The sequence below is a fragment of the Kaistella sp. genome (assembly GCF_041824135.1).
Lineage (GTDB): Bacteria > Bacteroidota > Bacteroidia > Flavobacteriales > Weeksellaceae > Kaistella.
In genome coordinates this window covers 1-55,878 of record NZ_JBGZYM010000099.1, presented here as the reverse complement: position 1 = coordinate 55,878, position 55,878 = coordinate 1, and the positions used below count along the sequence as shown (strand labels likewise).

At 35.6% G+C, this 55,878-nt stretch carries 55 protein-coding genes, 1 tRNA gene and 1 other RNA gene; 26 read left to right on the top strand and 31 right to left on the bottom strand.

The features are described from left to right. The first annotated feature begins 25 nt into the window (after positions 1–25). Positions 26–123, top strand: an RNA gene (ffs, locus tag ACEYOS_RS12810) — signal recognition particle sRNA small type. A 150-nt stretch (positions 124–273) separates the two neighbouring features. On the opposite strand, the gene ACEYOS_RS12805 is transcribed toward ffs, so the two are convergent. The 7 genes from ACEYOS_RS12805 to ACEYOS_RS12775 form a co-directional block, all read right to left on the bottom strand. Continuing rightward, the gene (locus tag ACEYOS_RS12805; RefSeq protein ID WP_373709032.1) at positions 274–954 is read right to left on the bottom strand and encodes a metal-dependent hydrolase; all 681 of its coding nucleotides are present in this window, start codon (positions 952–954) and stop codon (positions 274–276) included. 26 nt (positions 955–980) lie between these two features. Further along, the gene (gene menA / locus ACEYOS_RS12800) at positions 981–1,913 is read right to left on the bottom strand and encodes a 1,4-dihydroxy-2-naphthoate octaprenyltransferase (RefSeq protein ID WP_373709033.1); all 933 of its coding nucleotides are present in this window, start codon (positions 1,911–1,913) and stop codon (positions 981–983) included. A 4-nt stretch (positions 1,914–1,917) separates the two neighbouring features. Further along, positions 1,918–3,387: a PH domain-containing protein gene (locus ACEYOS_RS12795; RefSeq protein ID WP_373709034.1), complete on the bottom strand. Its 1,470-nt coding sequence runs from the start codon at positions 3,385–3,387 to the stop codon at positions 1,918–1,920. Next, entirely contained in the window at positions 3,377–3,940 is a 564-nt protein-coding gene (locus ACEYOS_RS12790; protein ID WP_373709035.1) for a PH domain-containing protein, read from the bottom strand. The genes ACEYOS_RS12795 and ACEYOS_RS12790 overlap by 11 nt, the downstream gene beginning before the upstream one ends. Positions 3,941–3,949: 9 nt before the next feature. Beyond that, positions 3,950–4,786, bottom strand: coding sequence for a 1,4-dihydroxy-2-naphthoyl-CoA synthase (locus tag ACEYOS_RS12785; protein WP_193812564.1), 837 nt, complete (start codon positions 4,784–4,786; stop codon positions 3,950–3,952). Between the two features lie 524 nt (positions 4,787–5,310). Continuing rightward, positions 5,311–5,550, bottom strand: a complete 240-nt coding sequence (locus ACEYOS_RS12780; RefSeq protein ID WP_373709036.1) for a putative signal transducing protein — start codon at positions 5,548–5,550, stop codon at positions 5,311–5,313. A 340-nt stretch (positions 5,551–5,890) separates the two neighbouring features. After that, positions 5,891–7,297, bottom strand: a complete 1,407-nt coding sequence (locus ACEYOS_RS12775) for an APC family permease (RefSeq protein ID WP_373709037.1) — start codon at positions 7,295–7,297, stop codon at positions 5,891–5,893. A 252-nt stretch (positions 7,298–7,549) separates the two neighbouring features. Between ACEYOS_RS12775 and ACEYOS_RS12770 the strand changes: the two genes are divergently transcribed. After that, positions 7,550–8,056 (top strand): DUF4920 domain-containing protein, encoded by a 507-nt coding sequence (locus ACEYOS_RS12770; protein WP_373709038.1) that lies wholly within the window; start codon positions 7,550–7,552, stop codon positions 8,054–8,056. Between the two features lie 51 nt (positions 8,057–8,107). Here the strand turns inward: ACEYOS_RS12770 and ACEYOS_RS12765 are convergent, their stop codons facing one another. Further along, positions 8,108–9,214, bottom strand: a complete 1,107-nt coding sequence (locus ACEYOS_RS12765) for a M14 family zinc carboxypeptidase (RefSeq protein ID WP_373709039.1) — start codon at positions 9,212–9,214, stop codon at positions 8,108–8,110. A 348-nt stretch (positions 9,215–9,562) separates the two neighbouring features. Here ACEYOS_RS12765 and ACEYOS_RS12760 point away from each other — a divergent pair, with 348 nt between their 5' ends. From ACEYOS_RS12760 to ACEYOS_RS12750, 3 genes are all read left to right on the top strand, one after another. Further along, positions 9,563–10,654 (top strand): TerC family protein, encoded by a 1,092-nt coding sequence (locus ACEYOS_RS12760; protein ID WP_373709040.1) that lies wholly within the window; start codon positions 9,563–9,565, stop codon positions 10,652–10,654. Positions 10,655–11,028: 374 nt separating this feature from the next. Continuing rightward, the gene (locus tag ACEYOS_RS12755) at positions 11,029–11,553 is read left to right on the top strand and encodes a helix-turn-helix domain-containing protein (protein ID WP_373709041.1); all 525 of its coding nucleotides are present in this window, start codon (positions 11,029–11,031) and stop codon (positions 11,551–11,553) included. Positions 11,554–11,635: 82 nt separating this feature from the next. Beyond that, entirely contained in the window at positions 11,636–12,982 is a 1,347-nt protein-coding gene (locus ACEYOS_RS12750) for an AAA family ATPase (RefSeq protein ID WP_373709042.1), read from the top strand. A 56-nt stretch (positions 12,983–13,038) separates the two neighbouring features. Here the strand turns inward: ACEYOS_RS12750 and ACEYOS_RS12745 are convergent, their stop codons facing one another. Then, complete coding sequence (locus ACEYOS_RS12745; RefSeq protein ID WP_373709043.1) at positions 13,039–13,512, bottom strand: hypothetical protein; 474 nt, start codon at positions 13,510–13,512, stop codon at positions 13,039–13,041. Positions 13,513–13,630: 118 nt separating this feature from the next. Between ACEYOS_RS12745 and ACEYOS_RS12740 the strand changes: the two genes are divergently transcribed. The 6 genes from ACEYOS_RS12740 (at position 13,631) to recG (ending at position 23,601) form a co-directional block, all read left to right on the top strand. Beyond that, positions 13,631–15,757, top strand: coding sequence for an alpha/beta fold hydrolase (locus tag ACEYOS_RS12740; RefSeq protein ID WP_373709044.1), 2,127 nt, complete (start codon positions 13,631–13,633; stop codon positions 15,755–15,757). Positions 15,758–15,853: 96 nt separating this feature from the next. Beyond that, positions 15,854–17,536 (top strand): peptide MFS transporter, encoded by a 1,683-nt coding sequence (locus tag ACEYOS_RS12735; protein ID WP_373709045.1) that lies wholly within the window; start codon positions 15,854–15,856, stop codon positions 17,534–17,536. A 134-nt stretch (positions 17,537–17,670) separates the two neighbouring features. After that, positions 17,671–19,167 carry a peptide MFS transporter gene (locus ACEYOS_RS12730; RefSeq protein ID WP_373709046.1) on the top strand — a complete coding sequence of 499 codons (1,497 nt, stop codon included), beginning with the start codon at positions 17,671–17,673 and terminating at the stop codon, positions 19,165–19,167. A 153-nt stretch (positions 19,168–19,320) separates the two neighbouring features. Then, positions 19,321–20,832 (top strand): peptide MFS transporter, encoded by a 1,512-nt coding sequence (locus ACEYOS_RS12725; RefSeq protein WP_373709047.1) that lies wholly within the window; start codon positions 19,321–19,323, stop codon positions 20,830–20,832. A 37-nt stretch (positions 20,833–20,869) separates the two neighbouring features. Then, positions 20,870–21,403 carry a thioredoxin family protein gene (locus ACEYOS_RS12720; protein WP_373709048.1) on the top strand — a complete coding sequence of 178 codons (534 nt, stop codon included), beginning with the start codon at positions 20,870–20,872 and terminating at the stop codon, positions 21,401–21,403. 59 nt (positions 21,404–21,462) lie between these two features. Next, complete coding sequence (gene recG / locus ACEYOS_RS12715) at positions 21,463–23,601, top strand: ATP-dependent DNA helicase RecG (RefSeq protein ID WP_373709083.1); 2,139 nt, start codon at positions 21,463–21,465, stop codon at positions 23,599–23,601. A 3-nt stretch (positions 23,602–23,604) separates the two neighbouring features. Here recG and ACEYOS_RS12710 read toward each other — a convergent pair whose 3' ends face one another. Continuing rightward, positions 23,605–24,306 (bottom strand): hypothetical protein, encoded by a 702-nt coding sequence (locus tag ACEYOS_RS12710; RefSeq protein WP_373709049.1) that lies wholly within the window; start codon positions 24,304–24,306, stop codon positions 23,605–23,607. 134 nt (positions 24,307–24,440) lie between these two features. Here ACEYOS_RS12710 and ACEYOS_RS12705 point away from each other — a divergent pair, with 134 nt between their 5' ends. Further along, positions 24,441–26,882: a DUF5686 family protein gene (locus ACEYOS_RS12705; RefSeq protein ID WP_373709050.1), complete on the top strand. Its 2,442-nt coding sequence runs from the start codon at positions 24,441–24,443 to the stop codon at positions 26,880–26,882. A 2-nt stretch (positions 26,883–26,884) separates the two neighbouring features. Further along, the gene (locus ACEYOS_RS12700; protein WP_373709051.1) at positions 26,885–27,121 is read left to right on the top strand and encodes a hypothetical protein; all 237 of its coding nucleotides are present in this window, start codon (positions 26,885–26,887) and stop codon (positions 27,119–27,121) included. 123 nt (positions 27,122–27,244) lie between these two features. Here ACEYOS_RS12700 and folP read toward each other — a convergent pair whose 3' ends face one another. Next, positions 27,245–28,105, bottom strand: coding sequence for a dihydropteroate synthase (gene folP, locus ACEYOS_RS12695; protein WP_373709052.1), 861 nt, complete (start codon positions 28,103–28,105; stop codon positions 27,245–27,247). Between the two features lie 81 nt (positions 28,106–28,186). Between folP and ACEYOS_RS12690 the strand changes: the two genes are divergently transcribed. From ACEYOS_RS12690 to tpiA, 4 genes are read left to right on the top strand one after another with little or no spacing between them, the layout of a single operon-like run. Further along, positions 28,187–28,753 (top strand): DUF1599 domain-containing protein, encoded by a 567-nt coding sequence (locus ACEYOS_RS12690; protein ID WP_373709053.1) that lies wholly within the window; start codon positions 28,187–28,189, stop codon positions 28,751–28,753. A 6-nt stretch (positions 28,754–28,759) separates the two neighbouring features. Beyond that, complete coding sequence (locus ACEYOS_RS12685) at positions 28,760–29,854, top strand: BT_3928 family protein (protein WP_373709054.1); 1,095 nt, start codon at positions 28,760–28,762, stop codon at positions 29,852–29,854. A gap of 6 nt (positions 29,855–29,860) precedes the next feature. Continuing rightward, positions 29,861–30,223, top strand: coding sequence for a TerB family tellurite resistance protein (locus ACEYOS_RS12680; protein ID WP_373709055.1), 363 nt, complete (start codon positions 29,861–29,863; stop codon positions 30,221–30,223). Between the two features lie 10 nt (positions 30,224–30,233). Further along, positions 30,234–30,995, top strand: a complete 762-nt coding sequence (gene tpiA / locus ACEYOS_RS12675) for a triose-phosphate isomerase (protein ID WP_373709056.1) — start codon at positions 30,234–30,236, stop codon at positions 30,993–30,995. A gap of 96 nt (positions 30,996–31,091) precedes the next feature. Here tpiA and clpP read toward each other — a convergent pair whose 3' ends face one another. The 4 genes from clpP to dnaG form a co-directional block, all read right to left on the bottom strand. Beyond that, on the bottom strand, positions 31,092–31,778 hold the full coding sequence (gene clpP, locus ACEYOS_RS12670; protein WP_373709057.1) for an ATP-dependent Clp endopeptidase proteolytic subunit ClpP: 687 nt from the start codon (positions 31,776–31,778) through the stop codon (positions 31,092–31,094). Between the two features lie 194 nt (positions 31,779–31,972). Further along, on the bottom strand, positions 31,973–32,146 hold the full coding sequence (locus tag ACEYOS_RS12665) for a hypothetical protein (protein WP_373709058.1): 174 nt from the start codon (positions 32,144–32,146) through the stop codon (positions 31,973–31,975). Further along, positions 32,143–32,358: a hypothetical protein gene (locus ACEYOS_RS12660; RefSeq protein WP_373709059.1), complete on the bottom strand. Its 216-nt coding sequence runs from the start codon at positions 32,356–32,358 to the stop codon at positions 32,143–32,145. The genes ACEYOS_RS12665 and ACEYOS_RS12660 overlap by 4 nt, the downstream gene beginning before the upstream one ends. 55 nt (positions 32,359–32,413) lie before the next feature. Then, the gene (dnaG, locus tag ACEYOS_RS12655) at positions 32,414–34,339 is read right to left on the bottom strand and encodes a DNA primase (protein ID WP_373709060.1); all 1,926 of its coding nucleotides are present in this window, start codon (positions 34,337–34,339) and stop codon (positions 32,414–32,416) included. A gap of 423 nt (positions 34,340–34,762) precedes the next feature. Here dnaG and ACEYOS_RS12650 point away from each other — a divergent pair, with 423 nt between their 5' ends. From ACEYOS_RS12650 to ACEYOS_RS12630, 5 genes are all read left to right on the top strand, one after another. Next, a complete protein-coding gene (locus ACEYOS_RS12650; protein WP_373709061.1) occupies positions 34,763–35,767 on the top strand; it encodes an isoaspartyl peptidase/L-asparaginase family protein in 1,005 nt (334 codons plus the stop codon). Positions 35,768–35,769: 2 nt separating this feature from the next. Next, positions 35,770–36,177, top strand: a complete 408-nt coding sequence (gene tsaE, locus ACEYOS_RS12645; protein ID WP_373709062.1) for a tRNA (adenosine(37)-N6)-threonylcarbamoyltransferase complex ATPase subunit type 1 TsaE — start codon at positions 35,770–35,772, stop codon at positions 36,175–36,177. 83 nt (positions 36,178–36,260) lie between these two features. Then, positions 36,261–37,454: an alanine dehydrogenase gene (locus tag ACEYOS_RS12640; protein ID WP_373709063.1), complete on the top strand. Its 1,194-nt coding sequence runs from the start codon at positions 36,261–36,263 to the stop codon at positions 37,452–37,454. After that, the gene (locus ACEYOS_RS12635; protein WP_373709064.1) at positions 37,455–37,826 is read left to right on the top strand and encodes a hypothetical protein; all 372 of its coding nucleotides are present in this window, start codon (positions 37,455–37,457) and stop codon (positions 37,824–37,826) included. A gap of 27 nt (positions 37,827–37,853) precedes the next feature. Beyond that, entirely contained in the window at positions 37,854–38,696 is an 843-nt protein-coding gene (locus ACEYOS_RS12630; protein ID WP_373709065.1) for a prephenate dehydrogenase, read from the top strand. 37 nt (positions 38,697–38,733) lie between these two features. On the opposite strand, the gene ACEYOS_RS12625 is transcribed toward ACEYOS_RS12630, so the two are convergent. From ACEYOS_RS12625 to ACEYOS_RS12570, 12 genes are all read right to left on the bottom strand, one after another. Continuing rightward, positions 38,734–39,363, bottom strand: a complete 630-nt coding sequence (locus ACEYOS_RS12625; RefSeq protein WP_373709066.1) for a class I SAM-dependent methyltransferase — start codon at positions 39,361–39,363, stop codon at positions 38,734–38,736. A 34-nt stretch (positions 39,364–39,397) separates the two neighbouring features. Next, entirely contained in the window at positions 39,398–39,847 is a 450-nt protein-coding gene (locus ACEYOS_RS12620) for an ABA4-like family protein (RefSeq protein WP_373709067.1), read from the bottom strand. A gap of 158 nt (positions 39,848–40,005) precedes the next feature. Next, positions 40,006–40,755, bottom strand: coding sequence for an alpha/beta hydrolase (locus ACEYOS_RS12615; RefSeq protein WP_373709068.1), 750 nt, complete (start codon positions 40,753–40,755; stop codon positions 40,006–40,008). A 140-nt stretch (positions 40,756–40,895) separates the two neighbouring features. Further along, positions 40,896–41,588 (bottom strand): alpha/beta hydrolase, encoded by a 693-nt coding sequence (locus ACEYOS_RS12610; protein ID WP_373709069.1) that lies wholly within the window; start codon positions 41,586–41,588, stop codon positions 40,896–40,898. A 289-nt stretch (positions 41,589–41,877) separates the two neighbouring features. Then, positions 41,878–42,714, bottom strand: a complete 837-nt coding sequence (locus ACEYOS_RS12605; protein ID WP_373709070.1) for a LytTR family transcriptional regulator DNA-binding domain-containing protein — start codon at positions 42,712–42,714, stop codon at positions 41,878–41,880. A gap of 288 nt (positions 42,715–43,002) precedes the next feature. Next, complete coding sequence (locus tag ACEYOS_RS12600) at positions 43,003–44,421, bottom strand: L-serine ammonia-lyase (RefSeq protein WP_373709071.1); 1,419 nt, start codon at positions 44,419–44,421, stop codon at positions 43,003–43,005. 167 nt (positions 44,422–44,588) lie between these two features. Next, positions 44,589–45,230 carry an alpha/beta hydrolase gene (locus ACEYOS_RS12595; RefSeq protein ID WP_373709072.1) on the bottom strand — a complete coding sequence of 214 codons (642 nt, stop codon included), beginning with the start codon at positions 45,228–45,230 and terminating at the stop codon, positions 44,589–44,591. A 62-nt stretch (positions 45,231–45,292) separates the two neighbouring features. Continuing rightward, entirely contained in the window at positions 45,293–45,859 is a 567-nt protein-coding gene (locus ACEYOS_RS12590; RefSeq protein WP_373709073.1) for a YceI family protein, read from the bottom strand. Positions 45,860–45,991: 132 nt separating this feature from the next. Then, positions 45,992–46,510 (bottom strand): YceI family protein, encoded by a 519-nt coding sequence (locus ACEYOS_RS12585; protein ID WP_373709074.1) that lies wholly within the window; start codon positions 46,508–46,510, stop codon positions 45,992–45,994. Between the two features lie 66 nt (positions 46,511–46,576). Beyond that, positions 46,577–47,629 (bottom strand): glucokinase, encoded by a 1,053-nt coding sequence (locus ACEYOS_RS12580; protein WP_373709075.1) that lies wholly within the window; start codon positions 47,627–47,629, stop codon positions 46,577–46,579. Between the two features lie 108 nt (positions 47,630–47,737). Then, positions 47,738–48,304: a hypothetical protein gene (locus tag ACEYOS_RS12575; protein ID WP_373709076.1), complete on the bottom strand. Its 567-nt coding sequence runs from the start codon at positions 48,302–48,304 to the stop codon at positions 47,738–47,740. Positions 48,305–48,551: 247 nt separating this feature from the next. Then, positions 48,552–48,839, bottom strand: a complete 288-nt coding sequence (locus tag ACEYOS_RS12570) for a rhodanese-like domain-containing protein (RefSeq protein WP_373709077.1) — start codon at positions 48,837–48,839, stop codon at positions 48,552–48,554. Positions 48,840–48,911: 72 nt separating this feature from the next. On the opposite strand from ACEYOS_RS12570, the gene queG reads away from it, so the two are divergent. From queG to ACEYOS_RS12555, 3 genes are all read left to right on the top strand, one after another. Then, positions 48,912–49,841, top strand: coding sequence for a tRNA epoxyqueuosine(34) reductase QueG (gene queG / locus ACEYOS_RS12565; RefSeq protein ID WP_373709084.1), 930 nt, complete (start codon positions 48,912–48,914; stop codon positions 49,839–49,841). Between the two features lie 50 nt (positions 49,842–49,891). Then, positions 49,892–50,569 (top strand): TIGR02117 family protein, encoded by a 678-nt coding sequence (locus ACEYOS_RS12560; protein WP_373709078.1) that lies wholly within the window; start codon positions 49,892–49,894, stop codon positions 50,567–50,569. Between the two features lie 98 nt (positions 50,570–50,667). Continuing rightward, on the top strand, positions 50,668–51,765 hold the full coding sequence (locus ACEYOS_RS12555; RefSeq protein WP_373709079.1) for a transporter substrate-binding domain-containing protein: 1,098 nt from the start codon (positions 50,668–50,670) through the stop codon (positions 51,763–51,765). Positions 51,766–51,806: 41 nt separating this feature from the next. Here ACEYOS_RS12555 and ACEYOS_RS12550 read toward each other — a convergent pair whose 3' ends face one another. From ACEYOS_RS12550 to ACEYOS_RS12535, 4 genes are all read right to left on the bottom strand, one after another. Next, on the bottom strand, positions 51,807–52,316 hold the full coding sequence (locus ACEYOS_RS12550; RefSeq protein WP_373709080.1) for a hypothetical protein: 510 nt from the start codon (positions 52,314–52,316) through the stop codon (positions 51,807–51,809). A 61-nt stretch (positions 52,317–52,377) separates the two neighbouring features. Beyond that, positions 52,378–53,358: a hypothetical protein gene (locus ACEYOS_RS12545; RefSeq protein ID WP_373709081.1), complete on the bottom strand. Its 981-nt coding sequence runs from the start codon at positions 53,356–53,358 to the stop codon at positions 52,378–52,380. Between the two features lie 415 nt (positions 53,359–53,773). Then, positions 53,774–53,858, bottom strand: a tRNA-Leu gene (locus tag ACEYOS_RS12540). A 116-nt stretch (positions 53,859–53,974) separates the two neighbouring features. Beyond that, complete coding sequence (locus ACEYOS_RS12535) at positions 53,975–54,739, bottom strand: MBL fold metallo-hydrolase (RefSeq protein ID WP_373709082.1); 765 nt, start codon at positions 54,737–54,739, stop codon at positions 53,975–53,977. A 47-nt stretch (positions 54,740–54,786) separates the two neighbouring features. Between ACEYOS_RS12535 and ACEYOS_RS12530 the strand changes: the two genes are divergently transcribed. Then, positions 54,787–55,878: TonB-dependent receptor (locus ACEYOS_RS12530; protein WP_373797588.1), on the top strand; the 1,092-nt coding region annotated here is incomplete at its 3' end.

Genomic DNA, 55,878 nt, shown 5'->3' with positions numbered 1-55,878 from the left:
TTCAATTAAAGGCGTATATTTGCAACGGCAAGTCCTAAACAACCAGCTCCTGAGACTCCTCCAGGGTGGGAACGCAGCAAAGGTAATCGGTTGTAGCGGTGTGATTTAGGTAGCTTGCCATTTTTTGTGCCTTATATTCTGGTAATTTTATTTCACTTAAAGTTCTGATATTCATTCTGTTCTCTTTAATTTCAAGTAGATTATTCTGCATTTCTAAAACTTTACATTCATTCGTGAAGTGTGAAAACCTTTCTCTTTTAATTAGTTATCCTTTTAAATTTCAAAATCTTCACCCAATTGTGGTAAAGAAAATTCGATATTTCTATCTGAAAAGAGTTGATGAGCATCCTCGTGATTAATCTTAATGGGAGGAAAAGTATCGAAATGACATCCAATCACTCTCTTCGTTTTTAATAATTCTGCTGCAGCAAAACTTGCTTTACGCGCACACATTGTATAATGGGAACCAACAGGAAGTATTGCCAGATCAATGTTTCCAAATAGTTTAGGGAACATTTCCATATCTGCCATTACACCAGTGTCGCCTGCCATATAAATATTTTTACCGGAAAACCTGAAAATATAGCCGCAAGGTTCACCGCCATAAGTTCCGTCAGGGAAAGAGCTGGTGTGACTTGCCGGCACCATTGAGATTTTTAAATCCTCAATCTTCGCAGACCCACCTAAATTAATATCAATAGAATTCGGATGACCAAAATAGCCACAGATCTCAGGCTGCCCAATTACAGAAGCTTCCGGATGATGTTGCAAAACTTCTTTCACATCAGCAATATGATCGCCGTGTGCGTGGGTAATGAGTACATAATCGATTTTCTGAGCAGTGATATCAAACTGCGATTGCTCTATTTGATAATTATAAAATGGGTCCGATAATATATTTTTTCCTTTGTAGGTGAACAGAAAACAGTTCTGTCCTAGAAATTTTACTTTCATTTTAGATGTTTTAAATTGATTAAAATTTAATTGAAATAATTAAGACCTGCAGCCACCAAAATTGCCATGGTCAAAGTCATGATCCCGACCTGTTTTAGAAAAGGATCGAGCTCTCTTGGTTCTTTCACCTGCATGATCTTACGACGAAGTGCCGTCATAGGCAGCATCAGAATAAAAAAGATAAAGGCGTAATATTTACCTTGCGTATGCAAACCGTTCATCATCATAAATACCAACATCAGCAATAAAGGCAATTGCAGTAAAATGATTTCATAAACCATTGCTTTTTTAAACCCTAATCTTAAGGCCAGCGTTTTCTTACCACTTGCCGCATCACTTTCGATGTCGCGCATATTGTTGAGATTTAAAACTGCAGCACTCAATAAACCTACTGCTGTTGCCGGCAAAAGCATATCCCAATCGAAATGTTTGGTAAAAAGAAAATAACTTCCACAAACCGAAACCAAGCCGAAAAAGATAAATACCATGATATCACCCAACCCTAAATAACCATAAGGTTTTTTACCGATCGTATAGCCAATCGCGGCTAATATGCAGGCAATTCCCAACCCGACAAACGTGTAAAATTCGTTCATTAGGTTTTCTTTAAAGAAAGCAAAATATAAAAGTGCAATTGTAGCGATTAATGATAAAATAGAAAATAAAATTACTGCATTTCGCATTTGCGTTGCGGTGATTCTTCCGGAAGCTACGGCTCTTTTCTCTGCTTCATTCACTCTTAGGTGATCTGTTCCTTTGATTCCGTCACCGTAATCGTTGGCGAAATTTGATAGAATTTGATACAATAATGTAACGACCAAAGCCATTGCAAAAATCTTCCAATCCCATGTCCCACCGTTTTCCAAAATTCTCCATCGTGCGATGAAAGAACCTAAAATTATTCCACTCATCGAAAGCGGTAATGTTCGCAGACGTGCTGCGCTAATCCAATCCTTCATTGTTTTACATCCAATTTTTTGCTGAAGATTCTACTTTATACAGGCAGTAATTTGCCACATTTCTCAACTCTGAAATTTTTGCAGTTTTCATTTTAACACTTCCACCCGCTGTACTTAAAAATATATTTCCGAGATCAGATCTCTTTTGCCAGAAATATTGAGATATCGTAACCGTTTGAATTTTTTCAATTTGAAGCGTTTTCTGTTCAACATCCCAAATCCCACTTTGTTTTTCTATAAAATGTTCATTGTAAGACAAACGACTGTTGTTAAAAGAAAAATATATAATCACAGCCGCAAAAATACTATAAAAAATAGAATAAAGTAGAACTGGAACATTTTCTGAAAATAAGAAAAAACCAATTGAAACCGGAAGAATAATTAATGCAACAGTCCGGGAAATAATATATCTAAAATGTGGTTTTATACGATTGTTAAAAACTGGCAGTTTGTTGTATAAAAATTCCAGAATATTATTTTTCTCCTTTTCATCAATACCCAAAATGTTATTCGAGTTATTTTTAGAGTTTTCTTCTCCAACTTGATTAAATTTTAAGTGCAGAACATTCCACTTTTTTTGAAGATAGTTTTGAGTTATGGTGATAATTTGAACTTTATCTTTATTGATCAATTGATTTTTGGTATTAAACAAACCGTATTCAACAGATAAATAATAATCAAATTTCGAAATAATTAAATGGTAATACACGACAAAAGTGCGAATAACATTAATTAATATTCCAAAAACTGCCACTAATAAAAAGGCCGCTATAAAAGTGAAAACAGAAAGACTACCAATATTGGTGTACGCAATTTCATTTTTCAAATAGGTTTCTAAATCTAAATTAAAATTTTTAGAGACTTGCTGCGTAAAATAGATCACTAAACTGATGAGGGCGAAAAAACTTTTAACGTAATTAGCAGTTACCGCATATTTTAATAAGGATGAAATTGAAATCTTTATTTGTGGAACCTTTTGTATATCTGACGTCAAGTTTTCTTCAGCAGCAACCTTTCTATCAAGCAAGTAGCTTCTTAAATATTGAGCATTTTCATTCGAAATCGCCTCAATCATAATTTCCTTTTTATCGGTGCCTGGAGAATCAATTTCTAACTGATAAATATTCAAAATGCGATGGAGAAAAGGCTGATTGATATTGACTTCCTGAATCTTACTTTTTTCTAAAAGAATAGTTTTTTTATTAAAAACTCCTTTTTTAATAATGAATTCATCGTCTTGAAAATTAAGTTCGTAAGTGAAGTATTGGTATTTAATATAGGCACTAATGACTACGAATACTAGAGAAACAATCGCCAACAACAAAAGAACTTCTACCGCATATTCCTTTTTTTTAAATAGAATATACAAAACAACAAACCAAAAATTCTTCAGTACTTTTCCGTAAGAAATAAGTGCTAGAATGATAATCCCTTTTTTGGATTGCCTTTGTGGACCAGCGAAATCAGGATTCATCTGCTCCTATTTCCGGTACGTTTAAACTCTCAGTTTGGTCATTTTCCGACTTAATTTTATTCAAAAGGTGTTGATTGATTTCTTCTGAAAGTTCTTTGTCTAATCCGTGAATTTTAATATCACCGTTGTCTTGTCCGGCCGTAAATATGGAAATAGATTTTATTTCTAAAACTCTGCTTAGCCATCCTTCTTCCAGATTTACGTGTTGAATTCTATTATACGGGATGATGATCGTAGTGCTTTTTATTAAACCCTGCTGATAAATAATATCGTGCGTTCGTATCGCAAATTTCCTTTTAAAAAACCCAAAATAACTAACCACGTAGTTGATGATCAAAAATAAAACTGCTCCTACAAGTACGTAATTAAAGTAAATTCCAAAAAAATGAGGTTGTACAATATTAAAAATTAGAAAAGCAGCAAGAAAAATAACTGAAAAAACAAACCAGTTAAAAGCTACGATCCAACCATATTTCCGGGAAATAGGTTGCAATTCCACGGCTTCAAACTTGGGTAAATCTGCGAAATTAATTTCTGCGTTTTGAAATTCCACTAATTCAATTTAAGATATCCAGTTATTATCTCCGAAGTCGGGTTTTCTTTTTTCAAGGAAAGCATTTCTACCTTCTTTCGCTTCTTCGGTCATATAGGCTAACCGAGTTGCTTCACCGGCGAAAACTTGCTGGCCAACCATTCCGTCATCGGTTAAGTTCATAGCAAATTTCAACATCCGAATAGACATTGGTGATTTTCCTAAAATCTCTTCCGCCCATTCGTAAGCAGTATCTTCTAGTTCAGCATGTGGAATTACGGCATTCACCATTCCCATATCTGCAGCTTCTTGCGCAGAATAGTTACGTCCTAAAAAGAAAATCTCTCTCGCTTTCTTTTGTCCAACCATTTTTGCCAAATAAGCCGAACCGTAACCACCATCAAAACTGGTTACATCGGCATCGGTTTGTTTGAAAATCGCGTGCTCCTTACTCGCTAAAGTCAGATCACAAACAACATGCAAAGAATGTCCACCACCTACAGCCCAACCATTAACCACTGCAATCACCACTTTCGGCATGAAACGGATCAAGCGCTGAACTTCTAAAATGTTTAAACGGTGTCTTCCATCTTCACCTACATAACCTTGTTCACCACGCGCTCGCTGATCACCACCGCTACAAAAAGCATGACCGCCATCTTTCGGACTTGGACCTTCGCCAGTCAATAAAACAACGCCTACCGAAGAATCTTCGGAAACGTGATAAAATGCATCGTATAATTCTGAGGTTGTTTTTGGTCGAAAAGCGTTGCGCACTTCCGGTCTGTTAAAGGCGATTCTTGCTACTCCCCCTTTTTTTTGGTACGTGATATCTTCGTATTCTTTGACGGTTTTCCAGTCTGTCATTTTGCGTAAAATTTTGCGTAAAGATAGGGAAAATAAAAAGCCAAGTCAAAATGAAAAGGCTTTTATATTCGCAGAACCTGGTTGTTTTTAGGAGCGTGAAGAATGGATTTTTTTCCGAGAACTCCACCCGCTTTCCACTCACTCTTTTCCTCGTCATGCCTCCTCAAAAAAGGATGCCGTTGCAATCGAGGCTAAAAGGAAAAGCTTTTCTATTTTTTAAAATTTTATCAGGTATTTCAGATTGCTTCGCAGATCATTCTAAAAATCACTTTCAGTAATCTCATTATTTTCTTGCAAGACTTTCTCCGCAGGTTCGAAATCCATTTCGCTCACCAACAAGTAGTAGTTCTGCGTAATTGGTATCACGGCGATATTGTTTACAAACTCGTTTTTAATATAACTTGAAATCTCGCGATAAGCGAGCTTGCTTTTGGCTACCTCAATTTCAAATTAATAGGAAGATTGAAAAATAGGAATTAACGCTGACATCTTTTATTTTTTAGAAGATTTACTAATTCTTAAATCTATTGAATTTTAAAATCGTCTTCGGAAATTTCATCATTTTCTTGCAACACCCTTTCTGCATTCTCAAAGTCACGTTCGCTCACCAGCAAATAATAATTTTGGGAGATCGGAAATACGGCAATATTATTAACATATTCATTTTTAATATAGCTTGGGATCTTCCGGGAAGCAAGTTTTGTTTTGGCAACTTCAATTTCGTATAAATAGGAAGATTGAAAAATGGGAACTAATTCTGACATGATTTCTTTTTGGAAAGTTAGTTATTTTTTTGAAACTTAGAATTGAGACAGTGAACTTTAAAGGATCTCTTTTAAAAATCAGAGTTGTTCAATTATTTACTGTGAATTAACCTTCAATGAAAAATACTAGAAACTTAATGTTTATTAACGATGAATTGTCTCTTTGTAAGGAGCACAAAAAGAAGTTCTAGCCCCGATTGCAGCAATTGTTTGAGCTCTTTTTTCTTTTAAGCAGCGGACAGGAAATGGAAAAGAAAAAAAGCGAGTGCGGAAAGCGGGACTGACCGTCGAACTCTGCACTCACTTTAATGCTTCTAAAAAGTAATTTTAAAAATAGTATTTACTGCGTTTTCCTTCTGTTGATAAACCAATACACTGGAACTCCAAGTAAAATAAGGATGAAGCCTGGCCAGGTATATTGTGGTTTGAAGATGATTAGAAGGGTACAAAATGCTGCTCCGATGAGTAAATAAATAATTGGCGTAATTGGATAAAGCCAAGTCTTGTAAGGTCTTTCAAGGTTTGGTTGTTTGATTCTCATCCAGATAACACCGAAAACGGTGACCATGTAAAACAGGACGATGATGAAAGAAATCATATCGAGCAAGTCGCCATACTGGCCCGAAAGAGCGAGTACGCAAGCCCAGGCGCCCTGCATCCAAAGGGATTTTCCTGGAACGTTGTTGATATTATTCTCTGCGGCAGATTTAAAAAACAAACCGTCTTTTGCCATTGTTTGAAAAACTCTTGAGCCGGCTAAAACCAATCCATTGATACATCCAAAAGTAGAAATCATTACTAAAATTGCCATAATGATTGTACCTGTACTTCCGAAAATAACCTCCGAAGCAGCAACTGCCGGACGGTTATTTTCAGCAAATGCAATCCCATCTCGACCGAGTGCGTGTAGATAAATGAAGTTTACAAAAAGATATAAGATCATGACGACTATTGTTCCCAAAACCATCGCTTTCACCACATTTTTCTTTGGATTTTCAATTTCACCCGACATGAAGGTTACGTTTTCCCACGCAACTGAACTGAAGACCGAGCCAACCATCGCCGCCGCGATTCCACCTAAAAGTGTGATTCCGCCAATTGATTTCCAGCCAGAGGGTGCTAAACTATTTCCATCTTCGGTACCAAAATCCTGGAAGGCATTCCAACCGAAGCTCATATTTTCGGCCCATTGAGAATTCTTAACTAAAATAACTCCGAAAATAATGATGGCTAGAAGAGCGATAATTTTTGAAGAAGTGAAAACGTCCTGTAAAATTTTTCCATTTTTTAAGCCGCGAGAATTGATATACGTCAGAAGTACTATGATTCCGATGGCGAGAATTTGAATCCACGTAATTTTGAACCCACCACTTTGAAAAATGGGATCTGCATTGAGCGCCGGTATTAAATAGGCCGTGAACTTTCCGAAAGCCATTGCTACCGCTGCAATCGTCCCAGTTTGAATGACCGTAAATAAACCCCAACCATATAGGAAACCTGGCATTTTTCCGAAAATTTCGGTGATGTAGGTATATTGTCCGCCCGCTTTTGGAAACATGGAGGAAAGTTCACCATAAGAAATTGCGGCGGCCACGGTCATGATTCCGGTAATGATCCAAACGGCAATCAGCCAGTAACCAGAACCTAAATTCCGCATCATGTCAGAACTGACGATAAAAATTCCACTACCAATCATAGAGCCCATTACAAGCATGGTGGCATCCCAAAGTTTGAGTTTTTTATTCATAAATGAATTTATATTAACGAGAGAAAAGTTTCTTTTCTATTTAAAAATTATGTTAGTTCCGATGTATTATTACAATTTTCATTGAATAAAGCACCTCGCTATTTTGAATTCAATTTAGAAAGGGTTAAATATATAAATTTTATGTAAAGAATTTAATATTTTGATTGCAAGTATATCGTTAAATATACAAATAGCTGATTGTTAAATAATTCTGATTGAAAAAAAAATGATACTTTTGTAAAAATTAAATTAATGAAAAAATTAGTTCTTATATTTTCAGTGCTGCTTTCTACGGTTGCTTTTTCGCAAGCTGCCGAAGCAAAAAAAATGGGTCCACCTGAAGGAAAGGCGATGGTTGGAGAAATTTATGGAGCAGGAGTTTCTGCAAAAGCAGAGAAATCTGCAATGACTACCAAAAAATTAGATCAAAAATTGAAGAAATCTGCAAAGGTTGAAAACGTTGCGGTGAAAGGAAAAGTGGTGAACGTTTGCGATAAAAAAGGCTGCTGGTTCACCGTAGAAACTGAAAACAATGAGAAATTTTTCGTGAAAATGAAAGATTATGCCTTTTTTGTGCCGACGGCGCTCGAAGGGAAAACTGTTATTTTAGAAGGTAATGCAGAGACGAAAGTGACTTCTGTCGATGAGCAAAAACATTATGCGGAAGATGCTAAAAAACCACAATCAGAAATTGATGCGATCACGAAACCTGAAGAAGAAATAAGATTTATGGCCAGCGGAATTAAAGTCGTTAATTAATTTTAATTATTCTATCAATACAAAAGCGAAGTCTATCGACCTCGCTTTTTTTTATTCAATTTTGAAATCGACTTCTTCGTCTAACTTCGGAAATTTTCTATCTGAAACAAATGATTTTCCAGTACAGTCAATTTCTTTCCAGCCTTTCTTTTTACCGATATCACCAACTTCGACAACAATTGGGACAAAAGATATCTCATCATCCTCAGGTTTTATTTCTTCCTTGTATTGCACGGCAACGTCCAGAATACATTCAAAATCGGTATTCAACTTTACATTTCTGTAAATCAAATCATAGTGCGATTCTTTATTTTCAGGTATTTGCTGATAACTTTCCCAACCATCAGTTTTACCGGCTAACTCGGAAATAGCAACCAAACCTTCGTACAAAGCTAAAGTATAATATTTCCGGGTTCCAGTTCTTTTATAATCGTTTTGAAAATGGCCACCTTCAAAAAGAATGGTTGGAATTCCAAATTTCGTAAAGTTATCACCTGTTGAACTTGGATAAAACTCATCAGAATATCTGGCAATCTGATTTGGAATTTCTGCCTCCAGCTTTTCGTAAATTCGGGCAATAACTGCCATTGCCTTTTTGCGGGTTTCCGTAATGGTTCTTTCAAAATCTTCAGCAGGAGCTAAAAAAGATAAAGTCGCCGGATGAATTCCGTCTGTACTGAAAATCGTTCTCTGTTCGTGGAGATTCAAAGCATAATCATACGAACCTTTATGAGCCAATTCTTTCAGGAAAGGGAACTCCTTACTTGATTGTTTTAAAAAGTCTCTGTTAAGATCGATATCATGTCCATTTCTTCTTGTCCATTTCTCTGAACCGTCAGGATTTAGCATAAAGATAAAATCCAAAGTGATTTTTGAGAACAAATCCTTCTGAAGGTCTGGCTGATATTTAAAAATTTCCAATAAATCTAACATCGCATGCGTAGCATTAGATTCATTACCATGCATTTGAGACCACGCCAACACTTTGATAGCACCAGCACCCAAACTCATTTTATAAATAGGTCGCTCTAAAAAAGACGACCCAAGCTGAGAAATAACAGCGCTGTAATTCGCCTGTAGGAAATTAAATAATTTATCTGGGGAAATATAGCGGTTTGGAAAATTAGGGTTTTGTAGGTAGTTCAGGTTTGTCAGCATTAATTTCAATTTTACAATTTCCAAATTTAGAATTTTCTTTTCTAAAAACGTAATTAACTTTTGTAAATTCATCAAACGGTTCAAAATGTCAGAATGTCTGTTGGTAAAATTGTGGATTGCATTAATTTTAATCAAATTTTATAATTAATTGTAAATCAGTTATTTATTTGATTCATCTCATGCATTAGTTCTTATTTACTTTAAGTAAAATTTCGGTCTAAAAACCCTATTTGACGATAAAAAACATAAACAAGAAGTCCTGTGGATAAGTCCCTATTATCTACTTGTTTACATTTGTAACCATTTTAATAATTCTTTAAATTGATTATATTTGTACTTTAAAATTTTATGACAAACGAAAGTATTTTCTTATTAGGTTTCATCGTATTCATCCTAATTATCCTCGCGTTGGATTTAGGACTATTGAATAAAAAATCAGATACCGTTTCGATGAAACAAGCTGGCTTGATGAGTTTTTTCGTGGTTGCACTTTCGATGTGTTTCTATTTTGTTCTAACCAACTACGGTCACCTACTCCATGGCATCGACAGTATCGAGAAATTACAACAGGTGATTTCCAAACATCACCATCCCGTTAAAATCATACCTGGCGACTTAGGAAGTAGTCTTTATTTATATAATCAAAATTTAGGGCTGGAATATTTAACAGGCTATGTCGTTGAATATGCCTTATCTATTGACAATATATTTGTAATGGTTTTGGTGTTTACCGCTTTCGGTGTGGCTCCAAGAAATTACCACCGTGTTTTGTTTTGGGGGATTCTTGGGGCGATTGTGATGCGCTTTATGTTCATCTTTCTAGGTGCAGCTTTAATCCAGAAATTTGAATGGATTATGTATGTCTTTGGTGCTTTCCTTGTATTTACGGGAGTTAAGATGTTCTTCGAAAAAGACCACGATGAGAAAATTGATACTCAAAAGCATCCTGTCGTAAAGTTTGCCAATAAGTATTTTAAAGTTCACAATCACTTTGTAGGAAACAAGTTCTTTGTGACCATTAATGGGGTAAAAAAAATGACGCCTTTATTTTTGGTGTTGATCATCATAGAATTTACCGATTTGATCTTCGCTGTGGACAGTATTCCCGCCATATTCTCTGTTACTAAGGATCCGTATATCGTCTTCTTCTCTAATATATTTGCAATTATTGGCCTACGTTCCATGTTCTTTTTATTGGCAGGCGTAATCGATAAATTTAGATTCTTAAAGGTTGGATTGGCGCTCTTATTAACCTTTATCGGGTTCAAGATGTTGTTGCATGAATATCTGGATCAATTAGGTTTCTCTACCACAGATTCATTGTTCATCATTGTTGGAATACTTGGTGGAAGCGTCTTCCTCTCATTGGTTTTACCGGAACATAAAAAGGACCGAAAATTAAAATATGATCCTAAAAATGATGATCATTTAAGAAAGTAATTGTCATTACTAAGGACCGATAAAAAACATTTAAGACCCTTAAAAATTAAATCGTATCTCCGTTTAATCTACTATCATTCTGAAAATTTCCGTATGAAGATCTGGGTTAATCAGATTTTTCCGGGTTAACTGTATAGTCGATAATTCTTCTGATAATTTATTCAAACCACTTTCTAGCATTAAATGTATCTGAATAAAAAGTGACTATATAACTGGACGCAATCAACATTTTCCGGGTTAATTTAATAATGTAAACATTCAGTATTATTGTAAATCAACGCCTTATAGATTTTATTTACATTTGTAAAGTTTTAAGATTTCACACTGTTTACTTTTGTAATTTATAATTGTAAAATTATATTTACATTTGTAATATGGATTTAAAGGAAAGAATTTCAAAAGTTATTACCTATTCTGAATTATCACTCTCAGAATTCGCAGATGAAATCGAAGTTCAACGTTCGAGTATTTCTCATATCACTTCCGGAAGAAATAAACCTTCTTTAGATTTTTTAATGAAGATCAAAAATCGCTTTCCTGAATTAGAATGGGAATGGTTGATTGAAGGTGAAGGCGAAATGTTGAAAAAGCCCGTAATTCCTACGGAAACAAAGGCAACTCCAGAAAAATCAAAACCTACTTCCCTGCCCGATTTGTTCTCTTTAATTAATGATGAAGCCTTTGGAATCACAGAATCTGAAGATCGAGTCGCACCAGAGAATCCTCAGGAATCAAATATTTCTGAACTACTAGATGAAAAGCAAAAAATATCCGATTCTCAGCGATTAGAGATTCCTAAACCTGTCATTCCGATTGAAACTATTGATAAACAAGATGTTAAGATCAAAAGAATCATATTCTTCTATGAAAATGGAAAGTTTGAAACTTTTGAACCTTGATCATAGTCTTCTACTCTTATTTTCTAAAATACATTTTCAGATAAATTTGTACATTTGAGTTTAGTCTAAAAATTATGTGTTTATGAAATTAGCTGACCTCGCAAAAGAACTGAAAATCCCAACTGAAAGTTTTATCAAATTTATTCAGGACTTTGATTTGGAACTTTCAGAATGTATTACAACCAACTTTGAGGTCAAAAATGATTTTGTAAAGTTTGCCCGTGAGAATATCGTTTTCTTAAGAAAGTATTCAGAAGATTTAAATCAAACCAAGTCGATTGAAGAAATCGCAGAAAATATCGATCAGCCAAAAGATCAAGTGGCAAAAATCATTCAGAAAGATAAACCCAAATTATTCGATAATGGAAAGTACAAATCATCTGTTTCCAGCTTCGGAATCGACAATCAACTGGGCGGAAATTACAAATTCATTTATAATTATTTTGGTAAAAGCACTCGGTTAGCAGAACGGGATTTTATTGGTTACCGTGATTTGTTTTTCTTTATTTCACAAACTTTAGAGCCTTATTTAAGTAATATTTCACTTCAGGATTGGGGTATTCATAAATCTGCTGGCATTATTCTTTACGGTCCGCCGGGATGTGGTAAAATATTCTGGTCGAACAAAATCGCCGAAATTATCGATTATGAATTCAAAGAAATAAAGAAACATTTTTTGGGTCCATCGTTTGTGGATGATCAGAGAATAACCTTTAATGATTTCCTTATTCAGATGATGAAATCTGAAAAAACGCTTTTGTTCCTTGAAGATTTCGATCAATTAATGAGTGAACGCAGCGAAGATAAGTCTGTTAAAAGCTGCGATGAGGAGACCAAAGAAATCATCTTACATTATATCAGCCATTTCGAAAAAGAGCAAATTGTGATGGTCGGTGCGGCAAATTCTTTAGAAACAATTGATAAAGAAATTTTGGCTCCAGGCAGATTTGATATTTTAATTCCCATATTTCCACCTAATATTAAGGAGCGTTCAGAAATGCTTTTATTTCATATGAAAGAAGGTCTTTCCGAGGACGCATTATTACTGAAAATCTTAGAGAACAATAAAGCACATCAGCTACCTTTTTGGTTAGAAACCTCCAAAAAAATGCAGGCATTTTCAAATACGATGTTAATTGATTTTACCCAAAGTTTAAAGAGGAGAATTAGAAATCTTTACCAAAAGGACAATTCAACAACTATTAATATTACCAAGAAAATGCTGGACGCTTCTTTAAGAGACGCTTCTTCAAAACTAACAGGAACTTATCTGAACCAGATACAGCAATTTATTTTTGATGTTTCTTTAAATAATTACGAAGATTTTCCGGTACGAATAGAAGCTTTAAAAAAGGAACTGGAACATTATAAAATTATTGATGAACCGAAAAAACCAATCGGTTTTAGTCATAATGAACAAACAGATTAAAAAAAATAACCTATTGATCAACAATAGGTTATTCATTATGTTTTTAAAATAAACTTCTAATCCTCAAGAGGTTTTGAAACGCCGATTTCATAAACATTGGCTTGTTTTAAATATTTAGAACGTTCTCTGGAAGTTACCGATTCGAACTCGTTATTTTTTAAAACGATGATAGGATCTTCAGAAATTTCAATTTCAGCGTTGGCAAAATATTTTTCCTCTGGACTTTCTTCATCCAAATCTGATTTTCTTTCCTGCAATTGATCTGCGTATTCTCTAAAAGCCGGATCTGCGGAGTGAATAAATCGATATTCTGGACCAGCTTCAACAAAAAAATGCATTTTTCTGGAGACTAAAGAAGCCTCATTGGTAATCATTGGGTTATCATTTCCATCTTTGAAACCAACCTCTACCAAATCACCCAAATTTTGTGCTGCATAATTTTCAGCTTCTTCGTAGTTTGGAAATCCTACAACGATCTGTTTTTCATCCATTTCATATTTTACCAGATTTTCCGAATTAAACGTTTTCATAATTTATTTTTTTTGATTAGGTAAAAGATAACAATTATTTGGCCATTAAAACTGACTAACAGAAAGTTTAACGGTATTTTAAGAAATTTACTATCTTTGAAATCTTATCAAAAATATTATGAAAAAAATCCTCTTCTCAATTTCTATTTTAGCCTCGGTAGCCTTTTTCTCTCAAGAAATAACTTTAGACAAAATATATTCTGGTTATTATCGAGGTAAAGGAATTTCGGGAATTTCATCTCTTAAAAATGGTGAAAACTACATCGTTAACGAACAAGGTGGAATTGCGAAATATTCGTATAGAACAACTCAAAAAGAAGGAAATATTGTCGACGGAAATTTTCAATCTTATATCTTTAATGATGACGAATCGAAAATCCTTTTGTTAAAAGAAAGCGAACCCATTTACAGACATTCATTCTTAGGGAAATTTGATGTGAAAGACTTAAAATCCGGAAAAGTTCTTAATCTTAATAATGGAAACTTTGTTCAGGAACCCACTTTTTCTCCTGATGGAAGTAAGGTAGCTTTTATCGCTGATAACAACCTTTTTTATCAGGATCTAAACTCCGGTAAAATTACACAGATCACCACTGACGGAAAGAAAAATTCAATTCTCAATGGACTTGGAGATTGGGTGTACGAAGAAGAATTCGGACATGCCAAATTGTATGAATGGACCAAAAATTCAGATGCGATCGTTTTTGTAAAATCAAATGAATCTGAAGTTCCCGAAATGTCGATTCCCATTTACGGTAAGCAACTCTACCCTTCTGAAATGCGTTTTAAATATCCAAAAGCAGGGGAAAACAACTCTGTAGTTTCAGCACAGTTATACCGTTTAGATTCGGCGAAAACGATCGCTTTAAATTTAAGCAACTTCAAGAACTACTATATTCCTGATGTTTACAAAACGGCAAAAGCGGACGAAATTATTTTAATTACTTCAGAGCGTTTGCAAAATGCGTCTGATGTTTTAAAAGTAAATACCAAAACCGGAGCGATCACGAAATTATTCACCGAATCTGATAAAAGATGGATCGATACTGACAATGTAACTTTGGAATTCTTAGCCGATAATTCATTTATTTGGGGAGCTGAACGTGATGGTAACCGTCATTTGTATTGGTATGATCAAAATGGTAAGTTGAAAAAGCAAATTACGAAAGGAGATTGGGAGGTAACCAATTATTATGGCTATAATCCTAAAACCCAAGAAGTTTTTATTCAAACTACGCAACAGGGAAGCATTAATAAAGTAGTTTCAAAAGTGAATATCAATACTGGAAAAACGACTTTGATCTCGAATTCTACTGGCACCAACAGTGCTAATTTTAGTCAGAATTATAATTATTTCATTGAAACTTCTTCGTCTGCTGCAAAACCGTACACCTATGTTTTAAAAGATGGAAATGGAAAAACTTTGAAAGAACTTCAGAATAATGAAGAACAGTTGAAAAAACTACAGCAGGATAATATGGTCATCAAAGAATTCATGACGATTCCTAACGAAGCTGGAGATCAGATGAATGCCTGGGTGATGAAGCCAAAAGATTTTGATCCAAACAAAAAATATCCTCTATTTATGTTCCAGTATTCTGGGCCTGGTTCTCAGCAAGTAAGCAATTCTTGGGATCAAGGAAACGGGTTATGGTTTAATCACTTGGTTCAAAAAGGATATATCGTTGCCTGTGTTGATGGCCGTGGAACTGGTTACAAAGGAACTGAATACAAGAAAACCACTTATCTGAACCTGGGTAAATTCGAAATCGATGATCAAATCGCTGCCGCAAAATGGTTTGGTAAACAATCTTATATCAACAAAGACCGAATCGGAATTTTCGGCTGGAGTTATGGAGGGTATATGGCGAGTTTGGCTTTAACCAAAGGTACAGATGTTTTCAAAGCAGGAATCGCTGTGGCGCCCGTGACCAACTGGAGATATTACGACTCTATTTATACCGAAAGATTTATGAGAACTCCTCAAGAAAATCCAGATGGATATGATGATAATTCGCCAACAACTTACGCTAATTTATTAAAGGGGAAATACCTTCTAATCCACGGCACAGCCGATGATAATGTGCATTTTCAAAATGCCATGGAATTTTCACAAGCTTTAATTCAAAATAATAAACAGTTTGAATTTATGGCGTATCCCGATAAAAATCACGGTATTTACGGTGGACAGACTCGTCCGCAATTGTATCAGAAAATGACCAACTTTTTGCTTGAAAATCTTTAATGAAATTCACGATAAAATCAGCTCTCTAAATACAATTTGAGAGCTTTTTTATATTTAATCTTAATAATATATATTTGCTCAACTTAAACTTTGAAAATGGAACAAAAAACAACCAGCAAACACCCTAAAGGTCTACCCTATCTGTTTTTCACAGAAATGTGGGAACGATTCGGATACTATTTAATTCTCGGAATCTTCGTGCTTTATATGATCGATAGTGAAAAAGGAGGTCTCGCTTTTAATGATAAAAGTGCAGATGATATTTTCGGAACCTTTATCGCACTAACTTATCTTACGCCATTTTTAGGTGGATTTTTAGCCGATAAACTTTTAGGCTATATCAAAGCAATTTACATAGGAGGAACTCTAATGGGATTGGGATATTTGGGTATTGGATTGTTTAAAGAATTGCCATTATTCTACGCTTCACTAGGATTGGTAATTTTAGGAAATGGTTTCTTTAAACCAAGTATTTCTACACTTTTAGGAAATCTATATAACGAAGAACCTTACAAAGCCAATAAAGATGCGGGATACAATATTTTCTATATGGGAATTAATATCGGAGCGTTTATCTGTAATATCATCGCAGCTTTTATGCGTAACAAATACGGTTGGGGACCCGCGTTCATGACTGCCGGAGTCGGTATGTTTATCGGTCTTTTCGTATTTACCCTTGGAAGAAGACATATTTTGGAAGCCAATATATTAAAGCCTTCACAAGAAGGTGATACCAAAATTTCTGATGTATTATTGAAGGTATTCTTGCCAGCAATCGTGGCTGGAGTTATTGGTTGGATGCTTCCAGGAAACATCTTCGGAACTGATTCTACCGATGCCTTTATTTTTGCTTGTATTCCGGTGATCTACTTCTACATCATGCTTTATGTAAAAGCGAATGCAGAAGATAAAAAGCCAATCGGAGCCTTACTTGCAATTTTCGCTGTGAGTTTAATGTTCTGGGCGGTATTTAAACAAAACGGAACCGCTTTAACACGTTGGGCAAATAACTATACCGATCGTTCCATTCCCGCACCATTAATAGAGCCTTTAAGAGCAATCAATCTAATTGATGGTAAAGACGGAGTTCAAGGAAAAACTTATGAAATGAAAGAGGTTTCCGCTTACGATGATCAATATAGAACATTGAAAGATGAAGAAGGAAAACCAGTGAAAGAGCAAGGTCAGGATATTTATTTTAGAAATATTTCTGAAAAAGATCGGGCAAGCCTGGAAGCAAATCCCAATCAGGAGGTGGCCCTTTATAATACCGAATTATTCCAGTCAATCAATCCTGGATGGGTCATCATACTCACCCCTATCGTCGTCGGATTCTTTATGATACTACGGCGAAGAGGAAAAGAACCGACTACTCCAACTAAAATTGTTTTAGGGCTATTCATTTCTGCCCTTTCCTGTTTGGTCATGGTAGGAGCAGTTTATGCCGGAGATAATGGATTGATAAAAGTTTCAGCTATTTGGCTAATCGCATCCTATGGGGTGATCACTTTGGGCGAATTAATGTTGTCACCGATGGGATTATCACTGGTTTCAAAACTTTCCCCACCAAGACTTACAGCATTGATGATGGGAGGCTTCTTCCTGTCTACTTCTATCGGAAATAAGCTATCTGGAGTACTTGCAAGTTTCTGGTACGAGTACGATAACAAAGCATATTTCTTTGTCGTTAACTTTGGTTTATTACTAATTGCAACCATTTTAGGTCTATCAATTTTGAAGAGACTTAATAAGATTATGAAAGAAAGAGGGATTAATTAATCGCTTTAATAAAATATAAAGGGAAAAGTGCTGTATAATTCAGCACTTTTCTCATTTAATTACCATTCATGCTTCTTCGTAAATAGAAAAAAAAACTATATTTGTTCCCGAATGTTAAACAAACAATAAAAAATATGGATACTACACAGCCACAACAAGGTCATCCTAAAGGATTATACACCTTGTTCTTTACTGAAATGTGGGAGCGATTTTCCTATTATGGAATGCGTGCCCTATTAACAATTTTCTTAACCGCCGAATTAGCTACAGGAGGTTTCGGTCTTGATCGGGCTGAATCTTTATCGGTTTACGGTGTTTTTACTGCCTTAGTTTACCTTACCCCAATTTTGGGTGGTTGGTTTGCAGATAAAATCTTAGGTCAAAGGAAATCTATTTTAGTCGGTGGATTAGTAATGGCTGTCGGTCAGTTCATGTTGGCTGCTGGGTCTTCTATTGATTTATTTGCAGATGTTGAGACAAGAAAAAACCTATTCTATTTAGGATTAGGAGTTTTAATTTTAGGAAACGGATTCTTTAAACCAAATATTTCAACCATCGTTGGTGATTTATACGACAATGATGATCCAAGAAAAGATGGTGCTTTTACCATCTTCTACATGGGTATTAATATTGGTGCTTTCCTTTCTCCTTTTATTGCAGGGACTTTAGGTGAAAAAGTAGGTTGGCCTTACGGTTATCTTGCTGCAGGTCTAGGTATGCTTTTAGGGGTTCTTTGGTTTTATGCACGGAGAGGTACTTTAGGAGACAAAGGACTTCCACCAGGATATAAAGAAAAAGGAATGACTGACTTAGTTGGAAAAGACTGGAGAGACGTTATTCTTTACACCATCGGAAACATTGCATTTGTTGTATTGGTAATGTTTATTTGGAACAACACTTCAGAAATGATTCACACGATCATGGTTTGGGCCTTAGGTATTGCTGGTGTTGGATTCATTGGAATGTCTATTTTTAAAGGAACAAACGGATCTACCGAATGGACCAGGGTTTTTGTAATCTTAATCTTAGCCTTCTTTAACATCGTTTTCTGGGCAGGTTTCGAACAGGCCGGAGGGACATTCAACCTTTTTGCTCAAGAAAATACGGACAGAGTTGTAGGTGGTTTTGAAATCCCAACAACTTGGTTCCAAAATATTAACCCAATTGTAATTGTGACTTTAGCTCCGCTTTTCTCGATCTTATGGGTGAAGTTAGCAGCAAAAAGATTGAATCCAAGAACTCCGATCAAATTTGCAATGGCAATGTTTGTTGGTGCATTTGCTTTCTTTATTATGACACAAGCTCAAAACAGTGCAGATGCTGGAAATATCGTTAGCCCAATGTGGTTGGTAGTTGTTTACGCATTGTTAACTGTTGGAGAACTAATGTTATCACCAATCGGACTATCTATGGTAACTAAACTTTCACCAAGTAACATTACCTCTATTATGATGGGTGTTTGGATGGCGAGTTTTGCATTAGGTAACTACCTTGCAGCAACTTTAGAGCAAATCTTAACAACTTATGATTTTGCCTTATATCCATTTATTACGTATCTGATGTTGGCTTCTGGAGCATGTCTATTACTACTTTCGCCGCTATTGAATAAATTTATGAAAGGAATTCATTAAGCTTCTCAAAAAATAAAAATTACAAAAACCATCGATAACTCGGTGGTTTTTTCTATTTTCGTTTGTCCAAAATTTATAAGTAGTGTTTTCTTTATTTGAAGATTTCTTATAAACATTTGTTCAGCATTTCTAATTACTAATTACTCATTACCTATGAACTTAACTCTCGAACAAATTCAGGATTTTAAAGGAAAATATCCGAAACAGATTTGGTCCCTCTTTTTCTCGGAAATGTGGGAACGTTTTTGTTTCTATGGAATGCGCGGAATGCTGGTCTTCTTTATGATTTCACAATTAAATCTGGCGGAGAAAGAAGCCAATCTTCAATATGGAGCTACACAAGCCTTTGTATATGCTTTCACCTTTGTAGGTGGTCTGTTTGCAGATAAAATTTTAGGTTTCCGTAAATCTTTATTCTGGGGTGGATTTCTAATGATCATCGGGAGTATGATTTTAGCAGCCAATCCGCATGATTATTTTTTCATCGGGATTTCTTTTACCGTTGTAGGAACAGGTTTCTTTAAACCCAATATTTCCACTATGGTTGGAAAGCTATATAAAAAAGGTGATAACCGTACAGACGCAGGTTTCTCTCTCTTCTATGCCGGAATTAATTTAGGTGCTTTACTCGGTGGATATCTTTGTATCGCTATTGGAAAAGGCGAGTTACTTTCGCATTTGATCCCGGAAGGATTGCACTGGAATGTTGCTTTTGGTTTAGCTGCAGTTGTAATGGTGATCAGTTTAATTAATTTTGTTTTCACTCAAAGAAGTTTAGGTCCGATTGGACTTCAACCGAAAAAAACATTAAAGACTGGCGAAGAAGTAGACATGGAGAAATGGAAAGAATACGCTGTTTATGCGCTATCTCTGGTTTTCATTCCGATGATCATGGTGATGGTTGCCAAAACAGAGTATACCGATTATTTCATGTACGTCGTCGGTCCATTAACTCTGATTTATTTATTTTATGAAATGTCTAAAGTCAATAAGCCAGAAAGAAATAAACTTTTTGCAGCCCTGATTTTCATCTTCTTCTCAATTATATTTTGGGGAATCTACGAACAAAGTGGTGGCTCGCTAAGTATTTTCGCTGCTCACAATTTAAATAATGACTTGCTCGGCTTAGATCCAAACGGTGTTAATAATTCTGGAGGTGCGTTCTTTATTTTACTGGTTGCGGTACCAATTGGTTTGCTTTGGATTTGGCTAAGTAAAAAGAAATTAGAACCCAACACAATTATTAAATTTGGTTTAGGTTTCGTATTTCTGGGTCTTGGTTTTTATGCGATTTATGCAACTAAATTTTTCGCAAATGTGGCTGGTGTTACCTCTCTAAGTTTATTTACCATCGCCTTATTCATTATTACCCTTGGAGAAATGTGCCTGTCACCAATCGGATTATCGATCATGACGAAACTTTCTACTCAGAAGTTGCAGGGAATGATGATGGGAATGTGGTTTTTAGCTTCGGCCTACGGACAATATGTGGCTGGACTTATTGGCGCTAATATGGCGACAGCACGTGAGGGCGCTTCGAACATAGAAAAATTGCAGGCTTATACTTCAGGCTATAAAGATTTAGGTTTGTACGCGGTGATTGCCGGGATTGTTTTAATTTTAATTTCACCATTAGTTAAAAAATTGATGCAGGAAGTTAGATAATCTTTAACTTGGTACGACTTTAGCCATCAAACGTAAGATGAAAAAAATTACTCTTTTATTTTCGCTGTTCATAACCTTTCTGGCTTCGTCGCAAGTCAACTGGATGACTTTGGAGCAAGCGATTGAAGCTCAAAAAACAGTTCCGAAAAAAATATTGATCAACTTCTACACCGATTGGTGTGCTCCGTGCAAGGTGATGGACAAAAACACCTACAACCAACCGATGATTGCTGCTTATCTAAATGACAACTATTATCCCGTAAAATTTAATGCAGAAGGGCAAGAAAATGTTACGGTATTTGGCAGAACATTTACCAATTCAGATTTTGCTGAGGGAAAGAAAAAAAATTCAATGCACGATTTTACGAAATATATGAATGTTAATGCGATTCCATCAGCTGTTTTCCTAGACGAAAGTGGAAATCCAATAACGATTCTTCAAGGAGCTTTGACCGCAAAAGAATTAGAACCTTATATTCCTTTCATTGCCGCTAACGAGTACAAGAAAATCAATACGCGTGAAGGTTGGGAAAGCTATCAGAAGAAATTTAGGTCCAGCATTAAAGATTAATAATTCGGTTTCAACTACAAAAATCAAAGACTTTCAATTAAATTTTGGAAGTCTTTTTTATTTTAACGAAATTCGCTCTTTCTCATGAAACCTCTGATCAATCACTTTTGACTTTAGAAACTTCCATTGAATTTTTGAAGGGAATCGGTCCCGAACGCGCCAAATTCATTAAAAATGTTTTAGGATTTACAACCGTGGAAGATTTTCTGACCTTCTACCCTTTGCGGTATATTGATAAAAGTATTGTTCATAAAATCGGAAATTTAAAAGCAGATCTTGAGGCTGAAATTCAATTGAAAGGAAGAATAACCGATATCCAAGAAGTGGCTTATGGAAAAGGTCAAAAGAGATTAACCGCTAAATTCCGGGATGATTCCGGAACGCTGGAACTGGTTTGGTTCCGGTATTCAAAATGGATGAAAGAGCAAATTCCTTTAAACCAGGAAATTTTCGTCTTTGGTAAAATCAATGAATTCAATGGATTATTTTCAATGCCGCATCCCGAAATTGAAGTTGACGAAAAAAAAGCGCTGCACGGAACACTTTTACCTATTTATCCGGGAAGTGAAAAACTGTCAAAGCGTGGATTGAACAACAAGTTCTTTCAAACGATAACTGCAGATATTGTTAAAAACTTACCCAATCTGGTTTCTGAAAACCTTCCTGATTCTTTAATGAAAAGTTTAAATCTAATCGGAAGAATTCCGGCTTTGTACAATATTCATTTTCCAAAAGATCTGGTTCATTTTCAGCATGCTGAAAATCGTGTCAAGTTCGAAGAAGCTTTTTTCTTTCAATTAGGTTATGGTTTGAAGAAGCAACATCACAAAGCCTCCGTAGTCGGCAATCCATTTCCTAAAATCGGCGAAAATTTCAATCAGTTTTACAACAATTATATTCCGTTTGAACTGACCAATGCTCAGAAAAGGGTTTTAAAGGAAATTCGCACCGATATGAAAAAACCGATTCAGATGAATCGGCTGCTTCAAGGTGATGTAGGTTCGGGAAAAACGATGGTTGCCCTTTTGTCAATGTTAATAGCGCTTGATAATAATTTTCAAAGTTGTCTGATGGCACCAACTGAAATATTAGCGCAACAGCATTTTAATTCTATTCAGGAACTTTTAGCACAAACCAATATTAAAGTCCGATTGTTAACGGGTTCTACCAAAACTTCAGATCGAAAAATTATTCATCAGGAACTTCTTTCAGGTGAACTTTCTATTTTGATCGGAACGCACGCCGTTTTAGAAGATATTGTACAATTTAAAAATTTAGGACTCGCGATTATTGACGAACAACATCGTTTTGGCGTTGCTCAAAGAGCCAAATTATGGGCGAAAAACAAAATAGCTCCACACATTCTCGTCATGACTGCAACGCCGATTCCACGGACTTTGGCCATGAGTTTCTACAGCGATTTAGACGTTTCGGTGATCGATGAATTACCGGTCGGAAGAAAAGCAATCATCACGGCTCACCGTCGTGAAAAAGACCGGTTAACAATTTTCAGATTTGCAAAAGAGGAGATTGAAAAAGGCCGACAGATCTATTTCGTTTATCCTTTAATTGAAGAATCAGAAACTTTAGATTACAAAAACCTGCTCGAAAATTTTGACCATATTTTAGAATTTTATGAAGGATTCAATGTAACCATACTTCACGGTAGAATGAAACCTGCTGAGAAAGAAGCGGCGATGCAATATTTCGCTTCCGGAAAAGCCCATATTATGGTTGCCACTACCGTTATTGAAGTTGGCGTAAATGTTCCGAATGCTTCAGTTATGATCATCGAAAGTGCCGAAAGATTTGGCTTGTCACAACTTCATCAACTTCGTGGACGAGTTGGCCGTGGTGCCGAACAGAGTTATTGCATTCTGGTCACTTCCGATAAACTTTCCAGTGACAGCCGAACGCGAATGAAAACCATGGTCGAAACCAACGACGGTTTTAAAATTTCAGAAGTCGATATGAAACTTCGCGGTCCTGGAGATATTCTGGGAACCCAACAAAGTGGCGTGGTTGACTTTAAAAAATTAGATCTCATTGCTGATGGAAAAATTATTAAAGTCGCCAAAGGAACCGTAGAAAAATTACTTGAAAATGATCCACATTTAGAACATCCTGACAATTTTGAGCTGCGAACGTATTACGCCAAGCAATACAAAGGCAAAAATAAATGGGGAAGAATCTCCTAGCTCTTATTTCTTAGATCTCATCGGAGGTGGCGGCGCTGAATATTGTGTAACTTCCGTACGTTCATCCTTTTTTGCGCTAGAGATTCCGTTTAAGAATTCATGAATTTTAACGGAGTTTTTTTCAAAGCTGTTTTGCGGAGAAAATGCGACCACTCCACAATATCCCAGATCATTCAGATAATAATTGCCTGCATATTCGAAATCTAAACCTTTCGTATTGGCAATGTACCGGATATATAAAACTTTCAAACCGTTTACGGTACCGTATTCAGATTCTTTTAATCGGAAAAAATCAGCATTTTTCTGTACACCCATCAATAAAATATCTCTTAGATTTTTCAAGGTCGGAACTTGCACTTTTTCCGTGATCAGAAACCCGATAATTTGATCTTCGGCATTGGCGCGGAACATATATTCCACGTATGGACTCACTTTTTCGGGTGAAACTTTCCATTCAGGAGGATTGAAATAAAGTCCCATGTCTAATTTTTTACTCCTCATCAAAAATCCCGCATCGTTACTTTTCTTAAAAAGGAAATCGTTGGTAGAAATGGTTTCTAAACTTTTAGCGTCACTTTCATTCACAAACTTCCAGGTTCCATTGTCAAACAACACCACTTCTTTTCCGTCATCAGTCAATCCTTTGGTTTGGGAGAAAACAGAAACATTCAATAAAATAATTCCAAGAATACAGATTTTTTTCATTGAACTAAAGTACAAATTATTTCATTTTAAACGATGTTATTGCTAAAAGCTATGACCGAAATTTAATGCAGAAAACAGTAACTAAATGATATCTAACGCTGAATCTTTGATTTTTTTGAATACTTTTGTTTTCTATGAAAAAACAGATTTCGATTGTCTTCTTATTTCTTGGCCTTTTTGCTTTTGGTCAGTCAAAAATCACCGTTATAAAAACAGGAGAAAGAACTCCAATTCCTAATGCATCTGTTCTTTGCAACGGAAAACTTTTGGGTAAAACCAATACTGCAGGAACTTTAACCTTCAAAACAAAATGTGATAAAGTTGATGTTAAAGCTGCTGGTTATTATGATGATGAAGTAGTTGTGGACAAAGTGATGGAATTGGGTCTGGCTAAAACTGATCCTAAAACGCAGTCAATTGAAGGTGTGATCATTTTAGATAAAAGTGATCCCCTCGCTTTGGCTATTTTACAAAAAGTGAATGATCGTTTTAAAGATAATTCACCATACAGTTTAGATTCTTATTCTTTTAAATCCTACGAGAAAATTTCTTTCGATTTCGATGAAGATAGTATTAAACAATACAATCAATATTTGAATCACCGTTTAGATTCATTGAGTTTACTTCCAAAAGCGGTGCAATCTGCGGAAAAAAAGAAAGATTCTATCGAAAGTTTGAATGTGATGAAACTGATGACTACCAGTAAATTATTCTTGTGGGAACGAGCTTCCGAATTTTTATACTCCAATAAATACGGCGAAAAAATTAATATTTTAGATAATCGGGTGGCAGGTTTAAAAGAGCCTGTTTATGAAATGTTGGCTTTGCGTTCAAACAGAAATAAAATTCCGAAAGAAATTCAATTGGAAAACCGCACGCTTTATCGTTACTTTTTAACGGACAATATTGAGATCGAAGGTCGCAAAAATTATGTCATCAGATTTCGACAGGCCGATTATAAAAATCCTATTCAGAAGCGAAAATTCAATGGTTATATCTATGTCGACGCAGATACTTATGGTTTGAAAAAAATCGAGAGCAACAGCAAGAAAAAAAGCGAAGGTTCTATCACCAGTATTTGGAAACCTATCGATAATAAGTGGTTTCTATTAAAGGAAAACTTGAAAATTAAAACGAGTTCAACCGTTTTTAATGAAAAGAAATCGGACAAAAAGAACAAAGATGATTCGGATGAAAAATTGAAGCAAAAATTTGGAAATTATATTTTCATCATGGCTGACTATTTTGATTTTAAAACATCTATTGAAGAGAAGAAAAAAGATTTTGCTGGCTATTCGATGTCTGTGAAAAATTCTGATGGTGATATTCTTGATGAATATAGAACCGATTCGCTAACGACGCGTGAAAAAATGACTTACACCAAGATTGACAGCGTTGGAAAAAAATACAATCTTGATCAAAAGCTAAATGTTGTAACAGGATTTCTGAAAGGAAAGATCAGAGTTGGAAATGTGGATTTTGATGCGCTTTCATTATTAAAATATAATCAATACGAAGGAATAAGAGTTGGCGTCGCGGTAAAAATGAATGAGAAATTTAATAAATACATTTCTCCGGATGCTTACATTGGTTATGGATTCAAAGATGCCGCCTTGAAATATGGCGCTGGAATCGACATTAAAACTACATTAGAAAAAACCTCCTTTTTCCGTGCTGAATATTATAACGATGTCGATGCAGCCGGTAGATTTAATGAAGATCTGTGGAACTTTAAAATGCAAATCAATAATTCTGGAGTTGATCTTAACAACGATAATTTTTATCATTTTGAAGGTTTTAAAGTATCTTATGAAAATGATTTAACAGATGCGTTAACGCTAAGAGTTTCTGCAAAAAGAAATCGTGAAGAAGCAAAATTTGATTATAACTTCAATAATCTCGGCAATAAATTTGAAAACTTCGCAACGCAACTGACATTGAAATATTCACCGAATTCCAAAACGATGATGACGCCATCTGGGAAATTAACTTACGAGCAGAATTATCCGGAATTTTATTTCAATTATGAACAAGGAATAAAAACTTTGGGCGGAGACTTCAATTTCAGCAGATTTGACTTTTTAATGCAGCATAGTTTCAAGACCAAAATCGGTGTTACTGGCGTTCGTGTTTATACAGGTTTGGTTACCGGTGACGCGCCTATCTGGAATCAATTTGCAGTGAATGGTTTAGGAAATGGTGAAAGTTCCTTGAATTTCAACCTTACTTCTTACTTAGGTTTTGCCACTATGGAAGGTGGTAAATATTACAATGACAAATTTGTAGGTTATTATTTAACGCACCGAGTTCCATTCTATTTCAGCACCTTTGGAAAGAAGATTTCCAGCTTTGATATGGTTTACAGAGGAATTACCGGCGATATGAAAAACACGGCAATTCACGATTTCGAGTTTGAAAAACTGAATCACTTTTATCAGGAAATCGGTTTAGAAGCCAATAACTTTTTAGGAAGTCCTTTTAATTTAGGTTTCTTTTATCGCGTTGGATATTACGCTACGCCAACCTTTAAAGAAAATTTCGCAATACAGTTAAAACTCAATTTTTTAGGATTTTAGAAATGAAAAATATACAGATTAAAGCAAGTTCCTTTTTTGAATTGTTGAAAATGAAAGACACTTCGATGTGGGAAATTTTCGCTCAGATGATCGATGCAGACAAGAAAGAAATCATCTTTTTGGATGATGAAGAAAAGGTTCTCTTCAACTATTTATTGCCAAACAATTTGGAAAAGTTAGAGGAAGACCGGAAACAGTTTTCGGAGGAATACGCTGAGAAATTGTCTGGCTTAAACTAATAATAGACAAAATCTTCGATAAGACATCGACAAGCTCAGTCTGACAAAATCGACCTTTTGAAACTCTTTTGAAGAAGTCAAATCTAGATTGCCGAAAACTTTTCTAAAAAACGTTTTTAATAACTATTGAGTTTGCAGAAACAGATCAATAGTTTGCCTCGCTGCTAAAACATCATGAACACGCAGAATTTTCGCTCCTTTTTCTAAAACTTTTAAATGAATTTTCTGCGTTTCTGTTTCAATATCTAAAGGTGATTTCCCTAAAGGTTTATAAATAAAAGATTTTCGGGAAATACCGACCAGTAAAGGGTATTCTCCAAAACTGATCATGTCGAGTTCTGCAATCACTTGATGGTTCTGCTCCACCGTTTTCCCAAACCCAAATCCAGGATCCAGAATGAGATCTTTAATTCCCAGCCTTCTTAATTCTTGAATTTTCTCAGAAAAATAATAATTCATTTTTAAGATGATGTCTTCATCGATCAACTTGTCATGCATTGAATCATAAGTGGGATTGATATGCATTAAAATATACGGAAGCTGCGTTTTTGCGACGGTTTTAAACATTTCATCGTCAAACATTCCGCCCGAAATATCATTTATCAGATCGATTCCTTCATCGAAACCAAACTTTACCGTTTCGGAATAAAAACTGTCTAAAGAAATTAAAATCTGAGGAAATTCTTTTTTGATTTTGGAAATTAAACTTCCTAATCTACTTATTTCTTCCTCTGCTGAAAGAAGTTGAGCTTGTGGTCTGGTAGATTGTGCACCGATGTCAATCATTGACGCACCTTCACTGATCATCTTTTCAACCTGCCGAAGTGCATCATTTTCATTATTAAATTGTCCGCCATCTGAAAAAGAATCCGGCGTAATATTGAGAATACCCATAATTTTCGGTTCCGATAAATCGATCAATTGACCACGATAATTCATGGTTGAAAACGGATTCGGTCGTGAGTTGGAAATATTGGCTTTCATTCGACAAAAATACAATTTCTACCAACTATCAGCCGATAACTCTCAAACGAAATTCTTATCTTTGAAAAGTTTAGAAATCTTATGCAAAAAACATCAAAACAGTTCGACGAAGTTATTCAAGTCTGCCGTGAATTATTCAGCAATAAACTGTCGGATTACGGCGCTTCTTTCCGCGTTTTACGTACTTCTTCTTTGACCGACCAAATTTTCATTAAAGTTAAAAGCTTAAGAAATTTTCAAACAACGGGAGTTTCTAAAGTTGGCGAGTCTGAAGAGGAAAATTTCATCGCGATTGTGAACTACTCTATTATTGGTTTGATCCAGTTAGAGAAAGGTTTTGCAGATGATTTTAAACAGGACAGAAATGAGATTTTGGAGATGTATGACCGATTTGCATTTGAAGCAAAAGAGCTAATGCTCCGGAAAAATCACGATTATGGTGAAGCTTGGCGTGAAATGCGAATTTCTTCCATCACCGATTTGATTTATCAGAAAGTTTTAAGAACAAAACAAATCGAAGATAACGCCGGTGCAACTTTAGTTTCAGAAGGTGTTGACGCCAATTATTTTGATATGCTCAATTATGCAGTCTTCTGTCTGATTAAGTTTTCTGAAGAAAAAGAAGTTTTTAAACCTACTATAATTTAATATAAAATGTTGAAAAATATACTCCGAATTATTCTTGCGCTTATTTTCATCATTTCTGGTTTTGTGAAAGGCGTCGATCCAGTTGGATTCTCTTTTAAATTAGAGGAATACTTTTCACCTTCCGTTTTTAATATTCCATTCTTAGAAAAACAAGCACTGATATTGGCAGTAATCGTGGTCGTCTTTGAGATGGTTTTCGGATTTTTCTTACTCATTAAAACTCAGCTGAAATTTACATTGTCGATGCTCATTGCGTTGTGTGTATTTTTTGCCTTCCTCACTTTTTATTCGGCCTACTTTAATGTGGTAACCGATTGCGGTTGTTTCGGTGACGCTTTAAAAATGGAACCTTGGCAAAGTTTCTGGAAAGACATTGTTTTATTAATTGGACTACTCATCGTTTATTTTCTTTACCGAAATGAATTTAATGAGCCAGAAGATAAAACCAATTTCAAGAAATATTTTTCTGCATTTGCTTTTATGACTATGGTTTTCGTGATTAACTGGGGAATTACGCATGAACCGGTAGTAGACTTTAGAGATTATAAAATTGGCACAGACTTAAACGTCGAGAAGCAAAATATTGATAAAGATCCATCTGTATTTAAAACTTATTACTCTCTTAAAAATGAAAAGACAGGAGAAGTTTTAGAAGTGAATCAGGACGATTATGTAAACGATAAAAAATATTGGGAAGAAGGTTCGCCCTGGATGATTGAGGAAGGAAAAACGACCTCAAAATTAATTAAACAAGGTTACGAGTCAGAGATTTCTAAGTTCAAACCAGAAACTACAGATGGGGTCGATTTGACCGATGAAATTCTGAAAGCTCGAAAAGCAGTATTGATTTTCGCATACGATCCAAAAAATGCCAACATCAATGTTTTAGCGCAAGCAGAAGCAAAGTTAAGTCAACAAAAAGATGCTTTAATTTTAGGAGTTTCTACCGACCCAAATACCTTTAAAACCATTAATAATGCAGTAATGGATGGAACGGCGATTAAAACAATTGCCAGAAGCAACCCTTTCGTACTGACTCTAGAAAAAGGAAAAATCGTAGATAAACGCTCTGCGGAAGATTATATTAAACAAAAAAAATAAAAGATAATGAATCAAAATCAACACAAATCTAATAAATCAATTGCAGGTTATCACCTACTGATGATCCTTTCCGCAGTTGATGGCGAATTTGCGCCCGCAGAAGGAATGCTTATTCAACAATATCTTGCGGACGAATTTCCCTTCAAAATTAATTTAGACAATGAGCTTGACGCAATTGCTGTTTTACAAGCCGAAGAATGGAAAGATCATTTCGAATTTCACGCGCACTGTTTTTTAGATGATTCAACGCCAGAAGAGAGAAAATCTTTCGTACAGTTTGCGAAGACTTTGATCAAAGCAGATGAAGAAGTATCAGAGCGCGAACATCTATTCTACACGCTTTTAAAAACTATTTGGAAACTTAATTAAATCTTTGAAAATGAGAAAGAATATCGTTGCAGGAAACTGGAAAATGAATAAAAATGTAATTGAAGCACAACAACTGATGTTTCAATTATTGGACTATAAAAAGAACAACAGTACCAATTGTGAAGTTTGGATTGCACCGCCAGCAATGTATTTAATGATGGCCAAAGACGTTTTCTCAAACAATGAAATCGGCGTTTTCTCCCAAGACATGAGCGAGTACGAAAGTGGCGCTTATACTGGAGAAATTTCAGCAGATATGCTGGAATCCATTCATGCAATGGGAACTTTGATTGGTCATAGTGAGAGAAGACAATACCACGGTGAAACTGATGCGCACTGTAATGTAAAAGTGAAATTAGCTTTGGACAAAGGTTTAACGCCAATTTACTGTAATGGTGAAACTTTAGAGCAAAGAAAATCAGGCAAACATTTCGAAGTGGTAAAAAACCAAACCGAAGTTGCTCTTTTCACTTTGACTGCAGAAGAAATTAAAAAAGTAGTAATCGCTTACGAACCTGTATGGGCCATCGGAACAGGCGAAACTGCTTCTCCGGAACAGGCACAGGAAATTCATGCCCACATCAGAAGTTTAATTGCCGACAAGTACGGAAAGGAAGTCGCTGATGAAATTTCAATTTTATACGGCGGTTCTGTAAAACCAGATAATGCGAAAGAAATATTTTCTCAACCAGATATCGACGGTGGTTTAATCGGCGGTGCTGCTTTGAAAGTAGATGATTTTTCTAAAATTATTGAGGGATTTAATAACTAGGATCCTTACCTTAAATCCCTCTCCAAAAGAGAGGGACTTTTACGAAAAATGCGTTTCATTTCTGAAACGCATTTTTATTTTTAGCTTGAAAGTAAATTATTTCTTTTCTACTTTTCTGGCAAGAACTTCATCCACCATTCCGAAATCTTTCGCTTCCGAAGAGGTCATCCAGTAATCTCTATCAGACGCTTTTTCTACCCATTCGTAAGTTTGTCCAGAATGTTCAGAAATGATATCGTATAATTCTTTTTTCAATTTCAACATTTCACGCAAGTTGATTTCCATGTCAGAAGCCACACCTTGTGCACCACCGCTTGGTTGGTGAATCATCACTCTTGAATGTTTCAAAGCTGAACGTTTTCCTTTCTCACCAGCGACCAAAAGAACAGCTCCCATTGAAGCAGCAATACCTGTACAGATTGTCGCAACATCTGGCTTAATAATTTGCATCGTGTCATAAATACCCAATCCTGCATAAACGCTCCCACCTGGAGAGTTAATGTAAATTTGGATGTCTTTCGACGAATCAGAACTTTCTAAGAAAAGCAACTGAGCCGTAATAATATTAGCTACCTGATCATCGATTCCTGTTCCCAAGAAAATAATTCGGTCCATCATTAAACGCGAAAAAACGTCCATTTGAGTAACGTTTAATCTTCTCTCTTCCATGATATAAGGCGTAAGATTGGTCGGGCCATACATTCCCATATATTGATCCGTTGCCAATCCGCTATTTCCTAAATGTTTTACAGAGAAATCTCTGAAATCTTTTTTAATATCCATTTTATATTTTTGTATTATTCTTATTTACTTTTGCTCAAAGTTTATACCTTTTCGTGAATTTAGCCATTCTGTCACTTAAATTTCGGATTTCTTTTAGAGTGGAAAACAGCGTCAATATAAGCGATTTTTTCCTGTTCTGCAATTCAGTAAATTATTGAGTATGGAAATCGGATTAAGGGAACTTTGTGCAAATTCTATCTATTTTTATATTCTTCAAAAAGATAAGGATTGTCTTGAATCAAATTCAAATATTCTTCAACTTCTTCAATAAAATCAAATCCTAATCCACTTCTTTTATCTTCATACCAACTAACTGCCGCCTCTAATTCTTCTGCAGCAGGTTGTAAAAAAATAATTTCGTAACTCAATTTAAAATTCGCTTTTTCAAACTATTCCAGCTCTCAGTAGAACTTTTACCATTTTCGAAATCTTTCTTTCTTCTAATGGCCTCTTTCCACTGCTCTTCCGAAAGCTCAGTTTCTTCTAATAACAATTTCGCAATCGTCTGTTTTTCTTTAGCATTTAATTGATTGATCATTACTAAAAGTTGCTCGAATGGTAAGTTTACAGAAATATCCATTTTTAAAGTTTAATCAAATTTAGAAAATTTTTCCTTAATTCCATTGGTCCAACCATCATAAAACCCTAAACAATTTCTGGTCGATATCTTTTTTTAATTGAGTCAGGTTCATCATTGTTTTATAAAGCTCGTCGTTATTTTCAGATTCTGACAATTTTAATTTCAATTCTCCCATCAATTTCATTACGTATTCTCGTTTATGCCTAAAAATAACATCCTGAACAATTTTAGGAACAACATCTTCCTCCTTACTAAAGAAAATCTGATGCTTTTCCCAATTGCTTAATTCATAAGGATCGAGCAAAACATTAGCTACTTTCTGCGTAATATCCGCATCCATTAAGGTTAGAAAAAAATTCCCAGAACGCAGGCTCTTTTCTGAAATCCCTTCTTTAATTTCATTGATAATGCTTTGATTTAAAGAAGATTGAACCTCATATTGATCTTCGTCTAAATGACCGATGATCTCTTCAATAACCGTAGTTTGGTACTGCTTGTTTTCATCGTCAGTACGGTCAACAATTAAGTCTCCATATTTTAACATGAGTTCCACCAACTTCTCTTCTAAAATGATGAGCGGATTAACCTTCGGAAGATCGGCTGGAACAACTTCCATCTTTGGTCTTTCTTGCGGTTCCTGCCTGTATTGTGGCGAAAATTGTTTAGTTTGAATCTGCTTTTGAACATTCAGTTCATTAAAAAGAGATTGTTCTGAAATTCCAAACTTATTCGCTACTTCTTTCAGGTAAACTTCCTGCTTCAAAGCATTCTTTACAAATGCGACCGACTTGATGATGTCGCGAATTGCTTCTGCTTTTTTGATCGGATCATCGCCAGCTTCTTTCAATAAAATTTCAGCCTTGAAATCAATGAAGTCTTTTGCTTGATTTTTAATAAAATCCTCTACATATTGCTGTGGATGTTTCCTGGAGAAGGAATCAGGATCGTCGCCATCAGGGAAAAGCAGAATACGAATATTCATTTCTTCGGCGAGCAATAAATCGATGCTTCTAAAACTCGCTTTAATTCCGGCCGGATCACCATCAAACAAAATGGTTACATTTTCAGTCAAACGCTTAATCAGTTTAATTTGATCAACTGTCAATGCTGTTCCAGAACTCGCAACTACATTTTCAATTCCACTTTGATGCAACGCGATTACATCCATATAACCTTCCACTAAGAGGCAAAGATTTGCTTTTGAGATCGCTTGCTTACCTTGACTCAGTCCGTAAAGAACACTGGATTTATGATAAATTTCTGTTTCCGGAGAATTCAGATATTTCGCCGTTTTAATATTATTCTTCAGAATTCTGGCACCAAAACCTAAAACTCGGCCCGAGAAACTATGAATGGGAAATAGAACCCTTTCCCGAAAACGGTCGATTCCATTGGGTGCATTTTCAGGGAAAATAGAAAGCCCTGATTTTTCCAGAATTTCTTTGGAATATCCTTTATTTAAAGCAAATTCTGTAAAGGCGTTTCGCTGTTCCGGCGAATATCCCAAATGGAATTTTTTAATAATATCGTCCCGAAGTTCACGCTCTTTAAAATAAGAATAAGCAATGGTCCTTCCCTCTTCAGTTTCAAACATTTGCTCCTGAAAATAATCATTCGCAATCTCATGTATTTTATAGAGCAATTCTTTGTCGGTTTGCGCTTGCTTTTGCTCCTCGGTGAATTCTCTTTTATCTTCTTCTATTTCAATTCCGTACTTCTGTGCAGCATGTCGCAGTGCTTCTGGATAAGTGAAATTTTCGATTTCCATTAAGAATGAAATGGCTGTTCCCCCTTTTCCAGACGAGAAATCTTTCCAAATCTGCTTGCTTGGAGAAACGACAAAACTGGGTGATTTCTCATCGTGAAACGGACTTAAACCCTTAAAATTAGAGCCAGCTCGTTTGAGTTGTACATATTCACCAACGATTTCCTCGACCCGAACGGCAGAAAATATTTGATCGATTGTTTGCTTAGAAATCATTCGGTAAAAATAGGAAATATGTTTTTCATTTCCTTATAGATTTGGGTGTATCCCTCGCCAAAACTTACCAACAAACTGCACAATTTTCCAGCAGCTCGGGTCGGGCTCTACATTACAAGTCCTCAGTCGACGCTCTCCGCCGAGGCGGATCGCGCCTCCTTCCGGGCTTTCCATTGCGATCCCTTACGCAGGGGAAGAGCCAAGTAAAAAGTAGGAAGAGCCATGAAATGAAAGTTGTAAATTTCAGAACTGATAATAATACAATTTTTGTTAAGGCATTTATCTCAGTAAATTCCTGAAAAGCAACTTCGGCATAGTCAAATCTGTGCACAAAAGGCGAATTCATTTTCTTGATTTTACTATACTATATTAATGTTATGCTAAAAAAAATTCAATAAATTTGGCGAACAATTTCTTTTACAAATGAAAAAACTCCTACTCGCTTCCATCGTCACTTTTTCACTGATGATGTCGGCTCAAAAAAAATACGTTCTCGTTATCCATGGCGGTGCAGGAACCATTCTCAAATCCAACATGACGGCTGAAAAAGAAAACGCATACAAAGCAAAATTGACAGAAGCCCTAAAAGCTGGATATGCAGAAATTCAGAAAGGAAATACGTCCATCGATGCAGTTGCGGCTTCCATCACGATCATGGAAGATTCGCCTTTATTCAATGCGGGTAAAGGAGCTGTTTTCACTGCTGATGGAACAAACGAACTCGATGCTTCCATCATGTATGGAAAGGACAAATCAGCGGGAGCAATTGCTGGAGTTCACACTATTAAAAATCCGATTAAAACTGCGATTGCGGTAATGCAAAAATCAGAACATGTGATGTTGTCTGGAGTTGGCGCAGAACAGTTTGCAAAAGAACAAAACTTAGAAATTGTTGATCCAAAGTATTTCTGGACCAAAGACCGTTGGGAAGGTTTGCAAAAACTGAAGCAAAAAGAACAGTCGAAGACAAATAAAAAAGTCTCCCAAAATACGCTACCAGAATCTTACGAGATCGACCAAAAATTCGGGACTGTTGGTGCAGTTGCTTTAGATAAAAGTGGAAACATTACGGCTGGAACTTCCACGGGAGGAATGACCAATAAAAAATACGGTAGAATTGGAGATGCTCCCATTATTGGTGCCGGAACTTATGCTGATTCTCAAGTCGGAATTTCCGCCACAGGTTGGGGAGAATATTTTATCCGTGCTACAGCTGCGAGAACGATTGCGGCAAAAATGGAATATCAGAATAAAGACGTTAGAACTGCTGCGCAGGAAACCATCGATGAAGTTGAAAAAATGGGCGGTGATGGTGGTTTGATCGCTTTAGATAAGGATGGAAATATAGCAATGCCTTTCAATACCGCCGGAATGTATCGTGGAGCAATTACCGAAAAGGGTGAAATTCTTATCGAAATTTATAAGTAAACATGGAATTCAAAATTAATAAATTAGAAGACTGGCAGATGGTTATTGACGAAATCCTACCCCAGCTTCAACACAATATTCTTCTGTTAAAAGGAAACCTCGGTGCCGGAAAAACAACTTTTAGCCAGTTTCTTTTGAAAAACCTGGGCAGCCAAGATGAAGTTTCCTCTCCTACTTACGCGATTGTAAATGAATACGACACGCCGAAAGGTAACGTTTTTCATTTCGATTTATACCGCATGAAATCTGCGGATGAAGTTGAAGATATTGGTATTCATGAATACCTGGATAACGCTTTTCTCTGCATCATCGAGTGGCCTGAAGTTTACGAAGAAGAACTTGCGCATTTCCCACATCATGAAATGAGCATTGAGAACGATGGTGAATATCGCGTCATCAACTTCCGCTAGAATTTTCCGCATTAATAATCAAATCATCGTATATTTGTCCACTGATTCTTTTGGATTAGTCGCTATTTATCAAAACTTATAAAATGAGTCATACCCACGTTTTTACCCCATTTTCCGAAAGAGATTTACTTCCGCAAGAAGAGAAATTAGAAATCGTAAAAAAGGGAAAACAATTCAGTATAGGAGTTCCAAAAGAGACTTGTCTTAACGAGCGCAGAACGTGTATCACGCCAGATGCAGTGCAGGTTTTGGTGGCCAACGGCCATCATATTATTGTAGAAGCCGGAGCTGGTGAAGGATCCTTTTTCAGCGATTTTCAGTATTCTGAATCTGGAGCGAAAATCACTCAAAATCCGCAAGAAGCCTACGAACAGGATTTAGTTTTAAAAATTAATCCGCCAACTACTGAAGAAATTGACATGCTGAAGATGAATACTTATCTGATTTCAGCTTTACAAATCAATTTGCGGGACAAAGAATATTTTAAAAAACTGGCAGAGAAAAAAATCAACGCGATTGCTTTTGAATTTATCGCTGATGAATACAAACAGTTGTCATTAGTACGATTGATTGGTGAAATTGCAGGAAGTATTTCTATCCTTTATGCCGCGGAACTTTTGGCGCTTTCCAATGGATTGATGCTTGGTGGAATTACCGGCGTTCGTCCTACAGAAGTAGTAGTGATCGGCGCTGGGATCGTTGGAGAATTTGCTACTAAAGCCGCTTTAGGTCTTGGAGCGAGTGTGAAAGTTTTTGACAATTCTTTATCAAAACTTCGTCGTCTGCACATGATGGTTGATGGTCGTGTACCAACTTCTATTATCGACCCGAAAGAATTAACCAAGAGTTTAAAAAGAGCCGATGTAGTGATCGGCGCCCTTTCAAAATTAAGTGCAGTTCCGATTGTCACCGAAGAAATGGTGGTCGGCATGAAAAAAGGCAGCGTTATTATCGACGTTACGATCGACAATCGAAAAATGATCGAGACGTCGGAAGTGACAGATATGGAGAATCCGTATATTATTAAACACGGAGTTATTCACTGCGGTTTACCGAATTTAACTTCGAAAATGCCAAGAACAACCACGAAAGCAATTTCTAATTTCTTTCTTTCCTATCTCCTGAACTACGATGACCAAGGAGGTTTTGAAAATATGCTGGTCCATAAAAATGAAATGAAGCAATCGCTTTATATGTACAAAGGTCGCCATACTAAAAAAATGATCTGCGACCGATTCGATCTTACTTACCACGATATCAATCTTTTAATTTTTTAAATGAGAAAAATAAAATTCTTCTTACTGGGCCTAATTCCCGGACTTATTCTCGTATTTTTTATTCTGAACAAAAAAGGCGCAAGTTGCAGTGGATATCTTCCTAACTCAAGAGTGATCGCTGAATCTTTATCAAAAGAATTTACCTACTCTGACGATTTTAAAAAGGAAATGGAATTGTGGAAAGTGGATGAGAAATTTCTGAAAGACAGTATTCTCACCAAAGGATATATCGTTTTCGAAAAAAGTGACGCTCAGAAAAAGCCTTGTCCGAGTTACACCTTGATCTATCCGAAGAAAAATCCCCGATACGAAGTCGCATATGAAAAATGTGCAGAACAATCTAATTTCCACAGTCTTAAAAAATTAAGATAAGCAAATTTTACAAATAAAAATCTACATATGAAATTAACCATCATCGGAACTGGTTTAATTGGTGGGTCAATTGCCTTAAAATTACGTGAAAAACAATTTATCGATTACGTTTACGGCGTTGATCAAAATGAGCGGCATTTAGTTGAAGCAAAAGAACTGCGCATTATCGATGAAGGTTCTACGTTAGAAAGCGCAGTTCAAAATTCTGATTTAATTATTCTCGCCATTCCAGTGGATGCCGCCAGACAATTGTTGCCTGCTGTTTTAGATTTAGTTAATGATCAGCAAACCGTTATGGACGTTGGTTCTACCAAAGGTGGAATTGTACAAGCTGCAAATACTCATAAAAACAGAAACCGTTTCGTGGCTTTTCACCCGATGTGGGGAACAGAAAATTCTGGACCTCAATCTGCGATATCAGACAGTTTTACAGGAAGAGCAGGAGTTATCTGCGACCAAGATGATTCCGCCCAAGACGCTTTGAAAATGGTGGAGCAAGTTGCCAAACATTTAGAAATGAATCTTCTGCACATGGATGCAGACGGTCACGATATTCACACTGCTTATATTTCTCATATCTCGCATATCACTTCGTACGCTTTGGCAAATACCGTTCTTGAAAAGGAAAGAGAAGAAGATACCATTTTCCAACTGGCGAGTTCTGGTTTTTCGAGTACGGTTCGTTTGGCGAAATCTCATCCTGAAATGTGGGTTCCGATTTTCAGACAGAATAAGGAAAACGTGTTGGATGTTTTGAATGAACACATTACGCAACTTCGTAAGTTTAAATCTGCGTTGGAAAAGGATAATTATGATTATTTGGAAGAGTTGATTCGGAATGCGAATAAGATTAGGGGGATTCTTAGATAAGAGGTTGAAACTTATTTATAAGAAGGTTTGATTTTCCTTATTTCTTCTTGAAGATCATTGTTAAAATTCTCGGAATAGAACTTTTGTCATTGTCATCAAAATATTCGCTGATATCGACTAACTGCAAATCATGTTTTTTGGCACAAGTTGCAAATTCTGAAATGTGATGCGTAAAGCAACTCACTTCTTGAAGCCCATCTACTGTTTCAAATCTTGCTTTTGAACCGTTGTATTGCTTAAAAGGATGTAGTTCACCAATGTAAATAATTCCGTTTGAATTGACGACTTCGTTTAGTTTTTGGAAGATCATATCCAGATTTTCGATATGTTCTAAAACGAGACCGAAAGTGACTAAATCATATTTAGTATTCCCCGTAAAGTTCCATTCTTCGCTGATGTCAGCCTGAATAAATTTTACATGGTGAGAATTTATTTTCTGTTTTGCCTTCGCTAACATTTCAGCTGAAAAATCCACTGCCACAACCTGGTCCGAAATTTCCATTAAGAACGCAGTGTTTTTTCCTGTTCCGCATCCTATTTCCAGGCAGTGAGTAAAATGTTGTCCTTTTAGATTTTTACTGAGTGAAATTGCTTCCAGATCTCTCGTTTTATTCTCGTTGGTGTCATATTGTTCAGACCAGATCTTATAGGCTTCTCTTACATTCATTTTTTAGAAAATCAGTTTATTTTGTATTTTAAAATCAAGCGACTTTCGTTTTATCTTTTTTGAATTTACTGTAGAAAAACTTTACAAGCTGATAAAGAACAAAACCTAACGGTCCAAGCATAAAAGTAAAAAACAGACACGGAATAATTACCAAGTGTGGAATTGATAATTTTTGAGCATCTTTCAATATCCAGGTTCCGACAAACAGATCAAAGGCAAGAAAATGATACCAAAGCGCACTGCTTCCCCAAGCATCACTGTGTTGCAACAAATTCATAATTCCTTGTAGAGAAGTAAAGTCCATAAAATCCAGCGTACCATAAGAAGAGATAATAAGAATGCTGTAAGTGACAGAAAGTATTAGTACTACAGAAAAAGTGCTGATGATGACTTGCGTAACTTTCCATTTGGGCGCAAAAATCATCAGTATCCAAACGATTGCAACGAGATTATTTAAAATCAGAAAGAGTGTTTCGGGATTCATAGTTTTTAAGTTTTATTTTTGAAAACGAATATAAGTATTAATTCCTTTGAAATTACTGGGCTGGAAAATAAAAATATCAGCTGTTAACAACATCGTCGGAGTTTGAAACACAGAAAAAACGAAATGATATTTACCCCAAAATAAATTATCGCAACTCATTATTTCTGCATTATTTTAATAAACTCGTCAACATATTGTTCTTCGTTATCGTAAATACCCTTAATGTGTTTACCTTTAATTTCCCAGAATTCAGTATTAGTTTTATTAGCTGCTTCAAATAATTTTTGGCCCAACTCATAAGGAACTTGCTCATCAAATTTACTGTGTATAATAACGGTTGGGATTTCTAATTCTCTTATCTCCTTTTCAGCTGGAAAGTCATTGTTCATCAATAGTGGAACAATCCATTTAAAATTTTTTAGGTTTAATGCTTTCGCATACACTTTTCCAATATCGGGAAAAGAGCTAAAAGTTCCTTCTAACACCAATCCTTTTATTTTATCCTGTCTTTCTTTCGCAGTCATTGTAGCAAAAGCACCACCCAGCGACTGTCCCCAAATGATAATTGGCTTTTTAGAAACATCGTCAAATTGGGCGACTTTATCGAAAACTAATAGCGCATCTTGTTTTAAGATTAAAGAATTATCAGCCACTCCATTTGATTTTCCAAAATCTCTTCTTTCAAAACAAAAAACCTGAAAACCTTTTTTTAGAAGTGGTTTGTAAGATTCCTGAACGGAAGACATTAAATGCATCCCTTTGCCAGAATAATGAAAAATTGTTCCGACGACAGGAGTTGAATCTGGTTTAAATAGAACGCCATGTAATTTCACGTCCTTATTTACTTCAAAATAGAATTCTTGACAATTCAGTTCTGACGTAAATTCCACGTAATGAGTATCATTCATTTGATAGATCATCCTGTCCGAAAATCTGGAAAAACGAATATATAAAATGAATATTAATACAATTGAAAAGAATGTTATTATTAACAACTTTACAATTTTTATTAATTTAATCATGGTTTTATTTTTGTTCCTGAAACTAATCATTGATTTAATATTTCATTAAACTTGTTGACGTATTCCCGTTCATAGTTGATAATTCCTTTTACATGTGCTCCTTTTATTTTCCAGAATGTTGTATTCGTTTTATTTGAATTGATGAAAATATTTTCACCCAATTGAAACGGAATCATTTTATCTTCTGTACTATGAATGATCACCACTGGTTTAGTAACCTTTTTTATTTCCTGGTTCGTTGGAAAATCATCATTTAAAAGCAAAGGTATTAACCATTTCAAATGCTCTAATTTAATTTCACTTGCGTAATGGTCCGCTATGTCAGGAAAGGAACTGAAAGTGCCTTCTAAGACTAATCCTTTAATGTAATTATTTCTTTCTGCTGCATTGGTTGTGGCAAAAATCCCACCTAAAGAAACACCCCAAATGATGATATTGGTTCCCTTAACATCCTCGATAGTTTTAAATTTATCGAATATTTCAAGAGCGTCTGCTTTTAATTGGATTGTGTTATCATCTTCTCCGGTCGATCCTCCAAAACCTCTGCGTTCGTACGTAAATATTTGAAAGCCATCCTTCAAAAGTGGTTTGTACATGAGCTGCGCCGTATTTAAATCCATTCCGTTTCCGAGATGATGAAAAATAGTGGCTTTTACGGCTACAGAATCACGCATGAATAAGGCCGCGTGTATTTTTGTGCGATCATTTAATTCGAGCATTAATTCCTTATGTTTAAATAAGCTTTTGAATTCGGTTTTACCTGAATTAGTTTTATAGATAAACGGATCAAGAGTTCTACTGAATCGGACGTAACATAGAATACACACTAACAGTATCAGTGTTACAACAGTAATTTTTACAAGGATCTTTAGGACTCTTTTCATTTGCTAAAATGTTTATTATTTAAATATTTCAGCAAATGAAAGAAGATTTAAAACAGAACGAAAATTAAAGTGGCAGGTGCTTCCCTTTTGTGGTGAAACCGTACTTCTTGGGGTGAATTCCTGATTATTTGGGACCGTTTAATATGGAGTTAATCGTCTCAAAATAGGTTTCGGAAACAGGAATGGCAAGCTCGGTATTTTTCAGATTTAGTTTTGAATTTTGTTTACTTCCTTTTACCGCAAGAGTAAAGTCCGGATTGACAATGTAAGAACGGTGTGTTTTAATAAATGAAGGAAGTTGTTTTTCGATATTGGCAAGCGTACTTCTTAGTAGTTTCTCTTTGATCAAATCATGTTCTAGATATGAGATGAGCACATAATTATTTTCAGATTTTACAAACATCAGATTTGCTTCATCAACTATAAAAATATCTTTTTTCAAACTACCGGTAAGGGTAATATTTTTAGTGTCCGACAAAGTAGGAGTTTGTGAATTTACATTCTTGTTCGTTAAATCTTTCGCAGTGTATTTTCTTCTTAGATAATAGGTGAGAATAAACAGGAGAATTCCAAAACTGAATAAGATCGTTTTAAACCAACCTAAGAAATGCGGTAGATTTAATCTTTCAGGGTTTTTATTGATAATGATTTCCGTATAATAAAATCCAATGATGATAGAGAGAAAAATAAAAATGACATTGAAGATGATTTCTTCAAGCACTTTCCAGATCTTTATTTTTTTATAATATAAATATGAAAATAAATGAGTGATGAAATAACTTAAAAAAACGATAAAATCATAAATCAGAAAATAGATGGTTTTATAGGAAAAATCAGAACCTCCAGAATTAAATGGTTGCAGAAAAAATAGAATGAACAGAACGAAGAATCCCAAACAACTTCCAATAAAAAGATGAGCTCTCGCTGAAGTTTCGTATGGAAATGGTTTATTTAAAAACATATTAAATTAATTTCTGACTGGATTTTCCAGGTCAATTGATGGAAATAGTATTTTAGGTAAGCTTATCATTGGCGATGAAATTAAATCCGGATCATTTCAAAATTCTTTAAAATAACTTTTCTTTGCAAAAATTTGTCAATAAAAAAAACCGCGCTCTGTTCTAGCCCGGATGGAAACAGCATCCTTTTTATTTTTTTCGACAGAAAAAATGAAAAGATATAGTGGACAGCCGGACGGGTATTCGAAAAAGCGAAAATCTTGTTGCTCTTAAAAATTAAAGGAAAAAATCTAGCATTCAGCCACGTTAACCGCAATGGCAAGACCGCCTTCCGATGTTTCTTTGAAACGGTCGTTCATTCCTTGCGCAGTTTCCCACATCGACTGAATCACTTCGTCTAAAGTCACACGCGCTTTGGCAGGATCGGATTCTAAGGCAATATTGGCCGCAGTAATCGCTTTCATCGCACCCATAGAATTTCTTTCGATACATGGAATTTGCACCAATCCACCGATCGGATCGCAGGTCATCCCAAGGTGATGTTCCATGGCGATCTCTGCAGCCATCTGAACCTGACCAGGAGTTCCACCCATAATTTCTGTAAGACCCGCAGCGGCCATGGCGGAGGAAACGCCGATCTCTGCCTGACAACCGCCCATCGCAGCAGAAATTGTAGCGTTTTTTTTAAAGAGCGTTCCAATTTCGCCTGCGACTAAAAGAAAACGGATGACACTTTCATCACTTTTGAATTCGGTGAAACATTGAGAGTACATGAGCACGGCTGGAATAACGCCACTTGCTCCATTTGTTGGAGCCGTGATAATCCTACCGAAACTTGCATTTTCTTCGTTAACCGCTAACGCAAAACAGGAAACCCATTTGTTGATATTGGTAAAACTCAGATCAGCATCAACTAAGTATTGATACCATTCGTGGATATTTTTGTAGATATTTTCGCCTAGTAATTTGCTGTTCAAATTTGCAGCACGACGCGTCACATTTAAACCGCCGGGAAGAATCCCTTCTTTGTTAACGCCTTTATAAATACACTCTTTGATCTGTTGCCAGATATAAAGCGCTTCTTTTTCTGTTTCTTCTTTAGTACGCCACGACTCTTCGTTCAGAAAAACCAGATCTGAAATTTTATCTAATCCTAATTTTGCAATATTTTTATCAATATCTTTTCCATTATGGCAAGGATAAAGAGTTCTGGTACAGTTATTCTCATAGGAATGTTCCTCTTTAGTAGCAATAAATCCACCACCGACAGAGTAATAATCCTGAATCAATTCTTCGCCATTTTCAAAAACAGCTTTGAAGATCATTCCGTTTGGATGAAAGTCAAGGGATTTTTGCTTGTTTAAAATCAAATGATGTCCGTAAATAAAGGGAAGTACTTTTTCGCCATTAAGATTTAAAGTATTCGAAGATTTGATGGCTTCTACTTTTTCATTAATTTTTGAAGTGTCGATGAGTTTAAAATTCTCACCGGAAAGTCCGAGCATTCCGGCAATATCAGTTCCGTGCCCAATACCGGTTTTGGCTAAAGAGCCGAAAAATTCTACAAACACTTCTGTGACGTCCTGAAGATCGTGGTCGGTTTTTATTTTTATAATAAAGCTTTCTGCTGCATTCCACGGTCCCATCGTGTGAGAACTTGAGGGTCCGATCCCGACTTTTATAATTTCAAAAACACTGATTGACTCCATTACTTTTTATACGAAATGATGATTAAACCTAATTGACTTGAAGACAAAGATAATTCTATTTTTACTATTTGTAGAATAGAATTTACTTCCTGAATATCGATCAAAATTAGGAACGTATCTTCCATTGATCGAGCGAATTAAGTAAGATTATTTTTCAAAAAAACGATTTACTTAAAAATCTCATTCAAAATTTTGGAGACCTGTTTTGGTTTGGTCGCGGGAAAAAGATGCGTTCCATTCTGAACGACGTAATCAGGTTTGGAGTATTTCACCGGAAACACAATATCTTTGCTTCCCAAAATTTGAATTACTTTGGGATTTTCTTCAAATTTCCAGTCAGACACTTTTTCGATACCCCATTTTAAATAGTATTGATCACGAACCGTAAAGTATTCCATGAGTTTTGGATTTTTAGGATCTACAATATTTCGGGCTACGGAATAAATGGCGGCAGATTTTACGTTAAACATACTTTGTGGTAAATATTTAGTAATCCGAGACATTTCGCCGAACTTAATGAAGCGGGATTTTTCTTTATCAGATTTGATGCTGCCCATAATGACCACTTTTTCAGCAGATTTGATCTTATCAATTTCCTGCACAATAAGGCCACCAAAAGAATAACCGAGTAAGGCAAACGGTTCAGAATCATCCACTCGAGCGGCCATCCTTTCTACATAATGATGAAAATCTTCTTTATTCTCGGGAATGAGCCAGTCTAAAAAAACAACTTCTAAATTTTCAGGGAAATTAATTTTTTCGAGTACTTTAAAATCGGCGCCCAGGCCGCTGATGACATACAGTTTCATCTATCAAAAATAGAAAAAAGAGCAGACAATGCTGCTCTTTCTGTACTAATATTTTGTTAAAGTTACTTTGCCGTAATATTGATGATCATATCGATATCGTCTTTTACAACCACATCTTTAGCTGCAGAAGCATATGCGATTCCGAATTTCTGACGGTCAAACGTAAACTTATCTGAAATCATATTCAGTACGCCATTTTTTAAAGAAATTTTCGCTGGGAAAGAAACTGGATTTGTTTTTCCTTTTGCAGTCAAAGTTCCGTTCACCATATAAGGGAAGGCTTTGCTGTTATTCTTTTTTACAGATGTAATTTTGTAAGTCGCACTTGGGAATTTATCAGTTTCGAAGAAGTCTCCCGTTTTCAAGTGGTTGTTTAATTTGGTTTGATATTCACCAGTTAAATCAGTTGCGTTGATGCTGGTCATATCTAAAGCAAAAGTTCCGCCCACGATATTATTTCCTTTCATTACAACATCGCCAGATTTTAAAGTCACATTTCCGTTGTGAGAAGAAGCTTCGGTTTTTGCTATTTTATAACCCCACCATTCAACGTTTGAATTCACTACCTTTTTGGTTTGTCCGAACATCATTCCTCCAGCTAAAATTGCTGCTAATACTAAATTTCTCATATCTATTTTGTTAAATTTTCAAGTGCAAACATATTGAAAATTTAATACAGATGTCCTTGATGTAAGATAAGAAAACTTTATTTCCCTTTTAGAGTAACGTTCATTTCAACATCATTGCTGATTAACATATCTTCAAAAAATATTATATTTCAAGCCGAAATTTTTTCGGTTAAAAGTAAATTGTGCAGAAGTTAAAGTAAAGATCGAATTAGCTTGGGTAACCTTCACCGGAAACGAGATATTTTTAGAAATCCCCTTGATCGTCAATGGTCCCGTGACTTGATAATTGTAGCCGTTACTTTTAATTTTCTTTATAAATTTGATTTGAAAGGTTGCTGTCGGGAATTTATCGGTGTCGAAAAAATCATCGCTTTTCAAGTGATTCTCCAGGAATCTTTTTTGCTTCGGGCCTCCGTTCATATCTTCAGCATCAATGGTAGTCATATCCATAACGAAACTGCCACCTGCTAAATCATTTCCACTAAAAATAAGCTTGCCTGATTTTAATACTACTGTTCCGAAATGAGAAAGGGATTCTGTTCGCAATGTTTTATAGGCTTTCCAGCGGATCTCGGAGGAAATTATGCTTTTCGACTGAGAAAATAGAGTGATTGAAAATAAACCGAATAGAGGGAGAATAAGCTTTTTCATTAATAGTAAGATTAGTTAGAAATAAAAAACTCCGCTTAGTAGCGAAGTTCATTTACGAGTATTTGATTAACATTTTTTAGAGAAAGCTGCATAAACAGCTGCTCCGTTAATAATCGTTTTTTCATCTTTCACCAAATAAATTGGAATGTCTTTTAAGATGTTTTCCATTTTATCGCTGATGATGAAATTTTTGTAGAATTTGCTATTGTTAAGAAATTGCTCCAGCATCACTGGGATTTCTCCACTAAGGAAGAGTCCGCCTGTTGCTTTCATTTTCAGCACCAAACTGTTAGCTTCACGAGCCAGGAATACCAGGAATGTTTCAATCGTCATGGTACAAATTCGATCTCTTTTATCAATGGCACCTCTGATAATTGCTTCTGTAAAATTTCCAGCTTCAATTTCCTGCGTCAACCATTCTGGCTGAACCTGACGTTTAACATCTCTCAAAAAACGATAGACATTGAACAAGCCACCTTTTGAAAGAACCGATTCCCAACTTACAATTCCGTAAATTTTTTGCAGGAAAGAATAAAATTCAACTTCGTCATTGGTTCTTGGTGAAAATTCACAGTGACCACCTTCTGTAGCAAATGGTCTTAAAAAACTACCATCCCAGAATAATGCTGCTTCTCCTAAACCGTCGCCAGGTGCTAATAAAACTGCGTTGCCAGGCGCAAAATTTCCGGAGTCATGAATTTTAACAAAATTTTCTTCAGCCACATGTTCTAACCCGTAAGCGGATGCCTCTAGATCATTGATTAAAAAAACGTCTTCAATTTTTGTATTATTTTTGATCTCTTCAGCATCTAATTTCCAAGGCAAACGGGCGGGAGCACTTTTCCCGCCGATTACAGGACCAGGAACTGCAACTGCAATTTTAGAAATATTGTCTAATGAATTCTCGCTGATAAACTGATTGACGATATCTGAAAAAGAACTGAATTCTTTGGTATCGTACGTCTTTTCAATTTTTAAAAAAACCTTGCGATTTTCCGCAATGTAAAGACCGACAACTGTTTTTTCATCTCTAAGATCGGCGGCGATCAAAGAGACATTGTCATTGGTCTCTGAAGAAATTCCAGGTAAAAAAAGGTTGAATTTATTTTTAGTATCCATGTTGTAATGTTATCAACCAAAGATAATAATAGTTTTTAAAACAGCACTTAAAAAAACAAAAAACCTCCTCTGTTACCAGAGAAGGTCGAAAAAATTTTTTGAAGAAGATTATTTTCCTAATGGAATATTATAACCAACTCCTACACCGATTGCACCGGCATTATAGTCTTGTCCAACCATTTCACCTTTACTTCCTGTAAACGTTTTTTGGTAGTTTAAGGAGAAGTTCCAGTCTTGATTGTGGTACCCAATTTCTGGTTTAATATATAAACCACCATCTGGTCTGTCAGCAGATCCAACATTTGATGCAACTTTGTCATCACCAACGATGAAACCGTAACCGATATCAGTACCTAAATAGAAACCCATTTGTTTTGGATATACTCTAATTAAAGCAGCTACAGGAATAACACCGAAGTCATTATTATTATATCCATTATTTTCGGTACCAAAGAAATGATTATAACCTGTTGCGATACCTAATCCAAATCCTGGCGTAATTAAATTTTGATAAGAAAGATCAACACCTACCGTTCCACCAGCATTTTCAGAAGGAACCGCAATTCCACCGTTGATACCAACTTTAAGCATATTCGTCATATCCGCACTTTGTGCACTCATTAAACCTGCGGTCATTAAACCTAAACCAAGAATTGATTTTTTAACTGAATTCATAATATTATTTTTTTAAATTTTACGAAGAGGTACTTGTCAAAATCGTGCCAAAATACAAAGCAATCTGTCAAATTTTAAATAAATAATAAACAACTAATTGACTATAAGATACTTAGATACTATATAAAACTAAACACGCATTTAGATTATAAGAAATGTTTTAATGACAATTATTGAATTAATTAGAAATTAGACAAAAAAAAAGAGTCGATCAACGATCAACTCTTATCTTAATTAAAGAAATCTTTTACAGATTTTCTAAAGTATGCTTTACATCAGAATAACCTCCACCATTATAAATGTCAGACATATTTTCAGATTTGAAAAACTCAAGCGCTTTTCCGCTTCTATTTCCGCTTCTGCAGAAAAAGATTTTTGGACCGTCTAACTGCTCTACTTCTTGTTTGCGATCTTCCAGTTCTCCTAAAGGAATATTAACCGCAGATTCGATCTCTCCATCCATTTCTAATTCCATTGGCTCACGAACATCGATTAAGTGATATTTTCCTGATTTTAAAATTTCTTCTACTGACATATTTTATTATTTAGTGGTTGTTATATTAAAGACACAAATTTATAAAATATTGTTAGTTTTGCAATGCAATCTATGTTACAAAGTCCAGAAAATTATTCGAATCTCATTAAAGCCAAAGCAAAAAAGTTTGGTTTTCAAAATTGTGGAATTTCCCGAGCTGATTTTTTAGAAGAAGATGCGAAACCATTTGAAAGTTGGCTAAGCAAAAATTACAATGGCGAAATGGCTTACATGGAAAATTATTTCGATAAAAGACTCGATCCAAGATTATTGGTCGAAGGGTCAAAATCGGTGATCTCTCTTTCCTATAATTATTTCCCGGAGGAAGATCTTTCTGGTATCGATCAGTTGAAAATTTCGAAATATGCTTATGGTCAGGATTACCATGAGATCATCAAAGAAATACTGAAAGAAATGGTGGCAGAACTTCAGGATGAAATTGGTGATTTCTACTGTCGGATTTTTACCGATTCTGCACCGATATTAGAACGAAGCTGGGCCAGAAAATCCGGAATTGGCTGGGTTGGAAAAAATGCAAACCTCATCACGAAACAAAGCGGTTCTTTTTATTTTTTGGCTGAAATCATTTGCGACTTAGAACTTCAGGCGGATTTTGAAACAACTGATCATTGTGGATCCTGCCGGAAATGCATCGATGCTTGTCCGACCGATGCGATTGTTTCTGACAAAATAATTGATGGCAGCAAATGTATTTCTTACGCAACCATCGAATTGAAAAATGAAATTCCTGAAAGTTTTAAAGGAAATATGGAAGACTGGATGTTCGGTTGCGACATTTGTCAGGACGTTTGTCCCTGGAATCGATTTGCAAAACCTCATCAACAGGAAAAATTTAAACCAACTAATTTACTCAAAGAACTTCGCAAACCGGACTGGCAAGAATTATCACAGGAACTATTTTCAGAAATATTTCGCAAGTCGCCGGTAAAGAGAACGAAATTTGCAGGGCTAAAAAGAAATATTGAATTTTTGACTAAATAAAGTCCGTTTGAAATTTAATTGTATCTTAATTATATCTAAAAACATTTACATTGAAAAAAACACTCCAAATTATTTTAAAAGTAATCGCTGCAATTGTAGGATTAGTCATCATTTATGTAATTCTAGCGCTCACAATTCCTTATATTCCTGTTCAGAAAAAAGCAACAAATGACGTCGCTGATATTCCTGTTTATATTTACACCAATGGTGTTCATACCGATATCGTAATGCCGATCAGAACAGACCAAATGGACTGGAGTGAAAAAATCCCGTTTCAAAATACCCTATCAAAAAGTACAGATTTTAATTACGTTGGAATTGGCTGGGGCGACAAAGGATTTTATTTGGATACGCCAACCTGGGCACAATTAAAAGTTTCCACCGCTTTCTACGCCGCCTTCTGGTTGGGAGATTCTGCGATGCATACCACTTTCTATAAAACAATGACAGAAGGTGATGATTGTAAGAAAATCATGCTCACGAAAGCGCAGTATGAAGAGTTAATAAAATTTGTGGATTCTAAATTTGATAAAAACACTGCTGGCCAGAATATTCTAATAGAAACCGACGCAGTTTACAGTAAAGATGATGCCTTCTATGAAGCGCAGGGAAGTTATAGTTTCCTGTACACTTGTAATACCTGGACCAATAACGCATTAAAAGCAGCCGGACAAAAAGCAGCACTTTGGACTCCCACAGATTTTGGGATTTTTCAACATTACAAATAAGCTTATTAATCATACTTTTCTTTATTGCTGATATTTTCAAATTTGTGAGAAATATCAATTTTTCTTAATTTGAAAACTTCGGCAAAAATCAACTTCTTATGAAACAACGACTTCTTCATCTTTTACTTATCCTTAATTTTAGTTTTTTATGCTTAAATTCTTTATCCGCGCAAACTGTCAATTCTAATAAAGATTCTTTACGCGTTGGAGTTGCTGGTACTGCTCCGTTTGTTTTTATGGATAAAGGAAATCCAACACCTCAGGGAATTTCTGTTAATATCTGGAATCAAATTGCTACTGATCTTGATTACAATTACACGTACAAACCTTACAATACGGTAAATTTAGCTTTAGATGCGCTTAAAAATGGTGAACTTGATTTAGTGGTTGGTCCAGTTACTATTAACTCTCAACGTTTAGATAACTTCAGATTTTCGCAACCCTTTTATCAATCCAGTTTAGCGATCGCTTATAAAAAAGGAGAGTTCAGCATTTGGAATGTTGTTAAACTTTTATTCAGTTTTAAATTATTAATAGCGATTGGTATTTTCTTAGTAATTCTTGCGATTGTTGGGGCTCTTTTATGGTTGGCAGAACGTAAGGCTTCACCAGATCAATTCCCCGCTGAAGCTTCAAAAGGAATTGGAACGGGAATGTGGTTGGCTATTGTAACGATGAGTACAACCGGTTATGGAGATAAAGCTCCCGTAACTTTAATGGGAAGAATTATTGCCGGAACATGGATGATCGTATCCATTATTTCTGCGACGTCAATGATTGCCGGAATCGCGAGTGTATTGACCTTTTCTAATCTTCAATCGGTTGACATTAAAAATATCGAGCAGCTGAATGGAAAAAAAGTAGCCACCGTTTCGGGCTCACCGTCCATCACTTTTCTGAAAGAATATAACGTCAGAATAAAGTCCGTAGAAAACTTAGCTGAAGCGATGAAAATGTTAGATGGCAAAGAAGTAGATGCGATTGTTTACGATCGTCCGCAATTGATGTACTACATCAACACTCATAAAGATGACGATCTGGAGCTTTCCAAAGCAGAATATTATCAGCAAGGTTATGGTTTTGCTTTTCCAAAAGAAAGTGATCTCATTTTTAAAGTTAATAGAACTTTATTGGAGTTGGCTGAAGATCAACAAATCTCAGAGATCACTGAAGAATATTTAGGTAAACAGCAATAAAAAAGTTCCCGATGAAGGGAACTTTAAAAAAATCAATTGATTTAATCTTTAACTGAAAGACTGAAAAATAGATCCAGTTCATCTTTAACATAAACCATCCCTCCCATTTTCTTTGGAGGAACAATGTTGAAGTCCGAAAACCGTACTCTCTTATTCCCTACCAGATTATTATTGTACATGCTAAATTCTACCTGATAGTTTTTAGAAACAGTCATCATTTTAACTTCTAAAACAGCAATAAACCGATCAGCGGAAGTTTTGGTAAACTCGATAAATCTAATGGTGAGATTTGGATATTGATTCGACTGCAAAATTTTTCTAAAATCAGAAGTCATCATCTTGTTTCTACAATCAAAATCATCTAACTTAAAAATCACCTTTGGAAGCTGACTGCCTTTAAAAGAATAGATAGATAAGGAATTCTGGAACTTGGTATTGCTACATTTAAAAGTATTAACATTGGTCCAGCCATTAATTTCCAATCCATTTTTCTGAGCGAAACCAAAGCTGGAAATCAGTAAAAAAAGTAATATGGAAATTTTAGTTTTCATGATAAAAAAGTAAAAGAGAAGGAATCGGCGTGCAATCCCTTCTCTAAAGAATATTTAAAAATTAGAAACCGATGCTCGCTTCAAACATAAATCCGTTAAACTTACCACCTCTTAGAGCACTGGTTGCACCCCAAACTGCATCATCATTATATTTCTGAGAAACATATTCTACTTTAGCAACTACGTTTTTGGTCATGAACCAACCACCGCCTACGTTGAATCTGTCTATTTTTCTTTCTGCAGAAACTTCATCGTCCTGTCCAGTTACAGAGTTATATCTACCGCCTAAATAGAATTGTTCATTTCCACCAAGTCTGTATAATAATTCTGCACCTAACTGAGTATAATCACCTCTTGTCGCTCTTGGTGTTAAACCTGCTGCTTTGTTACCGGTAACATATTCATAAACTCCGAAGAATTCTAAACCTTGATACTTGATGAATGGATTCAGTTGGAACGCCTGTACTTTTTTGAATCCTGGGTTGAATCTTCCAGTTGCGTAATTGTCTTGTCCCATTGCATCATTTTCAGTAAGAAGAGTGTAGTAATATCTACCACCTGCTCTGTCTGCACTGTATAAATTTCCACCACTGCTCAAACCATTTGTTTGAATGAAAGATCCAGTCATTCTTACTCTTAAATCGGCATTAACCTGTTTGTCCCAACCAATTTTAGCATAAACTGAAGGAGAGTTCCAGTTAGTTCCTTTAACAGCTGTTTGGTTTAATTTACCGTTAGACATCCCTACCATTCCAATAAAGTTATTGTAGAACCCGTATGCTTCACCAAATGCTTCAGTAGTAAAACTGTCCATAATATAGTTTCCTACGAATGGGTTGTTGATTGCTTCTGCATTATCAGTTCTTCTAAAGTGAGTATCACCGTAGTTAATTTCGTCCATACCGATTTTTACTCTCGCATGTTTCATAATTTCTGAAGCAAAACCCTCTTTAATGAAACTTAGATCATCAACCTGAATATAACCACCTTTTACCCAAGCTTCGTTATGGTGACGTGCAGAAAGATAAGTTCTCAAATGCATTTTTAATCCTTTTGCTTCTTTTTTTTAATCAATATTAAATATAATAACATAAAATACTTAAATATTTACATAATTAATAATATAAATGACTTAAAATCTTAAATTATTAAAAGAAATGGCATAATTCTTAACAAATGTTAATGGAATTTTTTATACTCCTCGCAAATCGCCTGACAGAAGTCATTTATAAAATTGTAATTTATCAGATAAAAAAAATTATTTTTAGAAAAAGCTGAAATGCTGAGTGGAGAATTAGAAGTAGTGAGATTAGTCCAGATACTGAAAATTTCACCTGAAATTAGAGGTGTTAAGTTGAGCAATATTAGAAGAGTGCATGAAATCTCATTGTTACAATTGAAAGAGCTTAATATAGGAAATAAAAAAACCTCTGCAAATCAATGATTACAGAGGTTTTTGGTACCCGGCACCAGAATCGAACTGGTACATCTTGCGATACTAGAGTTTGAGTCTAGCGCGTCTACCAATTCCGCCAGCCGGGCTCTTTTTAAATTGGTGTGCAAATATAGAATTATTTTTTAGTTTAAGGAAAATTATTTACTGAAATTTTCAACATATTCTCAGTAAACATCGGTTAGTTTCGCTAACTATTTGATTATCAAAACTGCAGTTCCAGTCCATCATAGGCAAGATGAACATTTTCGGGAAGCTCTTGTTCTAATTCATCGTGTAAGCCTAAATGATGCGAGATATGCGTTAAATAGAATTTCTTGGGTTTCAATTCTTCGAAGAGTTCCAAAGCCTGTGGTAGAATAAAATGAGCAGGATGCAGCTCCTCTCTACGAATGCAATTCAGAATCAAGTAGTCCAGATCTTGTAACTTTCCTTTCTCCTGATCAGAAATAAAACTGGCGTCCGTAATGTAAGCGAGTTTTTTAAATTTGAAACCTAAAATCTTTATTTTCGAATGCATCACTTCAACCGGAATAATCTCAGTTCCGAAAATTGAAAAAGCATCATCGATTTCATGCAGGTCAAAAGACGGCGCACCCGGATATTTTACATCTGAAAAAGCATAAGGGAATCTCGCTCTCACTTCGTCTCCTACTCTTTTCTGACAATAAAGATCAATGTTTTTTCTATTTTTAAAAATTAACGGACGTAAATCGTCCAGTCCAATCACGTGGTCATTATGTTCGTGCGTCAGGAGAACAGCGTCAACTTGCTCTTCTCTGTTATCCAGCATTTGCATTCGAAAATCAGGTCCACAATCGATTAGAATCTTTTTTCCAGAATCGGTAGTGACCAAAGCGGAGGAACGGAAACGTTTATCTTTTGGGTTGAGTGAGGTGCAAACCTCGCAGTGACAGGCAATAACGGGAACTCCTTGCGATGTTCCACTTCCTAAAAATTTCAACTTCATTTTTTTTGATGTTGGTTTAATTTTGGTAAATTTACAAAAAATTAGAATTGCCCGTGACTCCTCAGAAACTTACTCCAAAACAAAAAGCTTTAGCGATTAATTTAGACCCCAACATTTACGGTACTTTTGCCGAAATTGGCGCGGGTCAGGAAACTGTTCGCCATTTCTTTAGAGCGGGAGGTGCTTCCCAAACCATTGCAAAAGCCATGTCTGCTTACGACAAAGACTTCAGTGATGCAATTTATGGCAGAGAAGCCAAGAACAGATATGTTACGCAAAACAGACTTCGCAAGATGTTACGTTATGAAGTTTCTTTGATAGAGGAACGCGTATCGCGCGAAACCTGTCCCGGTAGAAAATTCTTTTCTTACGCCAACACGGTAACAACCATCAACTTCGATAAAACGATGAAAGGTCATGGTTGGGTTGGGTTGCGTTTTCAGTTGGGGGAATGCGAAGATTACAACGAAATTGTACTGCACGTAAAATTTAATGAAAATGATGCAACATTACAGCAAGAAACCTTGGGGAGTTTAGGAGTTAATCTTATATACGGAGCTTTTACTTACGCAGATAATCCCAGGCAGATGATTAACTCACTGTTGGATGATGTCTCCAAAGACAATATAGAAATCGACATGATCGACTTTAGTGGGCCAGCGTTTTCATATGTCGATAACCGTTTAATGAGTCTACAGCTTGTAAAGAATGGAATGACAGACGCGGTAATTTTCAATTCAGAAGGAAATAACATGTTGCCTGCTGATATTCTTTACAGAAAAAATATTTTTGCAGTCCGAGGAAGCTTTCGTCCTGTAACTTTGGTTAACACCGATATGTTTGAGAAGGGTTTAGAACTTTTCAAAAAAGATTGGGGTTGTAGTGAAGAAGAGACCGAAGTTTTATTCGAAATTACCATTGCCAATTTAAGAGCCGCTGGTGATATTGATGAGCGTGACTTTTTAGACCGTGTAGATATTTTGGGAAAATTAGGTTACACCGTTATCATTTCTAACTTCTCCGAATACTATCGACTCATCGACTATTTCGCCCCTTATACCAATGGTAAAATTGGAGTAGCGATGGGTGTAAATAATATGCTTGATGTTTTTGATGAGAATTACTACGAAAATCTTTCA

What these genes read in the sequence shown, in the direction of transcription:
- ACEYOS_RS12805 (WP_373709032.1), bottom strand. Translation starts at nt 954, where the DNA reads ATGAAAGTAAAATTTCTAGGACAGAACTGTTTTCTGTTCACCTACAAA.
- menA (WP_373709033.1), bottom strand. Translation starts at nt 1,913, where the DNA reads ATGAAGGATTGGATTAGCGCAGCACGTCTGCGAACATTACCGCTTTCG.
- ACEYOS_RS12795 (WP_373709034.1), bottom strand. Translation starts at nt 3,387, where the DNA reads ATGAATCCTGATTTCGCTGGTCCACAAAGGCAATCCAAAAAAGGGATT.
- ACEYOS_RS12785 (WP_193812564.1), bottom strand. Translation starts at nt 4,786, where the DNA reads ATGACAGACTGGAAAACCGTCAAAGAATACGAAGATATCACGTACCAA.
- ACEYOS_RS12780 (WP_373709036.1), bottom strand. Translation starts at nt 5,550, where the DNA reads ATGTCAGAATTAGTTCCCATTTTTCAATCTTCCTATTTATACGAAATT.
- ACEYOS_RS12775 (WP_373709037.1), bottom strand. Translation starts at nt 7,297, where the DNA reads ATGAATAAAAAACTCAAACTTTGGGATGCCACCATGCTTGTAATGGGC.
- ACEYOS_RS12770 (WP_373709038.1), top strand. Translation starts at nt 7,550, where the DNA reads ATGAAAAAATTAGTTCTTATATTTTCAGTGCTGCTTTCTACGGTTGCT.
- ACEYOS_RS12765 (WP_373709039.1), bottom strand. Translation starts at nt 9,214, where the DNA reads ATGCTGACAAACCTGAACTACCTACAAAACCCTAATTTTCCAAACCGC.
- ACEYOS_RS12760 (WP_373709040.1), top strand. Translation starts at nt 9,563, where the DNA reads ATGACAAACGAAAGTATTTTCTTATTAGGTTTCATCGTATTCATCCTA.
- ACEYOS_RS12755 (WP_373709041.1), top strand. Translation starts at nt 11,029, where the DNA reads ATGGATTTAAAGGAAAGAATTTCAAAAGTTATTACCTATTCTGAATTA.
- ACEYOS_RS12750 (WP_373709042.1), top strand. Translation starts at nt 11,636, where the DNA reads ATGAAATTAGCTGACCTCGCAAAAGAACTGAAAATCCCAACTGAAAGT.
- ACEYOS_RS12745 (WP_373709043.1), bottom strand. Translation starts at nt 13,512, where the DNA reads ATGAAAACGTTTAATTCGGAAAATCTGGTAAAATATGAAATGGATGAA.
- ACEYOS_RS12740 (WP_373709044.1), top strand. Translation starts at nt 13,631, where the DNA reads ATGAAAAAAATCCTCTTCTCAATTTCTATTTTAGCCTCGGTAGCCTTT.
- ACEYOS_RS12735 (WP_373709045.1), top strand. Translation starts at nt 15,854, where the DNA reads ATGGAACAAAAAACAACCAGCAAACACCCTAAAGGTCTACCCTATCTG.
- ACEYOS_RS12730 (WP_373709046.1), top strand. Translation starts at nt 17,671, where the DNA reads ATGGATACTACACAGCCACAACAAGGTCATCCTAAAGGATTATACACC.
- ACEYOS_RS12725 (WP_373709047.1), top strand. Translation starts at nt 19,321, where the DNA reads ATGAACTTAACTCTCGAACAAATTCAGGATTTTAAAGGAAAATATCCG.
- ACEYOS_RS12720 (WP_373709048.1), top strand. Translation starts at nt 20,870, where the DNA reads ATGAAAAAAATTACTCTTTTATTTTCGCTGTTCATAACCTTTCTGGCT.
- ACEYOS_RS12710 (WP_373709049.1), bottom strand. Translation starts at nt 24,306, where the DNA reads ATGAAAAAAATCTGTATTCTTGGAATTATTTTATTGAATGTTTCTGTT.
- ACEYOS_RS12705 (WP_373709050.1), top strand. Translation starts at nt 24,441, where the DNA reads ATGAAAAAACAGATTTCGATTGTCTTCTTATTTCTTGGCCTTTTTGCT.
- ACEYOS_RS12700 (WP_373709051.1), top strand. Translation starts at nt 26,885, where the DNA reads ATGAAAAATATACAGATTAAAGCAAGTTCCTTTTTTGAATTGTTGAAA.
- folP (WP_373709052.1), bottom strand. Translation starts at nt 28,105, where the DNA reads ATGAAAGCCAATATTTCCAACTCACGACCGAATCCGTTTTCAACCATG.
- ACEYOS_RS12690 (WP_373709053.1), top strand. Translation starts at nt 28,187, where the DNA reads ATGCAAAAAACATCAAAACAGTTCGACGAAGTTATTCAAGTCTGCCGT.
- ACEYOS_RS12685 (WP_373709054.1), top strand. Translation starts at nt 28,760, where the DNA reads ATGTTGAAAAATATACTCCGAATTATTCTTGCGCTTATTTTCATCATT.
- ACEYOS_RS12680 (WP_373709055.1), top strand. Translation starts at nt 29,861, where the DNA reads ATGAATCAAAATCAACACAAATCTAATAAATCAATTGCAGGTTATCAC.
- tpiA (WP_373709056.1), top strand. Translation starts at nt 30,234, where the DNA reads ATGAGAAAGAATATCGTTGCAGGAAACTGGAAAATGAATAAAAATGTA.
- clpP (WP_373709057.1), bottom strand. Translation starts at nt 31,778, where the DNA reads ATGGATATTAAAAAAGATTTCAGAGATTTCTCTGTAAAACATTTAGGA.
- ACEYOS_RS12660 (WP_373709059.1), bottom strand. Translation starts at nt 32,358, where the DNA reads ATGGATATTTCTGTAAACTTACCATTCGAGCAACTTTTAGTAATGATC.
- dnaG (WP_373709060.1), bottom strand. Translation starts at nt 34,339, where the DNA reads ATGATTTCTAAGCAAACAATCGATCAAATATTTTCTGCCGTTCGGGTC.
- ACEYOS_RS12650 (WP_373709061.1), top strand. Translation starts at nt 34,763, where the DNA reads ATGAAAAAACTCCTACTCGCTTCCATCGTCACTTTTTCACTGATGATG.
- tsaE (WP_373709062.1), top strand. Translation starts at nt 35,770, where the DNA reads ATGGAATTCAAAATTAATAAATTAGAAGACTGGCAGATGGTTATTGAC.
- ACEYOS_RS12640 (WP_373709063.1), top strand. Translation starts at nt 36,261, where the DNA reads ATGAGTCATACCCACGTTTTTACCCCATTTTCCGAAAGAGATTTACTT.
- ACEYOS_RS12635 (WP_373709064.1), top strand. Translation starts at nt 37,455, where the DNA reads ATGAGAAAAATAAAATTCTTCTTACTGGGCCTAATTCCCGGACTTATT.
- ACEYOS_RS12630 (WP_373709065.1), top strand. Translation starts at nt 37,854, where the DNA reads ATGAAATTAACCATCATCGGAACTGGTTTAATTGGTGGGTCAATTGCC.
- ACEYOS_RS12625 (WP_373709066.1), bottom strand. Translation starts at nt 39,363, where the DNA reads ATGAATGTAAGAGAAGCCTATAAGATCTGGTCTGAACAATATGACACC.
- ACEYOS_RS12620 (WP_373709067.1), bottom strand. Translation starts at nt 39,847, where the DNA reads ATGAATCCCGAAACACTCTTTCTGATTTTAAATAATCTCGTTGCAATC.
- ACEYOS_RS12615 (WP_373709068.1), bottom strand. Translation starts at nt 40,755, where the DNA reads ATGAATGATACTCATTACGTGGAATTTACGTCAGAACTGAATTGTCAA.
- ACEYOS_RS12610 (WP_373709069.1), bottom strand. Translation starts at nt 41,588, where the DNA reads ATGCTCGAATTAAATGATCGCACAAAAATACACGCGGCCTTATTCATG.
- ACEYOS_RS12605 (WP_373709070.1), bottom strand. Translation starts at nt 42,714, where the DNA reads ATGTTTTTAAATAAACCATTTCCATACGAAACTTCAGCGAGAGCTCAT.
- ACEYOS_RS12600 (WP_373709071.1), bottom strand. Translation starts at nt 44,421, where the DNA reads ATGGAGTCAATCAGTGTTTTTGAAATTATAAAAGTCGGGATCGGACCC.
- ACEYOS_RS12595 (WP_373709072.1), bottom strand. Translation starts at nt 45,230, where the DNA reads ATGAAACTGTATGTCATCAGCGGCCTGGGCGCCGATTTTAAAGTACTC.
- ACEYOS_RS12590 (WP_373709073.1), bottom strand. Translation starts at nt 45,859, where the DNA reads ATGAGAAATTTAGTATTAGCAGCAATTTTAGCTGGAGGAATGATGTTC.
- ACEYOS_RS12585 (WP_373709074.1), bottom strand. Translation starts at nt 46,510, where the DNA reads ATGAAAAAGCTTATTCTCCCTCTATTCGGTTTATTTTCAATCACTCTA.
- ACEYOS_RS12580 (WP_373709075.1), bottom strand. Translation starts at nt 47,629, where the DNA reads ATGGATACTAAAAATAAATTCAACCTTTTTTTACCTGGAATTTCTTCA.
- ACEYOS_RS12575 (WP_373709076.1), bottom strand. Translation starts at nt 48,304, where the DNA reads ATGAATTCAGTTAAAAAATCAATTCTTGGTTTAGGTTTAATGACCGCA.
- ACEYOS_RS12570 (WP_373709077.1), bottom strand. Translation starts at nt 48,839, where the DNA reads ATGTCAGTAGAAGAAATTTTAAAATCAGGAAAATATCACTTAATCGAT.
- queG (WP_373709084.1), top strand. Translation starts at nt 48,912, where the DNA reads ATGTTACAAAGTCCAGAAAATTATTCGAATCTCATTAAAGCCAAAGCA.
- ACEYOS_RS12555 (WP_373709079.1), top strand. Translation starts at nt 50,668, where the DNA reads ATGAAACAACGACTTCTTCATCTTTTACTTATCCTTAATTTTAGTTTT.
- ACEYOS_RS12550 (WP_373709080.1), bottom strand. Translation starts at nt 52,316, where the DNA reads ATGAAAACTAAAATTTCCATATTACTTTTTTTACTGATTTCCAGCTTT.
- ACEYOS_RS12545 (WP_373709081.1), bottom strand. Translation starts at nt 53,358, where the DNA reads ATGCATTTGAGAACTTATCTTTCTGCACGTCACCATAACGAAGCTTGG.
- ACEYOS_RS12535 (WP_373709082.1), bottom strand. Translation starts at nt 54,739, where the DNA reads ATGAAGTTGAAATTTTTAGGAAGTGGAACATCGCAAGGAGTTCCCGTT.